52 protein-coding genes, 1 tRNA gene and 1 pseudogene (2 of these 54 only partly in view) are annotated in these 56,473 nt (G+C 73.3%); 34 read left to right on the top strand and 20 right to left on the bottom strand.

Annotated elements, in window-relative coordinates; translation table 11 throughout:
* The 8 genes from ACIGHB_RS22970 to ACIGHB_RS23005 all read left to right on the top strand — a co-directional run.
* On the top strand, positions 1–601 hold the end of the coding sequence (locus tag ACIGHB_RS22970) for a PP2C family protein-serine/threonine phosphatase (protein ID WP_399915656.1). The gene continues 944 nt to the left of window position 1, outside the view; only the last 601 of its 1,545 coding nucleotides appear in the window; its start codon lies beyond the left edge, outside the window; its stop codon occupies positions 599–601.
* 93 nt (positions 602–694) lie between these two features.
* On the top strand, positions 695–2,020 hold the full coding sequence (locus tag ACIGHB_RS22975; protein ID WP_360309502.1) for a VWA domain-containing protein: 1,326 nt from the start codon (positions 695–697) through the stop codon (positions 2,018–2,020).
* A 1,758-nt stretch (positions 2,021–3,778) separates the two neighbouring features.
* Positions 3,779–4,519, top strand: coding sequence for an FHA domain-containing protein (locus ACIGHB_RS22980; protein ID WP_399915473.1), 741 nt, complete (start codon positions 3,779–3,781; stop codon positions 4,517–4,519).
* An 82-nt stretch (positions 4,520–4,601) separates the two neighbouring features.
* The gene (locus tag ACIGHB_RS22985; RefSeq protein ID WP_399915475.1) at positions 4,602–5,009 is read left to right on the top strand and encodes a globin; all 408 of its coding nucleotides are present in this window, start codon (positions 4,602–4,604) and stop codon (positions 5,007–5,009) included.
* Between the two features lie 188 nt (positions 5,010–5,197).
* On the top strand, positions 5,198–8,503 hold the full coding sequence (locus ACIGHB_RS22990; protein WP_399915477.1) for an FtsX-like permease family protein: 3,306 nt from the start codon (positions 5,198–5,200) through the stop codon (positions 8,501–8,503).
* Positions 8,503–11,400 (top strand): FtsX-like permease family protein, encoded by a 2,898-nt coding sequence (locus ACIGHB_RS22995; RefSeq protein ID WP_399915479.1) that lies wholly within the window; start codon positions 8,503–8,505, stop codon positions 11,398–11,400. Before ACIGHB_RS22990 ends, ACIGHB_RS22995 begins: the two co-directional genes overlap by 1 nt.
* Positions 11,397–12,344: an ABC transporter ATP-binding protein gene (locus ACIGHB_RS23000; RefSeq protein WP_360309512.1), complete on the top strand. Its 948-nt coding sequence runs from the start codon at positions 11,397–11,399 to the stop codon at positions 12,342–12,344. Before ACIGHB_RS22995 ends, ACIGHB_RS23000 begins: the two co-directional genes overlap by 4 nt.
* A gap of 64 nt (positions 12,345–12,408) precedes the next feature.
* Complete coding sequence (locus ACIGHB_RS23005; RefSeq protein WP_399915481.1) at positions 12,409–13,017, top strand: hypothetical protein; 609 nt, start codon at positions 12,409–12,411, stop codon at positions 13,015–13,017.
* 9 nt (positions 13,018–13,026) lie between these two features.
* Here the strand turns inward: ACIGHB_RS23005 and ACIGHB_RS23010 are convergent, their stop codons facing one another.
* From ACIGHB_RS23010 to ACIGHB_RS23040, 7 genes are all read right to left on the bottom strand, one after another.
* A complete protein-coding gene (locus ACIGHB_RS23010) occupies positions 13,027–13,686 on the bottom strand; it encodes a hypothetical protein (protein ID WP_360309516.1) in 660 nt (219 codons plus the stop codon).
* Positions 13,683–14,108 (bottom strand): acyl-CoA thioesterase, encoded by a 426-nt coding sequence (locus ACIGHB_RS23015; RefSeq protein ID WP_399915483.1) that lies wholly within the window; start codon positions 14,106–14,108, stop codon positions 13,683–13,685. The genes ACIGHB_RS23010 and ACIGHB_RS23015 overlap by 4 nt, the downstream gene beginning before the upstream one ends.
* Before the next feature lie 7 nt (positions 14,109–14,115).
* The gene (ettA, locus tag ACIGHB_RS23020) at positions 14,116–15,780 is read right to left on the bottom strand and encodes an energy-dependent translational throttle protein EttA (RefSeq protein ID WP_360309520.1); all 1,665 of its coding nucleotides are present in this window, start codon (positions 15,778–15,780) and stop codon (positions 14,116–14,118) included.
* Positions 15,781–16,025: 245 nt separating this feature from the next.
* Positions 16,026–17,516, bottom strand: coding sequence for a Cys-Gln thioester bond-forming surface protein (locus ACIGHB_RS23025; RefSeq protein ID WP_399915485.1), 1,491 nt, complete (start codon positions 17,514–17,516; stop codon positions 16,026–16,028).
* Between the two features lie 224 nt (positions 17,517–17,740).
* Positions 17,741–18,241, bottom strand: a complete 501-nt coding sequence (locus tag ACIGHB_RS23030; protein WP_399915487.1) for a single-stranded DNA-binding protein — start codon at positions 18,239–18,241, stop codon at positions 17,741–17,743.
* A 147-nt stretch (positions 18,242–18,388) separates the two neighbouring features.
* Positions 18,389–20,188: a GTP-binding protein gene (locus tag ACIGHB_RS23035; protein WP_399915489.1), complete on the bottom strand. Its 1,800-nt coding sequence runs from the start codon at positions 20,186–20,188 to the stop codon at positions 18,389–18,391.
* Position 20,189: 1 nt separating this feature from the next.
* Positions 20,190–21,809, bottom strand: coding sequence for a dynamin family protein (locus ACIGHB_RS23040; protein WP_399915491.1), 1,620 nt, complete (start codon positions 21,807–21,809; stop codon positions 20,190–20,192).
* A gap of 299 nt (positions 21,810–22,108) precedes the next feature.
* Between ACIGHB_RS23040 and ACIGHB_RS23045 the strand changes: the two genes are divergently transcribed.
* Together ACIGHB_RS23045 and ACIGHB_RS23050 are read left to right on the top strand one after the other, a co-directional pair.
* Positions 22,109–22,181, top strand: a tRNA-Arg gene (locus tag ACIGHB_RS23045).
* Between the two features lie 701 nt (positions 22,182–22,882).
* Complete coding sequence (locus tag ACIGHB_RS23050; protein WP_399915493.1) at positions 22,883–23,224, top strand: hypothetical protein; 342 nt, start codon at positions 22,883–22,885, stop codon at positions 23,222–23,224.
* A gap of 77 nt (positions 23,225–23,301) precedes the next feature.
* Here the strand turns inward: ACIGHB_RS23050 and ACIGHB_RS23055 are convergent, their stop codons facing one another.
* The 3 genes from ACIGHB_RS23055 to ACIGHB_RS23065 form a co-directional block, all read right to left on the bottom strand.
* Positions 23,302–24,744, bottom strand: coding sequence for a tyrosine-type recombinase/integrase (locus tag ACIGHB_RS23055; RefSeq protein WP_399915495.1), 1,443 nt, complete (start codon positions 24,742–24,744; stop codon positions 23,302–23,304).
* Positions 24,741–24,953: a helix-turn-helix transcriptional regulator gene (locus ACIGHB_RS23060; RefSeq protein WP_399915497.1), complete on the bottom strand. Its 213-nt coding sequence runs from the start codon at positions 24,951–24,953 to the stop codon at positions 24,741–24,743. Before ACIGHB_RS23060 ends, ACIGHB_RS23055 begins: the two co-directional genes overlap by 4 nt.
* Positions 24,954–25,064: 111 nt before the next feature.
* Positions 25,065–25,349 carry a helix-turn-helix domain-containing protein gene (locus ACIGHB_RS23065; protein WP_399915499.1) on the bottom strand — a complete coding sequence of 95 codons (285 nt, stop codon included), beginning with the start codon at positions 25,347–25,349 and terminating at the stop codon, positions 25,065–25,067.
* A gap of 268 nt (positions 25,350–25,617) precedes the next feature.
* Here ACIGHB_RS23065 and ACIGHB_RS23070 point away from each other — a divergent pair, with 268 nt between their 5' ends.
* From ACIGHB_RS23070 to ACIGHB_RS23095, 6 genes are all read left to right on the top strand, one after another.
* Complete coding sequence (locus tag ACIGHB_RS23070; protein ID WP_399915658.1) at positions 25,618–26,538, top strand: hypothetical protein; 921 nt, start codon at positions 25,618–25,620, stop codon at positions 26,536–26,538.
* Positions 26,535–27,233 (top strand): ATP-binding protein, encoded by a 699-nt coding sequence (locus ACIGHB_RS23075; RefSeq protein WP_399915660.1) that lies wholly within the window; start codon positions 26,535–26,537, stop codon positions 27,231–27,233. The genes ACIGHB_RS23070 and ACIGHB_RS23075 overlap by 4 nt, the downstream gene beginning before the upstream one ends.
* 43 nt (positions 27,234–27,276) lie before the next feature.
* Positions 27,277–28,191, top strand: coding sequence for a DUF2637 domain-containing protein (locus tag ACIGHB_RS23080; RefSeq protein WP_399915501.1), 915 nt, complete (start codon positions 27,277–27,279; stop codon positions 28,189–28,191).
* Between the two features lie 265 nt (positions 28,192–28,456).
* A complete protein-coding gene (locus tag ACIGHB_RS23085; RefSeq protein WP_399915503.1) occupies positions 28,457–28,864 on the top strand; it encodes a plasmid mobilization protein in 408 nt (135 codons plus the stop codon).
* Positions 28,861–30,573, top strand: a complete 1,713-nt coding sequence (locus ACIGHB_RS23090; protein WP_399915505.1) for a relaxase/mobilization nuclease domain-containing protein — start codon at positions 28,861–28,863, stop codon at positions 30,571–30,573. Before ACIGHB_RS23085 ends, ACIGHB_RS23090 begins: the two co-directional genes overlap by 4 nt.
* 103 nt (positions 30,574–30,676) lie before the next feature.
* Entirely contained in the window at positions 30,677–31,057 is a 381-nt protein-coding gene (locus tag ACIGHB_RS23095; RefSeq protein WP_399915507.1) for a hypothetical protein, read from the top strand.
* Between the two features lie 145 nt (positions 31,058–31,202).
* Here ACIGHB_RS23095 and ACIGHB_RS23100 read toward each other — a convergent pair whose 3' ends face one another.
* Both ACIGHB_RS23100 and ACIGHB_RS23105 read right to left on the bottom strand, forming a co-directional pair.
* Entirely contained in the window at positions 31,203–32,429 is a 1,227-nt protein-coding gene (locus ACIGHB_RS23100) for an MFS transporter (RefSeq protein ID WP_399915509.1), read from the bottom strand.
* Positions 32,426–33,820, bottom strand: a complete 1,395-nt coding sequence (locus tag ACIGHB_RS23105) for an NAD(P)-binding domain-containing protein (RefSeq protein ID WP_399915512.1) — start codon at positions 33,818–33,820, stop codon at positions 32,426–32,428. The genes ACIGHB_RS23100 and ACIGHB_RS23105 overlap by 4 nt, the downstream gene beginning before the upstream one ends.
* Before the next feature lie 188 nt (positions 33,821–34,008).
* Here ACIGHB_RS23105 and ACIGHB_RS23110 point away from each other — a divergent pair, with 188 nt between their 5' ends.
* Positions 34,009–34,374, top strand: coding sequence for an ArsR/SmtB family transcription factor (locus ACIGHB_RS23110; RefSeq protein ID WP_399915514.1), 366 nt, complete (start codon positions 34,009–34,011; stop codon positions 34,372–34,374).
* Positions 34,375–34,418: 44 nt separating this feature from the next.
* Positions 34,419–35,150 (top strand): TIGR02391 family protein, encoded by a 732-nt coding sequence (locus ACIGHB_RS23115; protein WP_399915516.1) that lies wholly within the window; start codon positions 34,419–34,421, stop codon positions 35,148–35,150.
* Between the two features lie 65 nt (positions 35,151–35,215).
* Here the strand turns inward: ACIGHB_RS23115 and ACIGHB_RS23120 are convergent, their stop codons facing one another.
* Positions 35,216–36,421, bottom strand: a complete 1,206-nt coding sequence (locus ACIGHB_RS23120) for a pyridoxal phosphate-dependent aminotransferase (protein ID WP_399915518.1) — start codon at positions 36,419–36,421, stop codon at positions 35,216–35,218.
* A gap of 55 nt (positions 36,422–36,476) precedes the next feature.
* Positions 36,477–36,650: a hypothetical protein gene (locus ACIGHB_RS23125; protein ID WP_399915520.1), complete on the bottom strand. Its 174-nt coding sequence runs from the start codon at positions 36,648–36,650 to the stop codon at positions 36,477–36,479.
* A 205-nt stretch (positions 36,651–36,855) separates the two neighbouring features.
* Between ACIGHB_RS23125 and ACIGHB_RS23130 the strand changes: the two genes are divergently transcribed.
* Entirely contained in the window at positions 36,856–37,167 is a 312-nt protein-coding gene (locus ACIGHB_RS23130; RefSeq protein WP_399915522.1) for an ArsR/SmtB family transcription factor, read from the top strand.
* Positions 37,168–37,273: 106 nt separating this feature from the next.
* Here the strand turns inward: ACIGHB_RS23130 and ACIGHB_RS23135 are convergent, their stop codons facing one another.
* Positions 37,274–38,335 carry a permease gene (locus ACIGHB_RS23135; RefSeq protein WP_399915525.1) on the bottom strand — a complete coding sequence of 354 codons (1,062 nt, stop codon included), beginning with the start codon at positions 38,333–38,335 and terminating at the stop codon, positions 37,274–37,276.
* A gap of 94 nt (positions 38,336–38,429) precedes the next feature.
* Between ACIGHB_RS23135 and ACIGHB_RS23140 the strand changes: the two genes are divergently transcribed.
* The 3 genes from ACIGHB_RS23140 to ACIGHB_RS23150 all read left to right on the top strand — a co-directional run bounded on the left by ACIGHB_RS23140 (position 38,430) and on the right by ACIGHB_RS23150 (position 40,980).
* A complete protein-coding gene (locus ACIGHB_RS23140) occupies positions 38,430–38,801 on the top strand; it encodes an ArsR/SmtB family transcription factor (protein ID WP_399915527.1) in 372 nt (123 codons plus the stop codon).
* A 241-nt stretch (positions 38,802–39,042) separates the two neighbouring features.
* Positions 39,043–39,249, top strand: a complete 207-nt coding sequence (locus ACIGHB_RS23145; RefSeq protein WP_399915529.1) for a hypothetical protein — start codon at positions 39,043–39,045, stop codon at positions 39,247–39,249.
* A 117-nt stretch (positions 39,250–39,366) separates the two neighbouring features.
* Positions 39,367–40,980 carry a GNAT family N-acetyltransferase gene (locus ACIGHB_RS23150; RefSeq protein WP_399915531.1) on the top strand — a complete coding sequence of 538 codons (1,614 nt, stop codon included), beginning with the start codon at positions 39,367–39,369 and terminating at the stop codon, positions 40,978–40,980.
* Between the two features lie 163 nt (positions 40,981–41,143).
* Here ACIGHB_RS23150 and ACIGHB_RS23155 read toward each other — a convergent pair whose 3' ends face one another.
* Complete coding sequence (locus ACIGHB_RS23155) at positions 41,144–42,127, bottom strand: helix-turn-helix transcriptional regulator (RefSeq protein WP_399915533.1); 984 nt, start codon at positions 42,125–42,127, stop codon at positions 41,144–41,146.
* A 337-nt stretch (positions 42,128–42,464) separates the two neighbouring features.
* On the opposite strand from ACIGHB_RS23155, the gene ACIGHB_RS23160 reads away from it, so the two are divergent.
* From ACIGHB_RS23160 to ACIGHB_RS23180, 5 genes are read left to right on the top strand one after another with little or no spacing between them, the layout of a single operon-like run.
* A complete protein-coding gene (locus ACIGHB_RS23160) occupies positions 42,465–42,974 on the top strand; it encodes a hypothetical protein (protein ID WP_399915535.1) in 510 nt (169 codons plus the stop codon).
* A 34-nt stretch (positions 42,975–43,008) separates the two neighbouring features.
* Positions 43,009–44,310, top strand: coding sequence for a 3-phosphoshikimate 1-carboxyvinyltransferase (gene aroA, locus ACIGHB_RS23165; protein WP_399915537.1), 1,302 nt, complete (start codon positions 43,009–43,011; stop codon positions 44,308–44,310).
* On the top strand, positions 44,307–45,830 hold the full coding sequence (gene gpmI / locus ACIGHB_RS23170; RefSeq protein WP_399915539.1) for a 2,3-bisphosphoglycerate-independent phosphoglycerate mutase: 1,524 nt from the start codon (positions 44,307–44,309) through the stop codon (positions 45,828–45,830). The genes aroA and gpmI overlap by 4 nt, the downstream gene beginning before the upstream one ends.
* Positions 45,827–46,180, top strand: coding sequence for a hypothetical protein (locus ACIGHB_RS23175; protein WP_399915540.1), 354 nt, complete (start codon positions 45,827–45,829; stop codon positions 46,178–46,180). Before gpmI ends, ACIGHB_RS23175 begins: the two co-directional genes overlap by 4 nt.
* Positions 46,177–46,884: a hypothetical protein gene (locus ACIGHB_RS23180; RefSeq protein ID WP_399915542.1), complete on the top strand. Its 708-nt coding sequence runs from the start codon at positions 46,177–46,179 to the stop codon at positions 46,882–46,884. Before ACIGHB_RS23175 ends, ACIGHB_RS23180 begins: the two co-directional genes overlap by 4 nt.
* Positions 46,885–46,908: 24 nt before the next feature.
* Here ACIGHB_RS23180 and ACIGHB_RS23185 read toward each other — a convergent pair whose 3' ends face one another.
* Complete coding sequence (locus tag ACIGHB_RS23185) at positions 46,909–47,316, bottom strand: ArsR/SmtB family transcription factor (protein WP_399915544.1); 408 nt, start codon at positions 47,314–47,316, stop codon at positions 46,909–46,911.
* A gap of 257 nt (positions 47,317–47,573) precedes the next feature.
* On the opposite strand from ACIGHB_RS23185, the gene ACIGHB_RS23190 reads away from it, so the two are divergent.
* The 3 genes from ACIGHB_RS23190 to ACIGHB_RS23200 are packed head-to-tail and all read left to right on the top strand — an operon-like array spanning position 47,574 to position 51,064.
* Entirely contained in the window at positions 47,574–48,491 is a 918-nt protein-coding gene (locus ACIGHB_RS23190) for a phosphate ABC transporter substrate-binding protein (protein WP_399915546.1), read from the top strand.
* A gap of 3 nt (positions 48,492–48,494) precedes the next feature.
* Entirely contained in the window at positions 48,495–50,327 is a 1,833-nt protein-coding gene (pstC, locus tag ACIGHB_RS23195) for a phosphate ABC transporter permease subunit PstC (protein ID WP_399915548.1), read from the top strand.
* Positions 50,315–51,064, top strand: coding sequence for an ATP-binding cassette domain-containing protein (locus ACIGHB_RS23200; protein WP_399915550.1), 750 nt, complete (start codon positions 50,315–50,317; stop codon positions 51,062–51,064). Before pstC ends, ACIGHB_RS23200 begins: the two co-directional genes overlap by 13 nt.
* Positions 51,065–51,149: 85 nt before the next feature.
* Here ACIGHB_RS23200 and trxB read toward each other — a convergent pair whose 3' ends face one another.
* Together trxB and ACIGHB_RS23210 are read right to left on the bottom strand one after the other, a co-directional pair.
* Positions 51,150–52,154 (bottom strand): thioredoxin-disulfide reductase, encoded by a 1,005-nt coding sequence (trxB, locus tag ACIGHB_RS23205; protein ID WP_399915552.1) that lies wholly within the window; start codon positions 52,152–52,154, stop codon positions 51,150–51,152.
* Between the two features lie 7 nt (positions 52,155–52,161).
* Entirely contained in the window at positions 52,162–52,593 is a 432-nt protein-coding gene (locus tag ACIGHB_RS23210; RefSeq protein ID WP_399915554.1) for an arsenate reductase ArsC, read from the bottom strand.
* A 74-nt stretch (positions 52,594–52,667) separates the two neighbouring features.
* Here ACIGHB_RS23210 and ACIGHB_RS23215 point away from each other — a divergent pair, with 74 nt between their 5' ends.
* From ACIGHB_RS23215 to ACIGHB_RS23225, 3 genes are read left to right on the top strand one after another with little or no spacing between them, the layout of a single operon-like run.
* A complete protein-coding gene (locus ACIGHB_RS23215; protein WP_399915556.1) occupies positions 52,668–52,976 on the top strand; it encodes an ArsR/SmtB family transcription factor in 309 nt (102 codons plus the stop codon).
* Positions 52,973–54,058: an ACR3 family arsenite efflux transporter gene (gene arsB / locus ACIGHB_RS23220; protein ID WP_399915557.1), complete on the top strand. Its 1,086-nt coding sequence runs from the start codon at positions 52,973–52,975 to the stop codon at positions 54,056–54,058. Before ACIGHB_RS23215 ends, arsB begins: the two co-directional genes overlap by 4 nt.
* Positions 54,059–54,101: 43 nt before the next feature.
* The gene (locus ACIGHB_RS23225) at positions 54,102–55,163 is read left to right on the top strand and encodes an ArsO family NAD(P)H-dependent flavin-containing monooxygenase (RefSeq protein ID WP_399915559.1); all 1,062 of its coding nucleotides are present in this window, start codon (positions 54,102–54,104) and stop codon (positions 55,161–55,163) included.
* Between the two features lie 126 nt (positions 55,164–55,289).
* On the opposite strand, the pseudogene ACIGHB_RS23230 reads toward ACIGHB_RS23225, so the two are convergent.
* A pseudogene (locus ACIGHB_RS23230) lies at positions 55,290–55,559 on the bottom strand (ArsR/SmtB family transcription factor); the annotation flags it as partial.
* Here ACIGHB_RS23230 and ACIGHB_RS23235 point away from each other — a divergent pair.
* Positions 55,510–56,473, top strand: the 5' portion of a protein-coding gene (locus tag ACIGHB_RS23235; protein WP_399915561.1) for a hypothetical protein. It continues 410 nt past the right edge of the window; only the first 964 of its 1,374 coding nucleotides appear in the window; it begins with the start codon at positions 55,510–55,512; its stop codon lies beyond the right edge, outside the window. The pseudogene ACIGHB_RS23230 and the gene ACIGHB_RS23235 sit on opposite strands and share 50 nt — an antisense overlap.

Below are 56,473 nucleotides of genomic sequence, written 5' to 3' on the forward strand. Positions count from 1 at the left end.
CCCGCAGCAGGCCATGCACGAGGCGATCGTCGCCGCCGCGGAGGCCGTCACCGCCCTGGCCCGCGAGCCCGGAGCGGACGGCACGGGACCCGACGCCCCGCACGGCGGCAACTCCCCCGCCTGCACCATCGTCGGCTCCGTCGTCGCGGACGGACTGCTCGTCGTCGGCTGGGTCGGCGACAGCCGCGCCTACTGGGTGCCCGACGACCGCTCCGCGCCCGCCGCCCGGCTCACCGAGGACGACTCGTGGGCCGCGCAGATGGTCAAGGCGGGCCTGATGAACGAGGAGCAGGCGTACGCGGACGAGCGCGCCCACGCCATCACCGGCTGGCTCGGCGCCGACGCGTACGAACTGGAGCCGCACACCGCCGCGTTCAAGCCGGACCGGCCCGGCGTGGTGGTGGTCTGCACGGACGGCCTGTGGAACTACGCGGAGGCCGCCGACGCGATGGCCAGGGCCGTGCCCGCCGACGCGGCGGCCCGGCCGCTGCACGCGGCGCGGGTCCTCGTCGGGCACGCGCTCGACGGCGGCGGACACGACAACATCACGGTCGCCCTGACGCCGTTCGCCCCGCCGCACCCGGGGGCAGGCTCTTCCTGACCACCCGTCACCACCCACGTCCGCACCCCCCGCGCCCCGCACCCCCGCGCCCGCACCCCCGCGCCCGCACCCCCGCCGAGGAGCCGCAACCAGATGGCGAACTTCGCCAAGCCGTCCGTGCCGCAGTTCTCGGTGGACGTCTACCAGAACGAGTACCTGCCGGTCGGCGGGCGGGACGTCGACGCGGTCGTCACCGTCACGGCGACCGGCGGGGGCACCAGCGGCGCGGGGGGCGTCACCGCGGGCGGGCCGGCCGGTGTGGTGATCATGGTCGACTGCTCGGGTTCGATGGACTACCCGCCGACGAAGATGGAGGGCGCCAGGGCCGCCACCGCCGCCGCGATCGACACCCTCCGCGACGGCACCTCCTTCGCCGTCGTCGCCGGCAACCACGTCGCCACCCCCGTCTACCCGGAACACGGGCGGCTCGCCGTCGCCGGCGCCCGGACCCGCGCCGAGGCCAAGGCGTCCCTGACCCGGCTCACCGCCGACGGCGGCACCGCGATCGGCACCTGGCTGCGGCTCGCCGACACCCTCCTCGGCGACGAGGACCTGGCCATCCGGCACGCCGTACTGCTCACCGACGGGCGCAACGAGCACGAGTCCCCCGAGGCGCTGCGGGCCGCGCTCGACGCCTGCGCGGGCCGCTTCACCTGCGACGCGCGGGGCGTCGGCACCGACTGGGAGGTCAAGGAGGTCACCGGGATCGCCTCGGCGCTGCTCGGCTCCGCCGACATCGTCGCCGATCCGGCCGGTCTCGCCGCCGACTTCACGGCCATGATGGAGAACGTCATGGGCAAGGGCGTCGCCGGCGTGGCCCTGCGGCTGTGGACGCCGGTCGGCGCGGAGCTCGTCTTCGTGAAGCAGGTCGCCCCGTCGGTCGCCGACCTGACGGACCGGCGCGCCGACACCGGGCCGCGCGCCGGGGAGTACCCGACGGGGTCCTGGGGCGACGAGTCCCGCGACTACCACGTGCGCGTGCGGGTGCCGGCGAACGCGGTCGGGCAGGAGATGCTCGCCGCGCGGGTCTCGCTGATCGTGCCCGACCCGGCGGGCGGGGATGCCCGGCCGGTGTCCCAAGGACTGATACGGGCGGTGTGGACGCACGACGTGGCGATGACCACCGCGATCAATCCGCAGGTCGCCCACTACACGGGCCAGGCGGAGCTCGCGGACGCCATCCAGGAGGGCCTGGACGCCCGCAAATCGGGCGATCAGGACGGAGCGACCGCGAAACTGGGCCGCGCGGTGCAGCTCGCGGCGGCCTCCGGCAACGCCGATACGGCGAAACTCCTTTCGAAGGTGGTGGACGTGGTCGACGCGGCGGCGGGTACTGTGCGGTTGAAGGCGAAGGTCGCGGAGGCGGACGAGATGACACTCGAGACCCGTTCCACCAAGACCGTTCGCGTCAAGAGGTAGCCCGGCCCGCCGGGCCGGACGACGAGAGGGGGAAGCACCGACATGCCGACCTGCCCGAACGGACACCAGTCGGTCTCCGACGACTGGTGCGAGGTCTGCGGCCATCGCATGGCCGGGGCGGGCGCGCCTGCGGGTGCCGTACCGCCCCCCCCCCCGGGCCCTCCCGGCCCCCCGTCCCCCCCGCCCCCCGCCTACGGCTACCCCCACCCGACACCCCCGCCCCCGGGCGCCCCCGGCTTCCCCGGCGGCCCCGACACCCCGCCCGGCCCCGGCTTCCCCGGCGCCCCGGGCACCCCCGACGGTCGCGGCACGCCCGGCGCCCCTGGCGTACCCGGCGGCCCTGGCCGCCCCGACTTCCCCGGCGCGCCCGGCGGCCCTGGCGCGCCCGCCTTCCCCGGCGGCCCCGCGGGCTCCGGCGGCCCTGGCGGCCCTGGGGCTCCTGAGGGGCCCCGCACCCCTGGCTTCCCCGGAGCGCCCGGCGGTCCCGGTGCGCCCGGCGGTCCCGGTTTCCCCGGCGGTCCGGGTGCGCCCGGCGGTCCTGGCTTCTCCGACGGCCCCGGTCGTCCGGGTGCGCCCGGCGGTCCCGGATTCCCCGAGGGTCCTGGTGCGCCCGGTGGTCCCGGTGCTCCTGACGGATCCCGCCCCCCTGGCTTCCCCGGAGCACCCGGCGGCCCGGGTGCGCCCGGCGGTCCCGGCTTCCCCGGCGGTCCGGGTGCGCCCGGCGGTCCTGGCTTCTCCGACGGCCCCGGTCGTCCGGGTGCGCCCGGTGGTCCGGGGCCCTCGGCCGACACCGGACGGCCTGGTCTCCCCGGTGGTCCCGGCGCCCCGGCGGGCGCCGGTGCTCCCGGCTTCCCGCCCCCGCCCGGCGGTCCGGGCTTCCCCGGCGGATCCGGCGGTCCCGGCTTCCCGCCCGGCGCGCCCGGTGGTCCGGGCGGCCCCGGCGCTTCGGGGCCCGGAGCCGGTGGTCCCGGCTTCCCCGGTGCGCCCGGCGGACCTGGCGGTTCGGCCGGTCCCGGTGGTCCCGGTGGTCCCGGTGGTCCCGGCTTCGCCGATGGTCCGGGTGGGCCCGGCGGTCCCGGTGCGCCCGGCCGTCCGGCGGGTCCCGGCGGTCCCGGTTTCCCGGGTGGCCCCGGTGCGCCCACCGGTGGCCCCGGATTCGCTGACGGTCCCGGCGCGCCCCCCTTCCCCAACGCTCCCGGCGGCCCGGGTGCGCCCGCCGGTGCCGGCGGCCCCGGCTTCCCGCCCCCGCCCGGTGGACCCGGCGGTCCGGCAGGACCCGGCGGGCCCGGCTTCGCCGACGGTCCCGGTGGCCCCGGCGGTCCGGGCTTCCCGGGTGCTCCCGGCGCTCCTGCCGGTGGCCCCGGTGGCCCCGGCGGTCCCAACTTCCCCGGCGGCCCCGGCGCCCCCGCCGGCGGTCCCGGCGGTCCCGGCTTCGCCGAGGGTCCGGCAGGTCCCGGCGGTCCCGGTTTCCCGGGTGCTCCCGGCGGTCCGGCAGGCCCCGGAGGCCCAGGCTTCCCCGGTGCTCCCGGTGCTCGCGCCGACGGTCCCGGTTTCCCGGGTGCTCCCGGCGCTCCCGCCGGCGGCCCCGGCGGTCCAGGCTTCCCCGGTGGTCCCGGTGCGCCCGGTGCCGCCGGTGGGCCGCCGCCTTCGGCTGCCTTCCGGGGCGGGGCCGAGGGGGGCGGGTTCGGGGCCGGTGGGGATCCGAACGCCACCGCGCAGGCGGAGCTGTGCCCGCAGTGCCGTACGCCGCGTGAGCACATGGCGCCGTACTGCGAGGAGTGCCGCTGGAACTTCCTGACCGGTACCGCGACCTCGTACACCCCGATCGCGCCCGCCAACCGGCCCGCCGGGCCGCCGCCGGCCGCACCCGCCGCACCCGCCGCGCCCGCCCCGCCGCGGGATCCGTTCGGGTACCACGACTCGCGGCCCTCGCAGGTGAACCGGCCGGCCGAGCCGCTGGGCGCCGAGCCGACCCACCACCAGGCTCCGCCCCCGTACGCCGCCCAGGCCCCGGCCCCGCCGGCCCCGCCGCAGCCGCGTGCGGACGACGACTGGGTGCTCTCCCCGCCGTCCCAGGCGGAGCCGCCGCGCCCGCAGGGGTGGACCGCCCACATCGGCCCGGACCGCGACTACTTCATGGCGATGATGCACCGCAGCGGCCCGGAGGCGTCGGGGCTCAACCTGCCCGCGTACGCGCCGCCGAAGCAGCTGCCGCTCCAGGGCAACCAGGTCTCCATCGGGCGCCGCCGGCACTCCACCGGCGAGGCCCCCGACATCGACCTGGCCGTGCCGCCGGAGGACCCGGGCGTCTCGCACCAGCACGCCGTGCTGGTGCAGCAGCCCGACGGTTCGTGGGCGGTGGTGGACCAGAACTCCACCAACGGCACCACGGTCAACGGCGGCGAGGAGCCGATCCAGCCGTACGTGCCCGTCCAGCTCCAGGACGGCGACCGGGTCCACGTCGGCGCCTGGACGACGATCACCGTCCGGCGCGGCTGACCCCGGAGAACGGGACCGGGGGCGGAGGGGCGGAGGTCCTAGACCTCCGGTCCTCCGCCACCCCGTCTGAGACCATGGAACGGTGAACGAGATTCCCGGGGACGGCACGGTGCAGGAGCAGACCTTCTACGAGCAGGTCGGCGGCGAGGAGACGTTCCGCCGCCTCGTCCGGCGCTTCTACGAGGGCGTCGCCGAGGACCCGCTGCTCCGCCCGATGTACCCGGAGGAGGACCTCGGCCCCGCCGAGGAGCGGTTCGCGCTCTTCCTGATGCAGTACTGGGGCGGCCCCGGCACCTACAGCGAGCGCCGCGGCCACCCCCGCCTGCGCATGCGGCACGCCCCCTTCCCCGTCGACCAGGCCGCGCACGACGCCTGGCTCCGGCACATGCGGGACGCCATCGACAGCCTGGGGCTCTCGCCCGAGCACGACGCCCAGCTGTGGCGGTACATGACGTACGCGGCGGCGTCGATGGTGAACACCGCCGGCTGAGACTGGCCGCGCACCCCATACCGACAGGTTCAGACCACTCCGCGCCACCGGATGAACACATTCCGGGGAGAGATGACCGAATAACGGTCACGATCCCATCAAGGTCGGTGCGCAAGCGGTTTCCAGCGACCTGTGGCCGATGAAAGCATTCCCAGAACGTTTCGGGACGTTCGCGGCCAGGGGGATGGGTGACGGGGTTCGTATTTCTGCGCGTCAGGGCACACCGGCTGTTGCTCGGCGCGGCGCTGCTCGCCGTCGTCCTGACCACCACGGTGCTCGCGGCCCTCGCCGGCTTCTCCGGCTCCATCGGGAACGCCGCCCTCCAGGCGGTGCTCCGCGACCGCGCCGCGACCGCCGCCACCCTGCTCGTCTCCGGAGAGGTGCCCGCCGACCGGCGGGCCGCCGCCGACCGGGCGATCGACGAGACCGCCCGGCGCACCTTCGACGGACTGCCCGTCACCGTGCGGCGCCTGGAGAAGTCGGGGCCGTACGCGCTGCCCCGCTCGGTCCAGCCGCCCGCGGCCCGCGAGGGCGAGCCCGACCTGACGCTCTTCGCGGCGCTCGACCGCTCCCGTCTCGCCCTCGTCCGCGGCGCCTGGCCGAAGGCCGCCGCCGGCGGCACCGTGGAGGCGGCCCTCCCCCAGGAGGCGGCGAAGCGGCTCGGAACCGGCCCCGGCGCCGTCCTCGACCTCACCGACCGGCTCACCGAGAAACGCGTCCGGGTCCGGATCACCGGCGTCTACGCGCCGAAGGACACGGCCGACCCGTACTGGCTGCTCGACGAGGCCGGCGGCCGCGGCGTGCAGACCATCTCCTTCACCACGTACGGGCCGCTGCTCGCCGACCCGTCGGTACTCTCCTCCGGCGCCGTCAGCGCCGGCGAGACCTCCTGGCTCGCCACCGCCGACTTCTCCCGCCTCGACACCGGCGGGATCGCCCCGCTGCGCGAGGCCGCCACCCGGGAGCCGCAGGCGCTCGTCGCCGACAGCGCCGCCTTCGGCACCACCATCAACGCCACCACCGGCCTGCCGACCGTCCTCGCGCAGACCGAACGCGCCCTCGCCGTCTCCCGCTCCACCCTCCTCATCGTCGCCGTGCAGCTGGTGCTGCTCGCCGCGTACGCGCTGCTGCTCGTCGCCCGGCTGCTGAGCACCGAACGCTCCGGCGAGACCGCCCTGCTGCGCGCCCGCGGCGGCTCCCGGCGCCGGATCGCCGGACTCGCCGCCGCCGAGGCGCTGCTCCTCGCGCTGCCCGCCGCCCTCGTCGCCCCGCTGCTCGCGGGACCGCTGACCCGGCTCTTCGCCGAGCGGTCCGCGCTCTCCTCGCTCGGCGTCCGGCTCGACACCTCCCCGTCGCTCACCGTTTGGCTGGTCTCCGCCGGCGTCGCCCTCACCTGCGCGGCGGCGGTCGTCGCCCCCGCGCTCGCCGCCCGCGACGGCGACGCCGTCTCGCTGCGCAAGGCCCGGGGCGGCACCCTGCCCTGGCCGGTGCGGGCGGGCGCGGACCTCGCGCTGCTGCTCGTCGCGGGCATCGCGCTCTGGCAGCTCCAGCGGCAGCCGGAGGCCGCCGCCGACGGCGCCGCCGTCGACCCCGTGCTCGTCGCCGCGCCCGCCCTCGCGCTGCTCGCCGGCACCGTCCTGACGCTGCGTCTGCTGCCGCCCGCCGCCAAGCTGGCCGAGCGGCGCGCCGCCGGCGGCCGGGGCCTGTCGGCCGCGCTGGCCGGCTGGCAGTTCAGCCGCCGCCCGCTGCGCGGGGCGGGACCGGTGCTCCTGCTCGTCCTCGCCGTGGCGATGGGCATGCTCGCGATCGGCCAGAGCAACTCCTGGGAGCGGTCGCAGCACGACCAGGCCGACTTCCGGGCCGGCACGCCCGTACGCGTGCTGGGCGTCGGCCCCGGCGACCCGACCCGGGCCTCCCGGCTCGGCGCCGTCCCCGGGGTGCGCGAGGTCGCGCCGGTCCACCGGACCTCCATGGACGTGGCAGGCCACGACACCACCGTGCTCGTCGCCGCCACCGACCGGCTCGCCGGCGGCCTGCTGATGCGCGAGGACCTGGCGGGCGGCCCGACCGGCGAACTCCTCGCCGGCCTGGCGCCGAAGGGCCCCTCGCGGAAGGGCTTCGCCCTGCCGGAGGACAGCCGCTCGCTCGCCCTCGACCTGCGCAGCGAGGCACCGCGCGGCACCGGCGCCGGCCGGATCCTCCTCACCCTGGAGGACGCGTACGGCGTCCCGTACCGACAGCCGGCGGGCACGCTGCCCGCCGACGGCCGCACCCACCGGCTGACGCTCGACGTCTCCTCGCTGACCTCCGGCGGCGCCCGCCTCGTCCTCACCGGCATCGAGCTCTCCGCCGACTTCGCCGAGGGCAGCCTGCGCGCGCAGACCCTCCACGTCGACCGGCTCGCCACGACCGGCGCCGACGGCACGCCCCGTACGGTCGACCCGGCCCGCACGCTCGCCCCGTTCGGCGCCGCGGGCCGGCAGACCGTCCGCGGCGAACTCGACGACCCGAAGCGGCTGTCCGGCACGGCCGGCAGGCCCGCGGCCGGCGGCACGGCGACCCCGTACTCCGTCCCGTACACCCTGACCGGCCACTTCGACGAGCCCACCGCTCCCCTGACGGAGGAGTACACGGTGCGGCTGACCGCGCCCGTCGCCGAGCAGCCCGAGCGCCTGCCCGCGATCGCGTCCGAGGCGTTCATGGCCGCGTCCAAGGCCCAGCGCGGCGACGTCGTCCAGCTCTCGCTCGGCGGGCGCCGGATCGACGTGGTCGTCACCCGGGTCGTGGCGGACCTGCCGACCACCGGGACCGCGGGCCGGACCACCGACGCGGAGGCCGCCGGCCACGTGCCGTCGGACGGCGGCGGCGTGCTCGTCGACCTCACGGCCGTCAACCGGTTCCTGGCCACCGACGACCCGACGGCCCCGGTGGCGCCCACCGAGTGGTGGCTGACCCCCGAACCCGGCCGGGCGGACGCCGTCGCGCGGGCGCTGAGCGCCGGCGAGCAGCCCGGCGAGATCGTCGTCCGCGACACGATCGCCGACGGCCTGCTCGGCGACCCGCTCGGCGCCGGCCCGAACACCGCCCTGATGGCGGTGGCCGCCGCCGCCGCGGCACTGGCCGCCGTCGGCTTCGCGGTCGGCTCGGCCGGCTCCGTACGGGAACGGGCCGCCGAGTTCGCGATCCTGCGGGCCCTCGGCGCGCCCCGCCGCCGGCTCGCCCGGCTCCTCGCCGCCGAACAGGGCGTCCTGATCGGCGTGGGGCTCCTGGTGGGCCTCGCCCTCGGTGCCCTGCTGGCCCGGGTCGTCGTCCCGCTGGTGGTGCTCACCGGCCGGGCCACCCGGCCCGTGCCGCCCGTCCTGGTCGAACTGCCCCTCGGCCAGGTCGCCCTGCTGCTCGCCGGGGTCGCCGCCCTGCCGCTCGCGGTCGTCGCGGCCATCGCCCTGCGCCGCAACGACCCGGCGGTGTCCCTGCGCCACCAGGGAGACAACTGATGTCCGACATCCCGCGCGAGGAGCCCCGCCCGATGCAGCCCGCAGGCGAGTCCCCCGACCACCGGCCCGCGCCCGCGGCGGGCGGGTCCCCGCAGGCCCGGGCCGGAACGGCGGCCGGACCCGGGCAGGCCCCCGCCCGGGCCGTCGCGCCCTGGGTGCGGACCCGGCTGCGGGCCGCGCCGGGCGCCGCCGCCGGACTCGCGCTCCTCGTGTTCGTCACCGCGCTGCTCGCCGCCGCGCTGCCCCGGGTGGTCGACGCGTACGAGACGGAGGGGCTGCGGCACGGCATCCGTACCGCCCCCGCCCCCGAGTCCCAGCTGGAGATCACCTATCCGATGGAGCAGGGCGCCACGGTGGCGCCCGCCTCCCTGCGCGAGGACCAGGAGCGGCTGCGGCGCCTGCTGCCCGCGCCGCTGCGCACCGACCCGGAGCAGTCCGCGAACGGCGTCCGGACCATGGAGCCGGTCCACGGCCTCGACCCGTGGCTGCCCGCGCCCGGCGGCGAGCCGGTCCGGTTCACCCTCTCCTCGCCCTCGGACCCCGCCGCCCACGCGGTCCTGCGGCAGGGACGGATGGGCAAGGGCGACCCCCGGCACCCGGAGGCCGTGGCGACGGCGGCGACCGCCAAGGTCCTCGGGCTCAAGCCCGGCTCCGTCGTCCACGTGCCCGGCATCACCGCCGAGCCCGTCGCCGTCACCGTGACCGGCATCGTGGAGCCCCGCGACCCCGGGCGGCCGTACTGGGAGGTGGACCCGGTGCTGTCCACCCCGGCCCTCGCGATGACGGACCACCCGACGGAACCGAAGCCCTACTGGCAGGCCGGCCTCCTCATCGCCCCGGAGTCCGGGTCCGCCCTCGCCTCCACCACCGGCACCCCCGAGGTCTTCTGGCGCTTCCCCGTCGTCACCGACCACCTCACCGCCCAGGACGCCGCACCGCTGGCCGCCGCCGTCGACTCGGCCCGCGGCGGCCCCGCCTCCGTCGAGATCCGCCGGGTCACCGGCGACACCGGCGCGGTCGCCACCGGCCTCGACGAGATCTCCGCCGCCTACGCGGCGACGAAGGCCGCCATCTCCCCCGTCGTCGCCGTCGCCGTCTTCGGCATCGGCGCCGTCGCGGCCGTGGTCGTCGCCATGACCGGCGGCCTCTTCCTCAGCCGCCGGGACGGCGAGCTCACCCTGCTGCGCGCCCGCGGCGCGTCCCTGCCCGGCATCGGGCTCCGGCTGCTCGGCGAGACCGCCGCCGTCGCCGTCCCGGCCGCCGCGCTCGGCCTGGCGGCCGCGGTCGCCCTGGTCCGCGGCCCGGACACCCCCGGCGCCCCCGCGCTCACCGGCTCCGCGCCGCTCCTCCCTTCCGTCCTCGGCGCCGCCCTGGTCGCGTTGATCGCCGCCCTCGTGCTGCCCGTCCGCGCCATGCTGCGGCACCGGGCGCTCCGGCTGCACGGGGCCCGCGAGGACCTGGTGGACGCCAGGCCGTCCCGCCGCCGCACCGTCGCCGAGCTGACCCTGCTGGTCCTCGCCGCCGGCGCGATCGGCTCGCTGCGGCTGCGCGGCACCGACGACGCCGGCGACCACCTGGTCAGCGCCGCCCCGGTGTTCATCGGCGTGATCGCCGCCCTCGTCCTCGTACGGATCCAGCCGCTGCCGCTGCGCTGGCTGGCCCGCCCGGCCCGCCGGATGCGCGGGGCCGTCGGCCCGCTGGCCATCGCCCGCGCGGCCCGCTCCTCGGCCACCGGCGTGCTCCCGCTGCTCACCCTCGTCCTGGCGCTGACCACGGCCGCGTTCGGCGGCTCCGTCCTCGCCGGGGTCGCCGAGGCCCGCGACCGGGCCGCGCTGCTCGCCACCGGCGCCGACGCCCGGATCGAGGGCCGCACCGAGGGCGTGCCGCTGCCGCCCGGACTGACCGAGGCGGTACGCGGCGCGAAGGGCGTCCGCGCGGCCCTGCCCGTACAGATCGAGTACGGGCTGGCCCTGCCGTCGCCGGTCGTCACCGACCAGCCGATGAGCGCCCCGCTCGTCGCCGTCGACCCCGCCGCCTACGCGAAGCTCGCGCGGGAGACCGACAACGGCGCCTTCCCCGCGGAGCTGCTCGCCTCGACCGGCAAGGGCGGCCGCGAGGCGGTCGGCGACACCGACCGGGTGCTGCCGGCGCTCGCCTCCCCGGAGGTCGCCGCGCGCCTCGGCGACCAGCCGCAGCGGCTGAACGCGGCGGCCGGCGCCTTCCGGGTGCGGGTGGTCGCGGTACGGGACTCCACCCCGGCGGTCCGCGGCGAGGACTTCCTCGTGGTCAACGCCGCCGACATCACCAACCGGCGGGAGACCGCCCTGCTGGTGAGCGGCGCGCCCGACGGCGCGGCGCTGCGGACGGCCGTCGGGGCCGGGTCCGGCGAGCTCGCGGTGACGCTGAGCACCGAGACCCGCCGCTCCTACGTGGACTCGCCCCTCCAGTCGGGTGCCGAGGGGCTCTACTCGGCGGCGATCGGCGCGGGCGCCGCCTACGCGGTGGTCGCGGTGCTGCTGTCCCTCACGCGCAGCGGCCCCGAGCGGGCGACCCTGCTGGCCCGGCTGCGGACCATGGGCCTCACCCGCCGGCAGGGGCGCCGGCTGCTCGGTCTGGAGGCGCTGCCGCCGGCCGTCTTCGCCGCGCTCGGCGGGGCGCTGGCCGGCTGGGCGACGGTGCCGCTGCTCGCGCCCGGCGTCGATCTGCACCGGCTGGCGCTGGCCACGGCGGCGGAGGGGGTCGGCGCGAGCGGTGTCGTGCTGCGGGCCGACCCGTGGTCGCTGCTGCTGCCGGCCGTGGCCGTGGTCCTCCTGACGGGGGCGGCGGCCGGCATCCAGGCGTGGTGGACGGGGCGGAGGAGCTCGGTGAAGGAACTCAGGGCAGGAGACGCACGATGACGACGACCGCGAACGCGACCCTGGAGGAGCTGGAGCGGCGGGCCAACGCGCACCGCGACCGGCCCTCGTACGGACACGACGCACTGATCGCCTGCGACCGCCTGGTGCGGATCTTCACCACCGACGGGGTGGAGGTGCAGGCGCTCCAGGGACTCGACCTCCTGGTGAAGGAGGGCGAGCTGATGGCCCTGGTCGGCGCGTCCGGCTCGGGCAAGTCGACCCTGATGAACATCCTCGCCGGGCTCGACGTGCCCACCGCCGGCGCGGCCCGGGTCGCGGGCTGCGACCTGCTCGCGATGACCGGGAAGGACCGCTTGCGGTACCGGCGCGAGGTCGTCGGCTTCGTCTGGCAGCAGACCGCCCGCAACCTCCTGCCGTATCTGACGGCGGCCCAGAACGTGGCGCTGCCGATGCAGCTGGCGGGCAGCAAGGCCAGGAAGGCCGAGCGGGCCGAGGAGCTGCTCGCGATGATGGACATCGCGCATTGCCGGGACCGGCGCCCGCACCAGCTCTCGGGCGGCCAGCAGCAGCGGGTGGCCATCGCCGTCGCCCTCGCCAACGACCCGAAGGTGCTGCTCGCCGACGAGCCGACCGGCGAGCTGGACTCGGCCACCGGCGAGCAGGTCTTCGCCGCCTTCCGGCGGGCCAACGAGGAGCTGGGCACCTCGATCGTGATCGTCACCCACGACCAGGCGGTCGCCACCGAGGTGCGCCGCACGGTCGCCATCCGCGACGGCCGCACCTCCTCCGAGGTGCTGCGCCGCACCGAGGTCGACGAGGCGGGCCGGGAGTCGCTGGTGGCGCGGGAGTACGCGATGCTCGACCGCGCGGGCCGGCTCCAGCTGCCGGCGGACTACACGAAGGCGCTGGGCATGGAGCACCGGGTGGCGCTGGAGCTGGAGCAGGACCACATCGGGGTGTGGCCGGACGACGCCGAGGGCTGATCGCGCCCGAAAGCCGAGGAACCGGTTCGGCGGGCCGCGCGTCCCCGTCCCGGGGGTGGTCGGGATGGAGAAGGGCAAGGCCCTGGCGTACGCGGGCGCGGTGGCCGTGCCGCTCGGCGCGGGCGTGCTGCTGCACCTGTGGACGGGCTGGGCGGCGCGGAGTCCGCTCGGCGTGCCGAACGCGCTCGCGGACGGCGGCGCGCTGGTCCTCGCCGCGCTCGCGGTGGTGGCGCTCAACGGGCTCTTCCGGGCGGGCGGCAGCATCCTGGCGCTCGTCGCGCTGCTGGCCGGGCTCGGCGCGGTGTGGGTCGAGGCCCGGGACTCCCGGGTGCGCGGGGCGACGGTGGAGTGCCTGGTGGTGGGGAAGGTACGGGTCACCGACCATCCCACCTTCGGCGAGGGCGCCCCGGAGCCGAAGCGGCTCTACCACCACACCCTCGACTGCCCGGGCGGCCGCCCGGCGGAGCTGTCCTGGGAGCGGAAGCTGGGCGAGCCGGGGAAGCCGGTCCGGATCGCGTACGACCCGGCGCGGCGGATGGACCCGGTCCCGGCCGAGGAGAACGTCGCCCGGGGCGCGCCCTACGTCCCCGCGGCCCTGCTGCTGCTCGCGGCCGCCCTCACGGCCGGCTCGCTCCGGCACGAGCTCACGGGGAAGGGGCGGCGGATCTGGTGAGCCCGCGCCTCAGGCCGGAGTGAAGGTGAGCCCGGTGGGCGCCGTGCGCAGGGCGACGGAGCCGTACGGGGTGCGCAGCCGCAGCCACGGGCCGGCGGCCACCAGGGCGACCGGTACGTCGTGCGGGGGCAGGAAGCCCAGCGACTGGGCGGCGTGCACGGCCCGCAGGGGCAGGCCGGTGGCGCCGAGGGTGCGGGACCAGATCTCGCGGCCGATGCGGTCGCGCTCGGCGCGGGTGCGCCGCTCCTCGGGCAGTTCCTCGTCGCGGCGGCGGAACTCGGCGACGGCGGCGGCGACCGCCCCGCGCAGTTCCCCGGCGCCGGGCAGGCCCTCGACGGGGCTCCAGCCGGAGCGCGGCGGGAGGACGCCGGCCCAGGGCGGGCCGGTGACGGCGCCGGGGACGACGGCCTTGCCGGCCGACTCCTCCACGCCGTCGAGGAGCTCTCCGGCGGAGACCGTGACGTCGAGGTCGACGGCGTCCTCCAGGCGGGCCGTGCGGATCGCCAGCACCTCGAAGGACGGCGGGCGTCCGAACACGGCGAGCGCGCCGCCCCCGGCCTGGAGGCGGACGGCGGCGGCGCGGTCGTAGTGCACGAGCCGGGTGAGGAAGGCGGCGAGGGCCGCCGCCTCCCTGGGGTCGGCGAAGTGCAGCGGGGCGAGCACGGTCATACGGCGGACGTCATCCCGTCGTCGACGTACTCCTGGAGGAAGCTGCGCTCCTCCTCGGAGATGCGGCGGGGGCGCTGCGTCTCCAGGTTGAACGGCACGACGACCGTGGACGCCCGGACGTAGGTCACGTCGGGGTCCTTGATCTCGTACGCGATCGTCAGCGACGCCGCACCGATCTTGGTGACCCAGGACTCGATGGTCACCGGCTCGTGCCGGTGGACCAGCGGCCGCAGGTAGTCGATCTCGTGGCGGGCCACGACGGAGCCGCCGGAGAAGGACGGGCTGCCGTCCCCCGGCGCCAGCCGGAACATGAAGTCGATCCGCGCCTCTTCCAGGTACCGCAGGAAGACGACGTTGTTGACGTGCCCGAAGGCGTCCATGTCCGACCAGCGCAGGGGGCAGCTGTAGAGGTGTCTCGCCACGACTCGATCAGCCCCGGGTGAGCTTCTTGTGGGTGGCGCGGTGCGGACGGGTGGCGTCCGGGCCGAGCCGCTCGACCTTGTTCTTCTCGTACGACTCGAAGTTGCCCTCGAACCAGAACCACTTGGAGTCGCCCTCGTACGCCAGGATGTGCGTGGCCACTCGGTCGAGGAACCAGCGGTCGTGGGAGACGACCACGGCGCAGCCGGGGAAGTCGAGGAGCGCGTTCTCCAGCGAGGAGAGGGTCTCGACGTCGAGGTCGTTGGTGGGCTCGTCGAGGAGCAGCAGGTTGCCGCCCTGCTTGAGGGTGAGCGCGAGGTTGAGGCGGTTGCGCTCACCGCCGGAGAGCACGCCGGCCGGCTTCTGCTGGTCCGGGCCCTTGAAGCCGAACGCGGAGACGTAGGCGCGGGACGGCATCTCGACCTGGCCGACGTTGATGTAGTCCAGCTCGTCCGAGACGACGGCCCAGAGGGTCTTCTTCGGGTCGATGTTGGCGCGGCCCTGGTCGACGTAGGAGATCTTGACCGTCTCGCCGATCTTGATCTCGCCGGAGTCCGGCTTCTCCAGGCCCTGGATCATCTTGAAGAGCGTGGTCTTGCCGGCGCCGTTCGGGCCGATGATGCCGACGATGCCGTTACGGGGCAGGGTGAAGGACAGGTCGTCGATGAGGACCTTGTCGCCGAACGCCTTGTTGAGGTTGTTGACCTCGACGACGACGGAGCCCAGGCGCGGGCCCGGCGGGATCTGGATCTCCTCGAAGTCCAGCTTCCGCATCTTCTCGGCCTCGGCGGCCATCTCCTCGTAGCGGGCGAGGCGCGCCTTGGACTTGGCCTGACGCCCCTTGGCGTTCGACCGCACCCACTCGAGCTCTTCCTTGAGGCGCTTCTGGCGCTTCTCGTCCTTCTTGCCCTCGACCTTGAGGCGGGTGGCCTTGTTCTCCAGGTACGTGGAGTAGTTGCCCTCGTACGGGATGGCGCGGCCGCGGTCGAGCTCCAGGATCCACTCGGCCACGTTGTCGAGGAAGTACCGGTCGTGGGTGATGGCCACGACGGTGCCCTTGTACTTGGCCAGGTGCTGCTCCAGCCAGTTCACCGACTCGGCGTCGAGGTGGTTGGTGGGCTCGTCGAGGAGCAGCAGGTCGGGGGCCTCCAGGAGGAGCTTGCAGAGCGCCACGCGGCGCTTCTCGCCACCGGAGAGGTTCTCGACGGGCCAGTCGCCGGGCGGGCAGCCCAGGGCGTCCATGGCCTGCTCCAGCTGGGCGTCCAGGTCCCACGCCTCGGCGTGGTCCAGGTCCTCCTGGAGCTTGCCCATCTCCTCCATGAGCGCGTCCGTGTAGTTCGTGGCCATCTCCTCGGCGATGGCGTTGAACCGGTCGAGCTTGCCCTTGATCTCCGCGACGCCGTCCTCGACGTTCTGCAGGACGGTCTTGGACTCGTCGAGCTTCGGCTCCTGCATGAGGATGCCGACCGAGTAGCCGGGGCTCAGGAACGCGTCGCCGTTGGACGGCTGCTCCAGACCGGCCATGATCTTGAGAACGGTGGACTTACCGGCACCGTTCGGGCCGACCACACCGATCTTCGCACCGGGCAGGAAGCTCAGCGTCACGTCATCGAGGATGACCTTGTCGCCGTGCGCCTTGCGCGTCTTGCGCATCGTGTAGATGTACTCAGCCAAAGGAAACCGTCCGGCAAAGAGTGAGTGGGCAGATACACCCATCTTGCCGCACCGCCGCCCTCAGGCGGAAACCAGTACCGTCCGGCGCCGCCCCGGCGGCCCCCTGGCGCCGGCTCATCGGCCGCGCCGTGTCCGCCGTGGAGGGCATGAAGGGCGGGGACGTGCGACGGCCCCGGAACGCGGCTGCGTTCCGGGGCCGTCCGTCACGGGGTGCGTTCACCCGGTGACGTCATGCCGTGCCGTGCTTACTGACCGGCGGCCTTGCGCTTGCGGAGGAAGAAGACCGCGCCACCGCCGGCCAGGACGAGCGCGACGGCGATGCCGGCGATCATCGGGGTGGCGTTGGAGCTGCCGGTCTCGGCCAGGTCACCGCCGGTGGTGCCGGTGGTGCCGGTGGCGGCGTCCGTGGTGGTGCTGGGCGCCGGGGTGGACGGGCTCGCCGAAGCGGTCTCGGACGGGGTGCCGGTGGACGGCGTCTCCGAGGGGGTCTCCGACGGGGTCTCGGACGGCGTCGCCGACGGGGTCTCGGTGGACGGCTCCGGGCTCGGGGCGGTCTTGCAGTCCAGGACGCCCTGGAACGACTTCGAGAAGCCGTTCGGGCCGGTGATGGTGAAGTCGTACGCCTCGTCCTCGCCGACCGGGACCGTGACGGTCTTGGACGCGCCGGCCGGGATCGTGAAGGAGACGCCCTTCACCTCGAAGGTCCAGTCCTCGTCGCCCTCGTTGGAGGCGGTGATGTCGAGGCCGCCCTTGGCGCAGTTCTCGGCGACGGTGACGGCCGGGACCGCACCCTTCTTCGCCCAGGCCGCGGTGACCTCGGCGCCGACCGAGGACTTGCTGCTGCCGGCCAGGATCAGGGTCTGCTCGTGACCCTCGACGCTGCCGAAGACGCGGCCGATGGCGACCTCGGTCTCGGCCTGGAGGCTGATCTTGGTCGTGCCGTCCGGGGTGCCGGCCGGGACGTCCAGGAAGAGCTCGGAGTTGTTGCTCGCGGCGGTGACGGCCTGGCCGTCCTTGTCCACGACCTTGACGTTCGCCGGGGCGTCGGCGGGCAGGGAGACCTTGACGGTGCCGTCGGCGGCCGTCGTCGTCACCTTGACCGGGCCGAGCTTGTCGCCGGCCTTGCCGGCGAGGGAGGCCGGGGCGGCGGCCAGGGAAACCTTCGGCTCCTCCTGGTCGGGCGCCTTGGCGGCCTCGGCGACCAGGTAGTCGGAGAGTGCCTTGGCCTCCGGGTCGAGCGGGGTGGCCGTGACGTTGTCCGAGTACTTCCAGATCGCGGCCTGGGTCGCCGTGGCGGCCTCGTCACCCGTCAGGGCGCCGACGCCGGCCTTGCCGGCGAGCGCGTTGAGGTCGTTCACCTCGGGGTACGAGTTCTGCAGGATCCAGCGGATCTTGCCCGCGTTCGGGTTCTCGCTGAGCGTTGACTTGTCCCAGTCGGTCTCGCGGTACTTCGTGCCCGGGTCGGTCGACGTCCACAGGTCGATGCAGTAAGCGGTGAGCGTGCCACCGCCGTCGACGGTCAGCTCGAAGAGACCGCCGTGCTGCGTCGAGTTGCCCCGGTCGCTCTCGATCTTGATCTTGCCGGACTCGGTGAGTCCACCCAGCGTGGCGGCGGCGCCGGCGCCGTCCTCGGCCATCGCCGGGGCCGCGAGCGCTATCGCGCTGGACGCGACCAGGCCCGAGACCAGGGTCGCTGCGGCCAAACGGGCAGCACCGCGCCCGCGAACTGAAATCATTGCATTCCCCTCCGGGCGAGTCGCTCCGCGAACGTGATCGGTTCGCGTGGGGGGAGCGCCCGCCAGCAGACTCACTGACTCGATGGGCTCATGTGCCTCATGAGTATTCAGGGATCCTAGGGAGGCGGAAGACCTCCGTCCCCGGTCATACGACGAGATAACCATTCCGTCTCGGAATCGTTATACCCCCGGCGAGTTGGTCGACAAATCCCCACAACACAAGGTCAAGGCGCGGTTACCAGCTGGTGTGCGGCGGCCGTCCAGGGGTCCTTCCCGTCCGCCGCGACGAGTCCCGGACCCTCCTCGCGATCCGTCAGGTCGCCCTGCCCCGCCCCCGGCGGAGCCTGCGCCCCGGCCCTCGCCTCGGTCCGCGCGGCCCTGCGGAAGGCCGAGGTGCCACGGGTCAGGTCGTGGCCGACGGCGAGGGCGTCGATGTCCACGAAGGTCTTGCGCTGTCCGTCGCGCTCGTCCTCACGGACCTTCAGCCGGCCGTGCACCACGAGCGGTTCCCCCACCGAGACCGAGGCGGCCAGATTGGCGCCGAGCGACCGCCAGGCCGACACCGTGTAGAAGCCGGTGGGGCCGTCGGTCCAGACCGCCCGCTCGCGGTCCCAGCGCCGGGCGGTGACCGCGAACCGGAAGCGGGCCACCGCCCCGGCGACCGTCTCCCGGTACTCCACCGCCGTCGCCACGTTCCCCACCAGCGTCACCGTCGTGTCGTTCATGTCCGTGCCCCTTCCGCACTGCCTCGCTCCTGGTCGGAACCATGCTGGCGGGGCGACGGAAAGCCCGCCGGCGCCTGTGGACGACCGACGGGCTGTGGACAACTCACCCACCCGAACGGGCGGTTTGCGGTGGTTCGGGTGCCGTTGCTAGCGGATCCGGACCCCCGCCCGTGTCGCACCCAGCCTCGGGACGCTCCCCCGCGGGCCCGCGCCGACGATCCGCGGCGACGGCCGGGGCCCGGCCACCCTCGCGTACTGCTCGCGCACCTCGCGGTACCGCAGCAGTTCGGCCGAGACGGGGTCGAGGACCCGGGCCCGGCCGCAGGCGGCGGCCGCGTCCGCGAGCTTGCGTTCGGCCTCCTGCCCGTACCGCCGGGCCGGCCCCTTCACGGCACTCTCGCAGGCCCATTCGACCAGCGGCCCGCCGGCGATCCCGCCCAGCATGACCAGCACCGGGGGCAGCAGCCCCGGCTCCACCACGCCCACGATCTGTCCGACCAGCCACAGCGCGCCGAGCAGCTGAAGGAGCGTCATCAGGACCTGGACGAGGACGGCGGCCGGCCACCAGGCGGGGCGCGGCGGCCGGGCGGCCGGGTCGCCCAGGGTGACCGTCAGCTCGTCCAGGGCCTCGGGCAGCCCCTCGGCGCCGCGCGTCGCGGCCTCCCGTACGGCGTGGGCCCAGGGCGCGGGGAGCCCCCGCGACGCCTCGTCGGCCACGATCCGCACCGCCTGCTCGACGCGCTGCCGGGCGGTCAGTTCGTCCTCGGCGGGTGCCGTGAGCCGCGGGTCGGTCGAGCCGTGCGCGCGCTTGCGCTCGTACCAGCGGTGCAGTCTCAGCCACGGCGAGCCGCAGGCGCGGATGGCGCCGCGCCGCCAGACCCGCTCGGCGGCCTCGCCCGCCGCCTGCGCGCCGACGGCGACGGCCAGCCGGCCCGCGAACTCCTCGCGGCTCCGCTCCCCGAGCCCCGACCGCCCGTCGGCGACGTACGCGGGCCGCAGCTTGGCCGCCGCGGCGTCGATGTCGGCGGCGAGGCGCCGCTCGGGGGCGGTGCGTTCCTGGACGAACCGGGCGAGGAGTTCGCGCAGCTCGGGCACCCCCTCGCCGGTGAGCGCCGAGACGGGCAGCACGGTGGCGCCGGGCTCGCCGTGCTCGCCGAGGGCCATGCCGTCCTCGTCGAGGAGCCGGCGCAGGTCGTCGAGGACGAGCTCCGCGGCCTCGGCGCCGAGCCGGTCCACCTGGTTGAGCACGACGAAGGTGACCTCGGCGTGCCCGGCGAGCGGCCTCAGGTACCGCTCGTGGAGGGCGGCGTCCGCGTACTTCTCCGGGTCCACGACCCAGATGACGGCGTCGACCAGGCCGAGCGCCCGGTCCACCTGGTCGCGGTGGGCGGTGACGGCCGAGTCGTGGTCGGGCAGGTCGATGAGGACGAGCGACTGGAGACCGGCGTCGGCGGCCCCGCCCGCGAGGGGGCGCCGCCGCAGCCGGCCGGGCACGCCCAGCCGGTCGAGCAGCCCGGCGGCCCCCTCCGACCAGGTGAGGGCGAGCGGCGCGGAGGTGGTCGGCCGGCGCAGGCCGGTCTCGGAGACGGCGACCCCGGCGAGGGCGTTGAAGAGGGTGGACTTGCCGCTTCCGGTGGCGCCGGCGAGGGCGACGACGGTGTGCCGGGAGGAGAGCCGCTGCCGGGCGGCGGCCTCGTCGAGCACCCGGCCCGCCTCGGCGAGGGCGGGGCTCTCGACCCGGGCGCGGGACAGCCCGACGAGTTCGTGGAGGGCGTCGAGCCGGGTCCGCAGCCCGCCCCCGTAACTCCCCCCGAACCCCCGCAGGTCCTCCGCGTCGGCGTCCGCGGCGGCGGGTTCCTCGGGGGCGGTGCGCTCGGCGGCCCGCCGGGCGATCAGCCCGTCGTCCCACCGCTCGCGTCCGCTCGCGTCCGTCGGCTTCTCGGCCACGTCACTTCTCCTTCTGCAGTACGGAGAGCGCGGCGATCAGCTCCGCCTGCGGCTCGGGGGTGACGTCGAGGGCGTCGAGGGGCGCGAGGCGGCGGTCGCGCTCGGCGTGCAGGACGCGGTCGACGTGGGTGAGGACGAGGTCGCCGCCCTTGTCGCGCAGGCGCAGGGCGGCCTGGGCGCCGAGGAGTTCGGCGAGCCGCTCGCCGGCGGGCCGGGCGCGCCGGCCGCCGAGGAGGGAGGCGGCGAGCAGGGCGGCGACGGTCTCGGCGTCGGGGACGGCGGCGCGGGCGGCACCGCGCCCGGCGGGCTTCTCCACGGCCCGCACCTCGTCCTCGGCGAGCTCCTCCAGGACCCGCCGCCAGCGCCGTACCTCCAGGCCGATCCGCTCGGCGACCTCGCGGTCGGTGGCGGCCGGGACGGCGCGGAGGGCGGCCGCGGCGGGTTCGCGGCGGTGGACCTCGCGGATCGTCTCCTCGGCGGCCGAGACGGCGCAGTGCAGCAGCGCGGCGAGGGATTCGGTGAGGGCGTCGAGGAGTTCGTCGGCGGTGCTGTCGCGGGGGTAGGCCCGCCAGCGGGCCCGCGCGTCCCCGGCGAGGACGGCCCCCTTGCCGAGCTCCTTGCGCACGCGGGCGCCCTGCCTGCCGTAGGCGGTCTCGACGGCGGTGCCGAGGCGCACGGCGGCGGCGTACTGCGCGGCGACCGCGCCGGCCAGCTCGGGGAGCCGGCGGTCGAGCGAGTCGATGACGCCGCCGGCCGTACGGGAGACGGCCTGCTGGCGCGCGGCGGGGTCCTCGGCCCGGTGCGCGAGCCACCCCCGGAGCGCGGCGACGGCGCTCTCGGGCAGCAGCCCGCTGCCGCCGCCGGTGGACTCGGGCAGCTCGGGGATGGTGAAGCGGGGCACGTCCCCGAGCCCGGCCTTGTCGAGCAGCGCCTCGAACTGCCGGGAGACCTCGCCGATCACCTGGTGCGGCACCCGGTCGAGGACGGTGACGAGGGTGGCGTCGTACTCCTTGGCGGTACGCAGCAGGTGCCAGGGGACGGCGTCGGCGTACCGGGACGCGGTGGTCACCATCACCCAGATGTCGGCGGCGCACATCAACTCGGCGGCGAGCAGCCGGTTCTCGACGATGAGCGAGTCGATGTCCGGGGCGTCGAGGAGGGCGAGCCCGCGGGGCACGGTGGCGGCCGTCTCGACCCGGAGGGCGTTGTCCTCGGCGTCGACCGCGTCGGCCGGGTGGTCCTCGTCGGCCTGCGGCAGCCAGACCCGGGTGAGCTGCGGCAGCACCCGGAGCCCCGCGAACCAGTGGTGGTCCTCCGGGTGGCAGACGAGGACCGGCGTCCGCGTCGTCGGCCGCAGCACCCCCGCCTCGCTCACCCGCCGCCCGACGAGCGAGTTCACGAGCGTGGACTTCCCGGCCCCCGTCGACCCGCCGACGACGGCGAGCAGCGGCGCGTCGGGGTCCTTCAGCCGCGGCACCAGGTAGTCGTCGAGCTGCGCGAGCAGCTCGGCCCGGGTCTGCCGGGCGCGCGGCACGTCGGGAAGGGGGAGGGGAAGACGCACGGCCGCGACTCGGTCGCGCAGGGCGGAGAGTGCGTCGATCAGCTGAGGCCGTTCGTCCAAGGTCACCACATGCGAAGAATGCCCAATTTATGAGCGTTTTTGAAGCGTATTGCGGCCCTACGCGCCGAAGAAAGGAAGGGCGACCCGCAGTCCGGGCATAACGAGTGCACAACACCCGCCCCGCGCGGCGTGAAAAGCGCTGCGCGAATCGCACCTGCCTGCGATTATCGGTTCGCTTCACCGAACCTCCACATCGTGCCACGCAGGTGAAGCACCCGGGCCGAGCCGCCAGGACCCCTATCCTTGTCCCGGCAGCCCCACCCCACCCACCAGGGCCACCAGGCCCGAGGCCACCACCGGCCCCCGTAGCTCAGCGGATAGAGCAGGTGCCTTCTAAGCACTTGGCCGCAGGTTCGAGTCCTGCCGGGGGCGCACGACGGAAGACCCTCCTTCGGGAGGGTCTTTTTGCTGGTCAGAGGCGGTTTTCGGTCAGCGGCAAGGAGAGCGAGAAGGGCTCCCCTGATGGCTGGATCTGTCCGGCTGAATCCGGTCAGAGGCGGCCTTTGGCGGCTGGATTTCCCGAAAAGTTCCCGAAGTTTCGGCGCCACCCGCACCACGCCCCCTCCGATCCTCGGGCTCCCCTGGGCGGCCAATCGCCCCAGACTCGGCAGCGGTCAGCCACACGTCGGCGGAAGCCGACAGGGTGGACCGAGGCGCGGGGTGAGGCAGGGCGAGCGCAGCATCGAAGATCGCGACCGGGCCATATGGGTGCCAGCGCTAAACCACAAACAAGGGCAGTCGACGGAAGGCTCGACGCACGCCTGCCACCCGAACCGACTCAGGCTGCGGATCGACTCTCGGACGCGCGGCAGGCACATCCTTCAGGAAGATCCCGGAGGACCAGCCGACTGCGATGACTCCAGAGCGGGCGCAGTCCATGCCACGCGCCCAGCCTCGACCACAGACCGCCGCGAGCGGCGGAGGCTGGGCAGGCATCGAGGGCGAGGAGCAAGCCGGCCAACGGCCAATCCACTCCCGAGCTCCGCCCGCCGGACAGGCAGCTCCGACTCTGCGCGCCGGCGACAGGCACAGGCGATGGCGCCACCGGCCCTCCGACCCGCACGAATGTAAGGATGGACTTCGCCCGCCTCTCCGAGCTCAGGCAGATCTGGGGCGTGTCGATCCACTCCCTGGTCTACCGCTGTCGCGAAGTCGGGCTGATCTCCGACGCCACGACAAGCAGGGCGTACCAGAGACTCCGTGCGCTTGAGGGGCAGCCCGGATTCTCGCCGGAATCGGTGTCCAACTACGCCGGGGAACAGCCTTCACTCCTTCGGCAGGCATTCGACCTCGCAGTTCAGGAGGCGGATCTCTCTGTGGGCCAGCTCGCCCACGAGCTGGCCTGGACCACAAGGCGGGTGCGGGAACTGCTCGGCGTGCAGGACCAGCGGCCCATCCTGCGGCTCGTGCAGTAGCAGCCCGGCGTCCGATCTGCTCGATGGCTACGCCCAGCGCATCGGCCGCATAACGGCCGATGCCAGGCCGTAGACCGTCAACGGATACGCCCCGCGCTGCTCGCCGCGGAACGGGGCTTCGGTACGTCGGCCGTCACGGGCAGCATCGGCATCCCGGGCAGTGACTGGGGACCCTCGATGCGTACCTGGAGCTCCGCGATCTGGCCGGTGATGCAGCGGGCGTAGGTGGAGAGCAGGACCGGGACGCTGTTGCCGGCCCAGTCGGCGACCTGGGCGGGTGGGATGCCGTTGTTGAGCCAGGTCGTGAGGCAGGTGTGGCGGAGGTCGTACACGCGCTTGCCGACGGGCGAGTGGTACTCGTGCTCGGGGAGGACGGCCTTGCGGGCCTTGGCCCAGATGCGGCGGTAGACCGAGCCGGCCAGGAGGCCGCCCTTCTCTCCGGGGAAGAGGAGGGCACCGGGCTTGAGCTGTTCGCGCTCGATCAGGGCCCTGAGGCTCCTGGCCAGGTCGGGGTGGACGGGGACGGTGCGGGTGTCGCCGGATGCCCGGCCCTTGAGGTGGCGGGTCTCGTGGGTCTCGCCGTCGTCGGTCCAGTGGCTGCCGACCTCGGGTTCCGCGGTGTGGACACGGAGCTCGCCCCAGCCGGCCTCCGGGAGGACGGCGTCCTCGACCCGCAGAGCGACCGCTTCCTCCGGGCGGAGGCCCGCGTAGTACAGGGCCGCGAAGAAGACGGTGAGGCGGTGGCCGGTGCGGGGGCGGGCGGCGATCCAGGTGAGCAGGGCGGCCACCTGGTGGGGGTTGAGAAGGGAGCGCTTGTCGACGGCGCCGGAGGTTTTCGGGGCGGCGTTCTCCTCCTTTCCCTTGGGCATGGGGTTGGCCCGGAGGATGTTCTGGCGGACGGCGTGGCGCAGGGCCACGTTGAGGATGCGGCGGTAGCGCTTGGCGGAGCTGGCGGCGGCCGGGGTGCCGTCGAGGACGGTGTCGAGCGCGTGGAGGACGGCGTCGACGTGCTTGGTGTCCTCCCAGGCGCTCATCGGGAGCGAGTTGCGGCGGACCCACGCCAGGATCGCCCGGTACTCGGACGGGGCCTCGTCCCGGCGGTTCTTGTTGAAGGCGTACTCGCGCAGCGCCTTGCGGACGTCGACGCCCTCGTACTGGACGGGTTCGGCCCGGAGGAGGGCGAGCGTGGCCTTGGTCAGGGCCTTGGCGGTACTGATGCGGTTGTTCGCCGAGATGCGGGGCCACTTCATGTCGACGTACTGGAGGACGAAGTCGTACCAGGTGATTTCAGTGGACGGCGCGGCGTGGGAGACGGGCCGACCCGTGTCCAGGTCGAAGGGCTCGCCGTTGTTGGCGGCGACGAGCAGGGTGGCGCGGAAGGACTCGGCGAGCGCGCTCTTCTTGAACGTCTCGCCGTGTCGCCGGCCGTCGACCGACCAGCGGACGGTGTAGGTGGTGCCGCGCTTCCCGGCGTAGACCTCCGTCTTGTAGAAGCGGACCTTGTAGGACCGGTTGGTCACGCAGCGACCTCACAGTCGGTGAGCCAGTTCTCCAGGTCGCTGCGGCGGACGCGCAGGCTGCCGTTCGGGAGTTTCACGCAGCGGGGCGCGCGGCCTTTCTGGCGCCAGTCGTAGAAGGTCGACCGGGAAATGCGGAGTTCTTCGCAGAGCTCGTCGACGGTGAGCTTTTCTTCGGAGCGGCGGGTGGCGGTTATCGGGGGTCGGCGCAAGGTGTCTCCTCCGGGAAAAGGGCATGGCTCTGGCAGGGACCGGCACGATGGGCGTTCCGGGACGCACAATGATCCGGAGAATCCCCGGTTAGGGAAACCGGGGATCGTCGGCTATGTTTCGCCCAGCCCGGCCGTCCCTGAGCACGTGAGGGCGCTGGCGAGAAGCGTCTGCGGGGCGATTCCGAGGGCTGCGGCGATGGCGACGAGGTCGTCGATGTCGCAGCGGCGGACGGTGCGTTCGATGCGGGAGAGCGCGGTGAAGGTCATGGGCCGGCCGAGTGCGGTGACGCGGGCGGCGAGCTGGCGCTGGGAGTAGCCGCGGGCAGTGCGGGTGCGCTCGATGGCGTGGGCGGCGGCGTGTCCGGCGGGTCCGATGGCGAGGGGGCGTGGCGGCATGGGTGGTGTTGTAGCTTGCGCGCCGGCCGGTCCGGAAGGACATTCCTGTCTGCCGTGAGCGATGCGGACCGCATAGCGATTTCCTGCGGCGATTTCGCCAACCGGGAATTCGGCCCTACAGTGACCGAACCCGTCGGCGCGGTACGCCGGAAAGTTGCTCAGAATTCCTAGAAGAGTCTGGACTTCTGCGCACCAGGTGTGGCTGTGTTGGCCATGCACCCCGGCGACACCGGATTCCCCTCCCCCTCCCGAAAGGTGGTCGATCGCCATCGCCCGTATCCGCACCATCAAGCCCGAGGCGTTCTCGTCCGAGTCTCTCGCGGCGGTGTCCCTGTCCGCCGAGCGGACCTTCTTCGGGCTGCTCACCCAGGCCGACGACCAGGGCCGGTTCCGCGACCAGGCCGCTGTCATCGCCGGGCAGCTGTGGTCACTGCGCCGCGAGCACGGCCCGGAGGCGGTCGAGGACGACCTGATCCAGCTGGACGTCGCCGGGCTGATCTGCCGGTACGAGGGCGGGGACGGCAAGCGGTACCTGCACATCGTCACCTTCGCCCAGCACCAGAAGATCAACCGGCCCAGCGGAGTCCGCACTCCCCCGTGCCCGCACCACGATCTCGGGATTCCGCGTGAGCCCTCACCGCAGACGCGGGGAGCCCTCGCGGAGACTTCCGCGAGTCGTCCGGGAGGGCTCACTGAGCCCTCCGTGACACGACCGGGAGGATTGACCGAGCCCTCCGTGAACGGCGAATCCGCAGGTCATGACCGTTTCCATGAGTACTCGCCGCAGCCTCACGGAGGACTCACCGAGCCCTCCGTGAGCCCTCACCGTCCGGATCTAGGACCTAGGAACAGGGATCTAGGATCTACCCCGTTGGGGGGCGCCAGCGCCCCCGCGCCCGACTCGGTCTCGGTGAAGGATCTGATCGGCGAGTACGCCGCCGCGTGCCCCCATCGCCCGCCGCAGGACGTGCTCGGTCACCTCGGCCGCGAGGTGAAGAAGCTCCTCGCCGAGGGCATCGCCCCGGACCACATCCGAGCCGGCCTCAACCTCCACCGCGCCAAGGGCCTGCACCCCAGCACCCTGCCCAGTCTCGTGCACGAGGCCATGAACGCCACCCCCGTCGCCGCTGCCCACAGGCCGTGGACCAACCCTGCCGACCCCGCCGCTGCCTACGGAGGCGACCTCTGACCGCCACCCTCACCCGCGACCCACAGCAGCCCGCCCGGATCACCGGCCGCCTCGGCGACATCCTGGCCCAGCGCGGCATCGCCCCCGAGGCCGCAGCGCAGGAGCCGATGCCCGAGCCGGTCACCGCGCTGGAGCTGGCCGAGGCCCGTATCCCCGCCCGCTTCCGGCACGCCCTCGCCGACCACCCCCAGGTCACCGTCTGGGTGGACGCGATCGCCCACGCCGGACGCCCCGGCCCCGCCGGCGCCCCGGGCATCGCGGAGGGACCCTCGCTGCGGATCGTCGGTCCGACCGGCACCGGCAAGACCCACCAGGCGTACGGCGCCATCCGCAGCCTGCTCGCCGCCGGGGTCCGCCTGCGTTGGGAGGCCGTCACCGCCGCCGACCTGTACGCCCGCCTGCGCCCGCGCCCAGGCTTCGACAGCGAGCGCGACCTGCAGAGTCTGATGCGCTGCCCGCTGCTGCTCCTGGACGACCTCGGCGCGGCGAAGACCAGCGAGTGGACCGAGGAGCTCACCTACCGGCTGATCAACCACCGGTACGAGCACCTGCGCCCCACCCTGATCACCAGCAACCTCACCACCGACGCGCTGCGCACGGCCCTCGGCGACCGCGTCGCCTCCCGCCTGGCCCAAATGACCGAGCGCGTCACCCTCGACGGGCCCGACCGGCGCCGTCCCAGACCCCTCGGCTGACCGTCGCCTCCCGCCCCACCCCTCGTACACCCCCTCGGAGCCCGTGCCCTTGCCCTCCCCTGCCCTGATACGCCCCGCCTCCGAACGATGGGGCCGCCCCCTCCTCACGGGGATCACCCTGATCGCCGCCGTCGGCTTCGTCCTCTCGTACGACGCCCTGCGGCAGATGGCCGTCGCCGCCCACATCAGCGGACCGCTGACCTACCTCTTCCCCCTCGTCATCGACGGCTTCATCGCCCTCGGCGTCACCGCCCTGCTCATCCTGCGTACCGCCCCGCTCCGCTCCCGCCTGTACGTGTGGACGCTCGTCACCCTGGCGACCGGCACGAGCATCTGGGCCAACGCCCTGCACGCCATCCGCCTCAACGAACAGGCCCGCCTCCACCTCAACAACGCCACCGTCGGCGCCCTGTCCGCCACCGCACCGCTCGCCCTCGCCGGCGCCGTCCACCTCTACCTCGTCATCAACCGCCACCTCACCGCCAACAAGCCGGCGGCCCCCGAACCGCCAACCGCCACGGCGCCCAGCAGTGAACCGCCACCGCCGACCGCCAAGCACGCCGCCAACGCCACGCTCACCGGCCATGCCGAGTCCGCCGCCACCACCACAACCGCCAAGCCCGCGCCGGAACCGCCAACTCCGCCAGCGGCGGCCACACAGACCGTGCCCGCCACACCCGTCACCCCTGCCACATCCGCCAAGGCGCCTCTTCCCGCCACCGCGCAGTCGGGGAAGGCGGCGCCGAGCTTCGGCGGTCGCAAGCCGAGGGCCACGGAGGCGTACCTCTTGGAGCTCGCGCGCCAGATCCGCAGCGAGACCGGCCACGTCTCCCGCACTCCCGTGGAGAACGCAGCCCGCGCGCAGGGCTACACCGTCGACCGGACCCGGGCCAAGAAGGCCGTCGACGCGGTCCTGGAGGAGGCGGCCGTCACCAAGGACCTGGCATCCACAGCCTGACGCACCCGCCGCTCCCCACCCGCCAGAACGCCCGCACCCAGCACTCACTCCGAAGGAACCCCTGATGCACGACAGCCACGCCGAAGCTCCCACCACCCAGCCGCGGGTGGAGACGGACCCTGCCCCGGGCGGAGCAAGTTGGAGGTTCGGACACTCCCCCGTCGGGGGCGCGTCCGAACCGGTGCCCGCCCCGGGGGTGGCGGGCTCCCTCCCGCGCCGGGGGACGCGGGAGGGTGGGGCTGCGGCCGGGGGCGGTCCGCAGCCGGTGCGGCACCGCCGGGGCAAGTCCCGTGTCCGCGCCCGTACGCAGCGCCGCGCGCACAGCGTCCGTCTCAGCGACGCCGAGCACGCGACCGTCGCCGCCGGCGCCGAAGCGGTCGGCATGAGCGTCGCCGGCTTCCTCGCCCACAGCGGACTCGCCGCCGCCCGCGACCTCGACCGCACCGCCGCCGCCATCGCCACCCGCCAAGACGCGCTGACCGCCCTGTTCGCACTCCGACGCCAGCTCGGGCAGGCGAACAACAACCTCAACCAGGCCGCTCGCGCACTCAACAGCGGCACCTACCCCGACGGCCTGGAAGACACCCTCGCCGCCGTCCGATGCGCCGTCGACGCCGTCCGCCACGTCACCTCCCGCCTCACAGGCCCGCTCTCCGAAGGCACCGCCGCTTGATCCCCCGCATCCACGAGCAGGGCCGCAACACCGCCCGCCTGCTCGCCTACCTCTACGGCCCCGGCCGCCGCGAGGAGCACACCGACCCTCACCTCGTCGCCTCCTTCAACGGCCTCGCCCCCGACCCCGGCCGCGACCCGGAGGCAACCCTCCGCGACCTCGCCCAGCTCCTGGACGAACCCCTGCTCCTCCTCCCCGACGGCACCCGTCCCGCCACTCACGTGTGGCACGCCTCCGTCCGCGCGGCCCGTGGCGACCGCACCCTCACCGACGACGAGTGGGCCGACATCGCCCGCCGCGTCATCACCGCCACCGGCATCGACCCCGGCGACGGCGCCGGCTGCCGCTGGGCCGCCGTCCGTCACGCCGACGACCACATCCACCTCGTCGCCACCCTCGTCCGCGAGGACGGCCGCCGTCCCGACCACCACCGCTCCGGCAAGCGCGCCCAGACCGAATGCCGCCAGATCGAAGTCGACTACGGGCTCCACCGCGTGGCCGCCGGCGACGGCACCGCCGCCAAACGGCCCACCAGCGCCGAACGCCACAAGGCCGAACGCCAGGGCCGGCAGCGGACCACACGCGAGGAACTGCGCGAAACGGTCCGCCGCTCGGCGGCCGGTACCGCGAGCGAGGAGGAGTTCTTCGACCGCCTGGTCTCGGCAGGGCTGCTCGTCCGGCGCCGCATCGCACCCTCCGGCGACACCCTCGGCTACACCGTCGCCCTCCCCGGCGACCGCAACGGCAACGGCCAACCGGTCTTCTACTCCGGCTCCAAGCTGGCCCCCGACCTCTCCCTGCCCCGCATCCGCGAACGCTGGACCCAGGGCCCAGGCGATACCGGCCCACAGTCGCCCCCACCGGTGACGGGGCCCGCGTCCGCCCGCCGACGCGCCACCGGCGCCGCCTGGCAAGCCCTGCTCGTCATCGACCACGGAGACGACGGCATGGCCGCCGCGCAGATCGCCGCCACCGGGGAGGTCCTCGACGCCCTCGCCAAGTCCTCCGCCGCTCATACCCGCGACGAACTCCGCGCCGCAGCCACCGCGTTCGAGCGCGCCTCCCGCTCCCACGTCCGAGCCGTACGAGGGCACGACCACGCCCTTCGCGAGGCCGCCCGCGACCTCGTCCACGGGGGCCCGGCCCTCGGCCGGGGCGAGGACGGTGCCACCACGGCCATGGTCATCGACACCCTGGTCTTCCTCGCGGTCGCCGCCGCGCACTGGCACGCCAGGAAGCAGCACGCCCAGCAGGCCGAAGCCGCCCGCCGGGCCGCCGAACACCTCCGCGCCGCCTACTCGTCCGCGGCCCAGCGCCCCATGGCACTGCTCAACGAGCGGGGACGCCGCCTCGCCCCGTCCTGGCAGCGCCACCACGCCGGCGCCGTACGCCACGCCCTGCCCGAACTGGCCGACCGGGTCCTCGCCGAACCTGGCTGGCCCGCCCTCGCGGCCACGCTCGACGAGGTCCTGACCGCGGGGCACGACTCCACCGCCCTGCTCGCGCAGGCCGCCGCTCGTCGGGAGTTGGACACGGCGGAACGCATGAGCGATGTGCTCGTGTGGAGGCTGCGGCGGATGGCCGGCCTCCCCGCGGATCCCCAGAACGCCCCTGGCCGGCGCACACGAGGCGCTTCCTTCGTCTCCTCGCCGGAACGGGCAGAACACCTTGGCACCCGGGGCGCGAACAGGCCCAGGCGACGGCGCTGAGCCGCGGAATCGAGGCGGAAACATAGCCCAGAATCGCCGGTTAGCCTAACCGGCGATTCTCCCAACAATTGGCCTTCCGAACCGAACCCGGAAGGAATCCCCTATGCCCCAGCCCGAAGCCCGCCCCGAGATCGTTGCCCTGCTCTGCGACGCGAACTTCCAGCACTTCCGCGAAACCGGCACCTGGTCCCACCGTGACGGCCGCCCCTTCACCGAGGAGGAGCGGACCCTGATCTTCAGCGCCACCCGCGCCGACCTGGAGGAACTGGAGGCACAGCACGCGCGCTACCTGAAGTACGTCCGGCCGTACGCGGAAGCGCCCGAAGCCATCCAGCGTTTCCTCGCCCCGTTCATGGACCAGCTCGAAGAGAAGAACCTCGGCAACGCCCACGCCCTGATGACGGAGGAAGAGCGGGCCGAATTCAATCGCCTGCTCGGGCTCATGACCGAATCCGCTCGCCCTTTCACCGCGTACGCCTTCTGACGGGCGCCCCGGAAGCAATCACCGCCAGGGCTTCGTCGCCCTCCTCGCGAAAGTCCTGAACAGCGCGCACCGACTTCCGTACGGCCGGTGGCGGGGAATCTCCCCGCCACCGGCCGTTCGCTGTCCCTCCTGGAGCCGCCCGCGGTCATTCGACCCGGCCCTTGGGCGTCGAGCCGGTGACGATCACGGCGGCGGCGCCCGCCAGGGCCGCCAGCATCAGGAACAGGACCGGGTAGCCGCCAAAGATCGGCGCGAGGGCCGCCGCCGCGAAGGGGGCCAGGGCGGAGGCGGTCATCGCCGGGGCTCCGAGGAGGCCGGAGAGGCGGCCGTAGTGGCGGGTGCCCCAGCGGTCGGTGACGGCGGTGGCCTGGAGGAGGGTGAGGTTGCCCCGGACCATGCCGGCGACGACCGAGACGACAATCAGCAGGCCGTACGGGCCGGGGGTGACGGCCAGGGCGGCGGTGGTCAGGCTGCCGAGGGCGATGAGGGCGACCGTGCGCGTGGTCGTGCCGGTGTGGCGGGCCAGTGAGGCGTAGAGGGTGCGGCCGAGGGTCTGGCCGGCGCCGCCGAGGCCGAGGACCCAGGCGGCCTGGGCGGTGGTGTAGCCGCGTTCCACGAGGAGAGGGACGAGGGTGACGACCACCGCGTACATCGCGAACGCGGAGAGGGTGAGGGCGAGCCCGAGGAGGAGGAAGGGACGGCTTCGGATGACCGCGCGGGGGGTGTGGCCGGGTGCGGTCGGCGCGGGTGGGGCAGGTGGCCAGGGGGCGCGGAGGGCGAAGGCGTGGGCCGGGATCGTGAGGGCCGCCAGGATCGCGGCGAGGACGAGGTAGGTCGTCCGCCAGGTGTAGTGGTTCGCGAGGACGGCCGTGAGCGGGGCGAAGACGGTGGAGGCCAGGCCGCCGGCGAGGGTGACGACGGTGAGGGCGCGGACGTGGTCGGGTGCGTACCAGCGGGTGAGGGCGGCGAACGCGGGCTGGTAGAAGGTGGCGGACATGGCGAGTCCGGCCAGGATCCACCCGCCGAAGAACACCGTCAGGTTCGGGGCGAGAGCGACGACGGTCAGGCTCAGGACTCCGGTCACCGAGCCCGCCGTCATGATCGCGCGGGGGCCGTGCCGGTCGATGATCCGGCCGACCCGGATGCCCGCGATACCGGAGACGAGGAGGGCGAGCGAGAAGGCCGCCATGGTCGTCGAGGCGGACCAGCCGGTCGCCGCCGTGATCTGCGGGTTCAGGACCGGGAAGGCGTAGTAGACGATCCCCCAGCTGGTGATCTGGGTGACGCAGAGAGCGGGCAGGACGGCGCGAGGCCGCGACCAGCCCTTCGTCTTGATCGCGGCCCCGTGCGGCGGGGTGTCGAGGCGGGTCACGAGCCGCAGCATCCACCCGCGGGCTGCTCGGTGACGAGGGGCAGGGCAGCCGGGGCGCCGAGCTGTACGAGCCGAGGCGCCGGCGGTGCGCAGCAGCCGGCGGAGTCGTCGGGCTGGGTTTCGGGGGTGTCGTACAGGCCGGAGCCGCCGCAGACGCCGGTCTCGGGGAGGGTGAGTTCGACGCGGTCGGCGGAGTCGAGGTCGCCGGCGAGGGCGGCGGCGACGGAGCGGACCTGCTCGTAGCCGGTGAGGGCGAGGAAGGTCGGGGCGCGGCCGTAGGACTTCATGCCGACGAGGTACACGCCCTGTTCGGGGTGGGCGAGTTCGCGGTGGCCGTGGGGGTAGACGGTGCCGCAGGAGTGCTGGTTGGGGTCGATGAGCGGGGCGAGGGCGGTGGGGGCCTGGAGGCGGTCGTCCAGGCCGAGGCGGAGTTCGCCGAGGAAGGAGTGGTCGGGGCGCAGGCCGGTGAGGGCGATCACCTCGTCGACCGGGTCGAGGCGGCTGCCGTCCTCGGCGACCAGGACCGGGCGGCCGTCGCCGTCCCGCTCGATCGCCTGCGTACGGAAGCCGGTGACGGCGTCCGCATGGCCGTCGTCCACGGCGGCCTTGGCCGCGAGGCCCAGGGCGCCACGGGCGGGGAGCTGGTCGGCGCTGCCGCCGCCGAAGGTGGCGCCGGACAGGCCGCGGCGGAGGATCCAGAGTGCCTTCGTCCCCTCTTCCTCGCGGGCGAGGGCGGCGAGGGAGGCGAGCGCGGTGAAGGCGGAGGCGCCGGAGCCGATGACGGCGGTGCGCCTGCCCGCGTACCGGGCGCGGACGGCGGGGTCGTCGAGGTTGGGGACGCGGTACGAGATCCGGTCGGCGGCGGCGCGCTCGCCGAGTGCCGGGAGGCCGTCGGCGCCTGCCGGGCTCGGGACCGCCCAGGTACCGGAGGCGTCGACGACGGCGCGGGCGGGGATTCGCTCTTCGCGGTCGTCGGCGTACGTGACGTGGACGGCGAACGGCTGGGCGTCGCGGTCGGCGTCGACGATCCGGTCGCGGCCCGCGCGGGAAACGCCGGTGACCCGGGCGCCGGTGCGGACCTTGTCACCGAGGACGTCGGCGAGGGGCTGGAGGTAGCGGTCCGCCCAGTCGCCGCCGGTGGGGTAGGTCTGCGCGTCGGGCCTGGTCCAGCCGGTAGGGGCGAGGAGCTTCTCGGCGGCCGGGTCGGTGAGCTCGCCCCAGGTGGAGAACAACCGGACGTGCGACCACTCGCGCACCGCCGCGGCAGCCGTGGGGCCGGCCTCCAGAACGAGCGGCTCGATGCCGTGCTCGACGAGATGGGCGGCGGCGGCCAGACCGGTGGGACCGGCTCCGATGACCACGACGGGCAGCTGAGGTGTGGCGGAGTTCATGGCGAGGGTCCCCTTATGTTTCGACGTCCGTCGATGTCTTGGCGTCCTCAGCATGCATCGGACATCGATAAACGTCAACATAGACATTCATCGAATCCAAGGGGTCGTGCGGGCCGCTCGACATCGCCACCGCCAAGGCCCGGCGAATCCCTGGGGGCACCTGTTTCGACATGTGTCAACATAGGCGTATGTCGAACATGAAGGCGCTCCCGCTGCTCCAGCCCGCCGTCGAGCCGTGCTGCCCGCCGCTCACGGAGCGCCCGCTGACGGCCGAGGAGGCGGAGCGGACCGCGGTCATGTTCAAGGCACTCGGCGACCCGGTGCGCCTGCGGCTTTTCTCCGCCGTCGCCTCTCACGAGGGCGGCGAGGCGTGTGTCTGCGACATCTCCGACGTGGGCGTCTCCCAGCCCACCGTCTCCCACCACCTGAAGAAGCTGAAGGAGGCCGGGCTGCTCACCTCCGAGCGGCGCGGCACCTGGGTGTACTACCGGGTGGAGCCGGGGGTCCTCGCAGCGATGGGAGCGCTGCTGAGCCCGGTGGCGACCTCAGCCTGAGCGAACCCGCCCCCGATGTCAGTGGCCGGTCGCATCATGGCGGTATGGCCATCGATGTCGATTGGGCGCGATCCGAGATCGCCAAGTTCCTGGAACTGACGACGATGTACTCGCCGTCGATCCCCAATGTGATCAGCCTCCACCTGGAGACCCGCGGTTCCGATGACGAGATCATCGCGAGCGCCCAAGTGATCGAGCAGATCCTGGATCGAATTCTGCCCACGTGGCGTACCACCGTTCCGTCGGAGAACAACACGACACTGAACCGCTGGTGCCAGCACCGCGAGGCCGCCCAGCGCGCCGATGTCGCTCTCCAGCGGGACGCGGAGATCCGCGAGCGCCTCGGCGACGACGCGCCGCAGCTCAGCGCGGCGACCATGCACCCCTGGGCCTGGGAGGGCGCCCGAGCACTATGGCGGAGCGGGCACTTCCGCGAGGCGGTCACCGCGGCCGCGCGCAAGGTGAACGCCGAGACGCAGAACAAGGTGGGCCGGCGGGACGCCAGCGAAACGGCGCTCTTCCTCAACGTCTTCTCCAAGGACGCGCCGAAGCCCGGTCAGCCCCGCCTCCGCCTGAGGGCGGACGACGGCAGCAGCACCTTCCAGAGCGTGCATCGCGGCGCGGCCGCGTTCGCCGAGGGGTGCTTCGCGGCCATCCGTAACCCCAACAGTCACGAGGACGGCCTGCCCGAGCTTCCCGAGCACGAGGCGCTGGAGCAGTTGGCGGCCTTCAGCGTGCTCGCGCGATGGGTGGATGCGGCCACCGTAGAGCGCTGAGCCCGAAGAGGGGCGTCGGCCGTTGTGGCCGACACCCCTATCCCGGTACGAACGACGCGGAATCGTCAGGTCAGCGCGCCCACGAAGGCCGCCAGGCGCCCCAGAGCCTCGTCGAGCTGCTCGGGCGGGACCGTGTACGAGATGCGGACATGGCCGGGGGCGGCGAAGTCGGCGCCGGGGACGACTGCCACCTGGGCTTCGTCCAGGAGGAGTTCAGCGAAGTCGGCGGCCGACGCGATGGTGCGGCCGGCACGGGTCTTCCCGTACAGGCCGGTGACGTCGGCGAGGAGGAAGAAGGCGCCTTCAGGATTACCGTCGACCTTCAGCCCGGGGATGTCGCCGATCGCCTTGACCGTCGCGAGGCGGCGGGCGTCGAGGGCGGAGCGACGGCGCTCCAGTTCGACGGCGAGGTCGGCGGTCAGAGCACCGAGCGCCGCGCGCTGCGCGACGGAGGAGGGCGCGGAGGCGGTGTGGCTCTGCAGGGCCACGACGGCGGAGGCGAGTTCGGCCGGGGCGGCGAGCCAGCCGATGCGCCAGCCGGTCATGGCGAAGGTCTTGGAGACGCCGCCGATGGTGACGGTCCGGGCGGCGATGTCGCGGCCGAGGGCGGCGACGGAGGCGAAACGGGCTTCGCCGAAGATCCAGTGGTCGCAGATCTCGTCACTGACGATGACGAGGTCGTGTTCGAGGGCGACTTCGGCGAGGGCGGCCAGCTCGGCTCGGCTGTAGACGACGCCGGAGGGGTTGGCCGGGCTGTTGAGAAGCAGGACCTTCGTGCGGTCGGAGATCGCGGCCCGCACCTGCTCGGGCGTGACCTTGAGGCCGGCGTCGGGGGTGGGGTGGACCGGGACCAGGGTTCCGCCGACGAGGGCAACGAGGTGGGGATAACTGACCCAGTACGGGGCGGGCACGAGAACCTCGTCGCCCGGTTCGAGCAGGGCCGTGAAGGCGTAGTGGAGGGCCTGCTTGGCGCCGGCCGTGACGACGACGTCCGTCGCCTCGTAAGCGGTGCCGTGACGGTTGAGGTGGGCGGCGACCGCCGTACGCAGCTCGGGGATGCCGGCGGCGGGCGTGTAGCGGGTGAAGTCGTCCGCGATGGCCCGCTCCGCCGCGCGGGCGGCGGGTTCGACGGTGGGGAAGGCCGGCTCCCCGCTGGTCAGGTTGATGACGGGGGCGCCTGCGGCGGCGAGCGCCTTGGCGTGGGCGTCGAGCGCGGCCGTGGCCGAAGGCGGAACGGCGGCGGCTCGGGCGGAGGGGCGGAGGGGGGTCACGGCTTCCTCGGACTGGCTCGGGAGGTGTGTACGGCGGAGATTCCGGTCCGTGCGGTCAGATCCGCACGGAGTGGAGGGACAGAGCGGCCTGCTGGCTGTGCCGCCGAGCGGCGGCGCGGGCCGCCGGGTCGGTCACTTCGGCACAGCTGTCGCAGAACTGGACTCCGGTGACGGACGGGGAGCGGCGAACCCGGAGGAGTTGGCGGAGGGGAGTGGGGAGAGCGGACATGGCAACTCGCCTCAATTCATAGATGAGCGTCGATACATTGAGCATGACAGAACTCATAGACGAACGTCAATGGATTCTCATGCGCGCCCGCTGGACGGTCACCCCTGGACGGGACCGGCAGGTATCGGCCAGATTGGGCCGCATGATCGACCTTCCCCCCGCGCCACCCGCAGGCCACCCGGACGGATCCTGCTGCTCCTCCCCCATGACGTCCGATCAGGCGGAGGAATGGGCGGCCATGTTCAAGGCACTGGCCGATCCGGTGCGCCTGCGCATCGCCAGCATCGTGGCGTGCTGCCCGGCGGGCGAGGTGTGCATGGGCGAGATCGCGGCCGAGTTCGACCTGACGGGGCCGACCATCAGCCACCACCTCCGCAAGCTGCGCGAGGCCGGCATCCTCGCCTCGGAACGGCGGGCGAACGAGGTCTACTACTTCGTCCGGCCGGAGCGCATCGACCACCTGATGGGCCCGCTCGCGGGGATGCGGAGCGCGGTCGGCACGGCCTCACGCTGCTGACCTCCCCGCACACGGCTGCGGCCCGCCCCCGAGACCGGGGGCGGGCCGTTGCCGTCTTACGTGGTGCTGGTGATGCCTGGGGTGCGGGGGCATCAGCCCTTCGGGGTCAGAGCCAGAACGGGGCCGTGTAGCCGAGGACGACCGCGCCGGTGAAGAGGATGCCGACGACCAGGGCGACGACGCGCCAGCGGGCGATGAGGAGCATTCCGCTGATGGCGCCGATGCTGGTGCCCGCGCCGGTCATGAGGAAGGCGAGCGCCGGGCCGGGGCCCATGCCGCCCTGCATCAGGGTGGCGACGAGCGGGAGCGAGCCGTCGGAGTTCAGGTAGACCGGGATACCGATGAGGGCGGCGAGCGGGACCGCGAAGATGTTGCCGTCGCCGAGGAACTCGGTGAGGTAGCGCGTCGGGATCGAGTTGATGATCAGGAAGCCGAGGGTGGCGAAGCCCAGGAAGTAGATCGCGAGGCGCTTGGAGTTGACCTTCAGCTCCTCCCCGAACTCCTTCAGCTTCAGGCGCTCGACGACACCGGCCGGGGCGGGCGCCGAAGCGGGCTTCGGGGCGACAGGGCGGGTGAGCAGGGCGGTACGGGCAAGGCCGCCACCACCGGCGGGGGTGCCGCCGCCGGTCGAGACGCCGCCCTCGGAACCCTCGGCGTCACCGTCGGAGCTGCAGCAGCTCTCGGACGCCTTCTCCTCGGCCTGGTTGGCCGTGAGGCGCGCCTGCCCCTTCAGCCAGCCGGTCTTCTCGATGAGCCAGGTGAGGAGACCGGCGAACAGGCCGACGACGATCGCCGCGACGAAGAAGGTGGTGGCGAAGTCGAAACCGAAGAGGCCGGTCGAGTAGACGTACTCCTCCGGGCTGGTCAGCGGCGAGGCGACCATGAAGGTGACCACCGGGGCCCACGGGACGCTGGTGGCGAGTGCACCGAGAACGACCGCGGTCGTGCCGCAGGAACAGAAGGGCGTCAGCGTCGCGAGGACGATGGCGCCGACGACGGCGACGGCCGTCTTGCGCCGCATCCAGGAGGAGAGCCGCTCGGCGCCGATGTAGACCGGGATGGCCGAGGCCAGGACCACGCTGATCAGCAGGAACGGCCAGTTGGCCGCGAGGGAGTGGCCCACGTCCTGGGCGGTGCGCCAGAGGACGTCGAGGACGGTGTCGAACACGGAGGGCTCCAGCAATTCATAGACGGCTGTCGATGAGTCAGAGACTGCCGGAACCCATAGACGACTGTCAATGGATCCCGGGAACAATTCATAGATGGCCATCGTTGAATCAGGTATGCCCACACCGATCTCGGAGCTGTGCTGCTCCCCCGTGCTAGCCGGCCCCCTCACGCCCGAGGCGGCCGACGACCTCGCCGCCGCGCTCAAGGTGGTCGCGGACGCCACACGCCTCCGCATCCTCGGGCTGATCCGCACCCGGCCCGACGGCGAGGCGTGCACCTGCGACCTGACCGAGCCGCTCAAACTCACCCAGCCGACCGTCACACACCACCTCAAGGTGCTGTACGAGGCCGGGTTCCTGGAGCGTGAGCGGCGCGGCCGGCAGACGTACTACCGCATCGCGCCCGAGAGCATGAGCGTGCTCTGCCAGGCGCTCGATCCGGCGCCCCAACTGCAGAACGCCTGATCAACACCCCTTTCCGGAGGGCCGGTTCACTCGCACCCCCCACGTGCGCGAACCGGCCCTCCGGCGTTCTCAGGCAGGTGCGTGCCGGGGGTATTTCCTGCCAGTGGTGATCCCTTCCACCCCCGGACGGGCTCGGACAGACTCATGAACACCGGGAGGACGACACACCCCCGGGACCACCGGAAACGGGCCGCCGAGGCCGCCGGTCAACGAAATCCACCGTCCTTGCCTGGGGAGAGCCATGTCTGTTTCGCGTACCTCGAAGCGCCTCGCCGCCGCCGCGCTGGTCACCGTCCTCGGACTCGGCTCCACCTCGGCCCTAGGCACGGTGGCCGGTACGACGCTCGCCGGCGCGGGCTGGGACACCGCCCCGACCGTCACGCTCGCCGGCGCCGGCTGGGACTCGGCCCTCGTCGACCCCTCCACCAACGGCGCCGGCTGGGACTGATCCCCGCCCCGGCCCCTCCGGGCCCCCGCACTCCGCCCCTGACCCGGGCCGCGGACACACCCGCACGACCCCACCCCACCCCGACATACCCTGCTGAACCCACGAGGAGAGCACCCCATGGCCACCACCTGCTGCAGCTCGACCGCCGAGGAGCCCCCCGCGCCCCTCCCGGTCGTCGAGACCGCCTCCACCGGCTGCTGCTCGACCACCGAGACCGTGGAGGAGCCCGCCGGGACGGCCGACGAGCCCGCCTCCACCTGCTGCGGCAGCAAGGAGCCGGAGCCCGAGCCCGCCGAGGCGTCCGGCTGCTGCGGCACCCAGGCCGAGGAGAAGCCCGAGCCGGAGGCGGCCTCCGGCTGCTGCGGGCCCGCGCAGCCCGAGCCGGTCGCCGCGAGCGGCTGCTGCGGTCCGCAGCAGGCCGAGGAGCAGGCCGACCCGGCCGAGGTGCGCTCCGGGCTCTCCCTCGACGACGCGGTCACGGCGCTCGGCGGCGGCATCCCGCAGGCCACCGACCCCGCCCCGTACGTGCAGGTCGACTGGCTGAAGGCGACCGAGGCGAGCCTGGAGGGCGCCAAGCCCTGGCACACCGTCGCCGACCGCGGCGAGGGCGACGTCGCCTTCCTGCCGGGGTACGTCTTCGACGCCGACCCGATCGTGGACGCCGACCCCCGGACGTACCTCGGCTGGCAGCCGAAGAACGGCGCGGTGGCCTGCTGCTCGGCCACGTCCTGCTGCGACTCGACCAACGACACCGTGGAGGCGCTCGGCACCGACGCGTTCTTCCCGTCGCTGCTGCTCGGCTCTCCGCTCGGCTACCGCTCCGAGGCGACCGCGTCCGTCGAGGACCCGCTCCTCGTCGCCGACCTGATCGACCGGATCGTCCCGGCCGCCGCCGAGGCCGGCATCCGCTCGGTCACCGCCCCGTGGCTGAACGACAGCGCCTACAGCGACGTCCTCGCCCTCGCCCTCCAGGCGTACGGCGGCGACATCGCCTTCCACGGCGAGAACAACGTCCTCGACCTCCAGCACGACAGCTACGACGCCTACCTGTCGTCGCTGCCCGCCCGCAAGCGCCGCCGCGTGAAGGAGGACCGCGACCGCGCGGCGAACTCCGGCACGGTCATCGAGCGCAAGGACCGCGAGGAGCTGCGCCCGCTGATCGGCCGGATCTCCGAGCTGATCACGCAGAACCGCCAGAAGTACGGTGGCGGCGAGGACGAGGCGCACATCGGCGCCCTGCTCACCGCGCTCGTCGAGGGCGGCGCGGACGTGCGGGCCTACCTGGTCACGAAGGACGACCTTCTGGTCGCCGTCTCCGTCACCGTCAAGCAGGGCAAGCGGCTCTTCGTGAAGTGGGCGGGCTTCGACTACGACGCCCTGGGCGAGCGCAGCGGCGTCTACTTCGAGATCGTCCTCGACCGGCCGTTGCGCGACGCCTACGCCGAAGGCGTCACCGCCATCGAGGCCGGTCCGGGCGCCGACGAGGCCAAGCGGCTGCGCGGTTTCCGTCCACGCCCGATCCGCTCCGTCGTCCTCGTCACCGACACGGCGCTGCGCCCGAAGGTCGCCGAGCTGCACGCCGCCTTCGGCCAGGCCCGCCGCGAGGCGCTGGGCGCCTCGGCCGAGGAGGAGCCGACGACCGCGATCGGCCGCCTGAAGGCGAAGCTGCTGGGCAACACCGCGTACGAGCCGGTCAAGCCGATGCAGCCCGAGGGCGGCTGCTGCGGCTGACCCCTCCCAGGTCCGACGGCCGGACCGACAGGTTCCCCGAGCGGCCCCGACCCGAGCCACGACTCCACACCCCCACAGACCGGCCCGGTGCGTCCCCCACGCACCGGGCCGGTCCTGTGTGCGCACTCGCTCGGGTCAGTGGGGTGTGCGCACCGTCTCGGGGTCAGTCCGTCCAGCCCGCCTTGGTCGCGAGGACTCCCGCCTCGAAGCGGCTGCGCGCGCCCAGCCGGCCCATCAGGTCGGAGACGATCCGGCGTTCCGTACGCAGCCCGATGCCGAGCTTCTTCGCGGCGATCTCGTCGGTGGCGCCCTGCGTCAGCTGGCGGAGCAGCTCACGCTCCTGCGCGGTGAGGCCGACGTCGTCCCGGTCGCGGACGCTGCCGAGCGGCGCCGCGCACTCCCACACCTGGTCGAACAACGCGACCAGGGCCGTCATCAGGCCAGGTCCGGTCAACTGGACGGCGCCCTTCCTGGTGTTGTCGGGGTCGACGGGCAGGAGGGCGACCTCGCGGTCGAAGAGCACCATGCGCAGCGGGAGGGCGGGGGCGGTGCGCACGTCGCCGCCGTTCTCGTGCAGCCAGTGGGCGTACTCCACCGTGGGGTTGTCGTTGCGGACGCTGTCCAGGTACACGGTGAGCAGTCGCACGCCCCGCCGCATCAGGTCCGCGTCGAGCGGCCGGCTGGCCTCCAGGCTCGCCGCGGACTGGGCGCCGCCCGGCATGAAGGACAGGCACTCGCTGGTGCTGCGGTGGGCCAGTTCCTCCAGTCGGGCCTGGATGGCGTCGATGCCCTGGAGGTACTCGACGCCGTGCCGCTCGCCGGTGCGCAGTTCGGAGTACTCGGCGAGCAGGGTGCTGATGGCGGCCTGCGATTCGGCGAACTGCTTCTGCTGGGCGAGGAGTTCCGCCTGCTGGCGCTGGAGCAGGAGCTGCAAGCCCAGATTGGGGCTGACCGGGCGCAGGCCACCGGGAGCCTGGAGGGAGCGGCGGAGCAGATTGAGCTCGGCGAGCCGGTCCAGGGCCTCCCGTACGTCCGCCTCGGAGAGGGACAGGTGGCGCGCGATCTCGGCCACGCCCCAGTCCTGCTGCGTGAGCATCGTCCGGTAGACCGACTCCGCGCCCACATCCAGGCCCAAACTCGCCAGCACAGCTTCCCCCCGGTCTGCGTCTCGATATCCGAGACGAACTCGGTAACCCATTGGCGAGCGCCGATCTTTGCAGGTCAGAGGTGAGGCGACAAGACTTGTTCACAGTGCGGTCAGCCTGCGGGCGAGGCGGGCGAGCACGTCACCCTGACCGGAATTCACCTCACCCAGGCAGGTGGGTGCCGGGGGCGGTTCATGCCAGCCGATATGCCTTCCGGCCTTCCCGCCACCCCCGCAGACTGGTGTCCACAAGGCGCGCACGAGTCCCGCACCGCGGAATCCGAAACGTCGCCGCGCCCCCATTCCCTGGATTTCATCCACCCACTCACGGAGGACAGCCATGTCCGCTGCGCGGAGAATGCTGCGCCTGGCCAACCGGGCGGCCGCCGTCGCCCTGGGCTTCTCGCCGGCCGGCGGGCACGGCTGCGGCCCCAAGTGCCGGCACGCGGAGGCGTACGCCAAGGTCGCTCCGGCCGAGGCGGCACAGCACGTGTGGTCCGTACCAGGGGTGAGCCTCCAGCCGGGAGGCCCCATGCTGATGGCCACCGCCACCCTCGTCGCCACGGATGCCGTCGCCCACCGGAGGCCGGAGGCGGCCACCGTCACCGACATCGTCTGGGCGTCCGCGACGCCGCCCGACGACCTTGAACATGTTCACGCCCAGATCACCTCGGGGCGAATCGAGCTGACCTTCTTTCACCGCACACGCAACCCGTCCGAGGCGATTTCCGCCGCGCGGGAAATCTGTCTGCGCGCACTGAATTCCAGCCCCACCCTGACCCATTGGCGGATCATCGCCACCCCTCAACTCCCCGACGCCCGAACCGGCTTGGGCCCCCTTTCCGTGTGACGCAGATCACACTTCCTGCGAGGAGAACCACCCCATGAGCGGCATCAACGACCCCCGCCTCAAGGCCGAAGAGCTCGCCGTCGAGACACTGGCCGGCATCGACCACGACGTGAAGGTCCTCGGCTCGAAGAGCTACACGAACCGGCAGATCGCCGTCGCGGCCCTGTCCGGCAAGGAGGGCGTGATCGACGGCGCCCTGCTCTCCGACGACACCGTCTACTTCACCCGGGCCGTCGAGTCCTTCGGGCACGTCAGCGCCGAGATCGACCACGAGAACAACCGGATCTCCTTCACCCCGACGGGCAAGCCGATGACGGCCCCGCAGGAGGAGATCTTCGTCGGCGGTGCCGGCACCCCGCTGCGCTTCCTGATCTCCATGGCGGGCCTCGCCGAAGGCACCACCACCATCACCGGCAACACCCGCATGCAGGAACGCCCCTTCGGCGACCTGCTCGCCGCCCTCCCCGGCCTCGGCGTCGACGCGGTCGCCGTGCGCGGCAACGGCTCCCCGCCGATCCGCGTCACCGGCGGCAACTTCGTCGGCGGCAGGACGAAGATCTCCGGCGCCGTCTCCAGCCAGTACACCTCCTCGCTCCTCATCAGCTCCGTGCTGGCGCAGCAGGACACCGAGATCGAGATCGTCGACGAGCTGGTCTCCAAGCCGTACGTCGAGATGACCCTCGCCACCCTCGCCGAGCACGGCATCACCGTCGAGCGCGACGGCCACCGCTGGTTCAAGGTGCCCGCCGGGCAGTCCTTCAAGGGCGGCCACGCGGTCGTCGAGCCGGACGCCTCGGGCCTGTCGTACTTCATCGCCGCCGCCGCGATCCTCGGCGGCCGGGTCACCATCCCCGGCATCGGCTCCCGCTCCCACCAGGGCGACGTCGGCCTCGTCGAGGTCCTCGGCCGCATGGGCGCCCACACCGAGATCGGCGACGACTCCGTCACCGTCCGGGGCGGCGAACTACGCGGCATCGAGGTCGACATGGACGCCATGCCCGACGTCGTCCCCTCGCTCGCCGCCGTCGCCGCCTTCGCCGAGGGCCCGACCCACATCACCAACATCGCCAGCCTCCGGGTGAAGGAGTGCGACCGCATCGCGGCCGTGACCACCGAGCTGCGGAAGATGGGCGTGAAGGTCGACGAGTACGACGACGCCATGACCGTCCACGGCGGCCCCTCGCACGGCGCCGTCATCGACACGTACGACGACCACCGCATCGCCATGACCTTCGCGATCATGGGCCTGCGCACCCCCGGCGTCGTCATCAAGGACCCGGGCTGCGTCGCCAAGTCCTTCCCCGCCTTCTGGCAGACCCTGGACACCCTGCGATGAGCGGGGGAAGCAACGGCGTCCTGCTCGTCCTCGACGGCTGGGGACACGCGGAGCCGGCCCCGGGCAACGCCCTCGCCGTCGCCGCCACCCCCCTCCTCAACGGCATCCGGGCCAAGCATCCCTCCGGCCTCGTGGAGGCGTCCGGCGAACACGTCGGGCTGCTGCCCGGCACGGTCGGCAACTCCGAGATCGGTCACATGGTCATCGGCGCCGGACGGCCGCTGGACTACGACAGCGTCCTCGTCCAGCGGCAGATCGACACCGGCGGCCTGCGCGACAACCCGCTCCTGACCGGGGCGCTCGACGCACTCGCGGTCGGCGACGGCGCCCTGCACCTGATCGGGCTGGTCTCCGACGGGCAGATCCACGCCCACGTCGACCACCTCCGGGAGCTGCTGACGATCGCCGCCGCCCACGGCGTCGGACGGGTCTGGGTCCACGCCGTCACCGACGGCCGGGACGTCGCCGATCGCACGGCGGGCCACTACCTGGGCCGGGTCGAGGAGTTCTTCGCCGCCACCGGCGTCGGCCGGCTCGCCACGGTCTCCGGACGCGGCTACGCACTCGACAAGAGCGGCGACCTGGAACTCACCGCCAAGGTCACCCAGGCGATCGCGGACGGCCGCGGAGCCACGGCCCGCGACCACGGCCAGGTCCTGGCGGGCGCCGGCGACGGCGACGTCTGGGTCGTCCCGACCGTGCTCACCGACTCCACGGGCGCACCGCTGGCGACCGTACGGGACGGGGACGCGCTCCTCTTCGCCAACTTCCGCAGCGACCGCATCCAGCAGCTCGCCGACGACCTGGTCAAGCACCTGGCCGACAACGACGTGCGGATCCTCTCGCTCACCCAGTACGACACCGAGGCGGACATCCCCGCCCTGGTGGGCCGCGCCGACGCCTCCGGGGGACTCGCGGACCAGCTGGAGGCCGCCGGGCTGCGGTCCGTACGGATCGCGGAGCAGGAGAAGTTCGAGCACGTCACGTACTACCTGAACGGGCGCGACGAACGCCGCCGCGAGGTCGAGGAGCACGTCCGGATCACCTCGGACACGGCGCCCGACTACACCGCCCGGCCGGAGATGAACCTCGACCGGGTCGCGGACGCGGTGATCGAGGCCGCGGGCCGCGACGGCGTCGCGCTGGTGGCGGCGAACCTCGCCAACATCGACGTCGTCGGTCACACCGGCGACCACGACGCCACCGTGCGGGCCGCCGAGTTCACCGACGGCCAGGTGGAGCGGATCCTCGCCGCCGCCGCGGCGGCCGGCCGCTGGGTGCTGCTCGTGGGCGACCACGGCAACGCCGAGCGCATGACGAAGCCCGGCCCGGACGGCACGCCGCTCCCGTACGGCGGCCACACCACCAACCCCGTCCCGGCGGTCGTCGTCCCCGCTCCCGGGCAGCTCCTGCCCGACACCCTCCGCGCCGGTGGGAGCCTCGCGGACATCGCCCCCACCGTGCTCACCCTGCTGGGCCTCCCGAACGGCCCGGCCATGACCGGACGGAGCCTGTTGTGACCCTCGCCCCGCCGCAGGAGTCGATCGCCACCCCCGGTGGTCCGCGCTTCGCCGGCGCCTTCGCCGACGACGCGGTGGTGAGCCGGCCCGACCTCGGCGCCGCGCTCGCCGCCGAGGTCCGCGCCGGCGCCGACGGCTCGGCCCACGTGCTGATCGTCACCAACCTCACCGACGAGGCCCAGGAGCTGCTCCCCGAGCCCCTCCTGCCGGACGGCCCCGGCCCGCTGCTCTTCCTGGGCGGGGCCTCCACCACCTCCGAGCGCGACGGCAGGCTCGTCGCCCGCCTCCTCCCCCACGGCTTCGTCCGCCTCGGACGCGCCTCCGACACCCTCCAGGAGCAGACCGCATGACCACCGTGACCGGCCCGCGCCCGCGCGTGGCGCTGATCGGGGACCACGGCAAGTCCCCCGCCCACGCCCGGCTCGACGCCTTCCGCGCCGAGCTGGACGTGGACACCGTGTGGGTGCCCACCGACACCCTCACCGGCCCCGAGTCGTTCGACGGCTTCGACGGCATATGGGTCGTCCCCGGCTCCCCGTACGAGAACAAGGACGGCGTCCTGGCCGCCGTCCGCCACGCCCGCGAGAACGGCATCCCCTATCTGGGCACGTGCGGCGGCTTCCAGCACGCGCTGATCGAGTACGCCCGCAGCGTCGCCGGTCTCACCGACGCGGACGACGTGCAGTACGACCCCGAGGCGGCGACCCCGCTGATCGTGCCGCTGACGTGCTGCCTGGCCGGCGAGCAGGCTCCCCTGCTGCTGACCGCGGGCAGCCGGCTCGCGGCGGTGTACGACGGCGCCGAGCGCAGCACGGAGACGTATCACTGCAAGTACGGTCTGAACGCCGACTTCGTCGAGCTGCTGACGGGTGCGGGCGTGCTGTTCAGCGGCTGGGACACCGAGGGCGCGCCGCGGGCCGCCGAGGTGCCGGGTCACCCGTTCTTCATCGGGACCCTTTTCCAGCCGGAGCTGGTCTCGGGCCAGGGGCGGATCCACCGGCTGATCACGGCCTTCACGGCCGAGGTGACCGCCCGGGCGACCGTCTCCGCCTGAGGCGACCGCCCGGCCCGGCGGGGGTCACGCCTCGGGCGGAACCTCTCCGTCGCCGTCGCCCTCGCCCCAGATCAGCGCGTCCAGTACGGCGCGGTGCTCGGCCCTGACCGCGTACCAGGCCCAGGTGCCGCGCTTCCTGCGGCTCACCAGCCCCGCGTCCACGAGGATCTTCATGTGGTAGCTGACGGTGGGCTGGGCGAGGCCGAGCAGCGGCGTCATGTCGCACACGCACGCCTCGCCCTCCGGGGCAGCCAGCAGGACGCTGAGGATCTGCAGCCGGGTCGGGTCGGCTATGCCCTTCATGTGGCGGGCGAGCACCTCGGCCCGTTCCCTGGGCAGCGGATCCACCTCCAGGGGCGGCCCGCAGGTCGGATCCTCGTCGATGAAGGGCAGCAGCCCCGAGGAGTTGCCGGTCACCTGTTCTACGGGCATGAAGATCACCCTACGTCCGCCTCTCGGCTCGCCCGAGTCACCGGCCACCGCGTTCACTCATTGTTCGCTTTCCCTTAAACGGGAATCCGGATCTCGCTCCGCACCTCCACGCGGCAGGTGGGTGCCGCAGGCGGTTGCCGCCAGCGCCATCCCCTTCTCCACCCCCGGTCCCGGGACCAGACTCGGCCCCACAGGGCCGCCGGGTCACCCGCCCCACCCTCTTCTCCCCTTCCTTCCACTTCCGCAAAGGCACCGCCATGTCTGTCATGTCCACCGAACACCGCAGCGCCACGCAGCTCTTCGCCGGGCGCCGCCTCCGCCAGGGCGCGGCCGCCTCCGCCGGCCTCCTCCTCGCCGCCGTCCTCACCGGCTGCGCCGGATCCGCCAAGGCCGACTCCGGCGCCCTCCAGGCCAGCGGCTCCACCACCGTCGCCCCGGTCGCCTCCGACGCCGCCGAGGCGCTGAAGGCGAAGGGCCTGAACATCACCGTCGCCACCCAGGGTGGTTCCGCCGGCGGCATCTCCCAGCTCGGCACCGGCCAGATCGAGATCGCCCTGAGCTCCAAGCCCCTCGCCGACAAGGACCACAAGGCGTACCCCGAGGCCGACTTCGTCACCACGCAGATCGGCGCGGACGCGGTCGGCGTCATCATCACCAAGGAGGTCGCCGACGCCGGAGTGAAGAGCCTCTCCAAGGCGCAGGTGCAGGGCCTCTTCGAAGGAAAGATCACCAACTGGAAGGAGGTCGGCGGTCCTGACCTCCAGGTCTTCGTCTACGACAAGGAGCCCGGCCGCGGCACCCGCGAGGTCCTCGACAAGTTCGTCTACGGCAAGGGCGAGCCGCCGGCCCCGCCGCAGTCCGCGAACTACGCCGTCGTCGGCGGCAACACCGAGACCCGTAACAAGCTGAAGTCCACCCGGGGTTCCATCGCCCCTCTGTCGACCGGCTTCATCGACGGGCACGCGGACCTGGTCGCCGTTCCCCTGGACGGCGTCGCTCCGACCAACGAGAACGTGGCCTCCGGCAAGTACCCGATGACCCGCCCGCTGTACATGATCACCAACGGGCAGCCCAAGGGCGCGGCCAAGCAGTACATCGACTACATCCTGTCGGCCGAGGGCCAGAAGCTGCTGCCCAAGCACGGCTACCTCACCCGCGAGCAGATGGGGCTCTGACCGATGAGCCTGACTCTGGAGCGCCTCGCCGAGGCGCCCGGAACCGCCGCGTCGCGGCTGCCCCTGGAGGGCGGTCGCCCCGGCCGGGCGAGGTGGGTCTGGGGCTGGGCCTACAGCGGCGTCCTGTCCGTCGTCCTCGCTCTCGTGGTCCTGGTCGGCTACCTGGCCGACGGCATCGCGAGCGGCACCGTCGACTGGGGGGCCCTGCTCACCGGCTCCGTCTGGAGCCCGGGCAACCTCGCCTTCGGCGGCCTGGCGATGATCTACGGCTCGGCGGTCGTCTGCGTCCTCGCCCTGGTGCTGGCCGTCCCGGTCGGCTGGGCGGCGGCCGTCGCCCTGTCCGAGTACCTCCCGCCCCGCCTCGCGAAGCCGCTGCGCCTGAGCATCGAACTCCTCGCGGCGGTCCCCTCCATCGTCTACGGCCTGATCGGCATCATGGTGATCAGGCCCTTCGTCGCCGGCCTCGGCGATGTGCCGGGCGGCGACAGCATCCTCGCCGCCGGAATCGTCCTCGCCGTGATGATCATGCCGACGATCGTGGCGGTCAGCGTGGACGCCCTGGCCGCCGTCCCCGGCCGCTACCGGGAGGCCGCGTACTCCCTCGGCCTGACCCGCCGGGAGGTCGTCCGCTCGGCGGTCCTGCCGCAGGCGCGGTCGGGCATGCGCGCCGGAGTCCTGCTCGGCCTGGCCCGGGCGCTCGGCGAGGCGATCGCCGTCTTCATGGTGATCGGCCGCGCCGACGGACGCCTCCCGCAGTCGTTCGGGGAGTTCTTCTCCTCCCTCGTCCGTCCCGGCCAGACCCTCACCACGAAACTGGCCGGCCCCGAGCCGATGCTCGCCGGCACCTCGGGCCCGTACTTCGCGGCTCTGTGCGGCCTGGGCATCATCCTGCTGGCCCTGGTCGCCGCCGCCACCGTGTGGGGCACTCGTGGCTCCTCGGCCGGCGTCCGGCGCGGACCGCGTGTCCGGCGGACCTCCGCGTGGATGCGCGGCCCCAAGGACCGGCTGACCACCGCCGTCCGCTACGGCGCCCTGCTGCTGCCGACCGCCCTGCTGCTCGGCATGGTCGGCATCCTGCTGGCCCGCGGCGGCGCGGCGCTCAACCCGGTCTTCTGGTTCACCCCGTCCGCGGGCGCCTCCGACGGAGGCATCCGCGACCAGATCGTGGGCACGCTCCTGCTGCTGGCCGCCACCGCGCTGATTGCCCTGCCGCTCGGCTACGGAGCCGGCGTCGTGATCGGCACCCGGGCCTCCGCGAAGACCTCACGGGTCCTGGAGACGCTGACCGTGGCCGTCGGCGGAACGCCCACCATCCTGCTGGGCCTCGCCGGCTACGTGCTGTTCTGCACGACCATGGGCTGGGGCCGGTCCTGGCTGGCAGGCGCCCTGGTCCTGGTGCCGGTGGTGGTCCCCGTGGTCGCCCTCACGACGGCCGGCCGCATCAAGGGCATGCCGGGCGAACTCACCGAGGCCGCGCTGGCCCTGGGGCTGACCCGCGCCCAGTACATCCGCTCCGTGGTGATCCCCTACACCTGGCCGGCCACACTGACCGGACTGCTGCTCGGCCTGGCCCGCGCGGCCGGCGAAACGGCTCCGCTGATCTTCACCGCCACGGTGTTCTTCGGCGCACCGGCCCTCCCGACCGGCGTCGTCGACGCTCCGGTCCAAGCCCTGCCCACCCACATCTTCACCCTGTCGCAGGACTCGGGCGCCCCCGAGGCGATCGCCCAGGCATGGGGCACCGCCCTCGTCCTGGTCCTGATCACCGCGAGCCTCCTCACCCTGGCGGTCCTCCTGCGCAACCGCTTCGAAGGAGCACGACGATGGACGACGTGACGAGGACGGACGCGACGGCCCCGGACGGGAAGGCGGGCGGCCCGGACGCCGAGAACGTGATCGCCGTCCGCGACCTCCGGGTCCTGGACGGAAAGAAGCGACTGGTCGGCCCGGTCACCTTCGAACTGCCCGCCGGATCGACGACCGGCCTGTGCGGCCCTTCGGGAGCCGGCAAGTCGACGGTGCTGCGCGCCCTGGTCGACCTCCTGCCGCACGGCCTGCGCCGCGAGGGCGAGGTGGAGGTCCTGGGCCGACCGGTCCGCTACGGCAGGGGCGACGCCGACCTGCGGAGCACGGTCGTCCTGGTCCCGCAGACCCCCGTGGTCTTCGGCGGCAGCATCCTGGACAACGCCCTGTTCGGCCTGCGGCATCTCGTACGGGCCTCCCGGACGGAGCTGCGCGACCGGGTGGAGCAGGCGCTGCGGGAGGCGGGCCTGTGGGGCGAGGTCTGCAACCGCCTGGACACCCCGGCGCAGAACCTCTCCAACGGGCAGCGGCAGCGCCTCTGCCTGGCCCGAGCCCTCGCCCTGGAACCGGCGGCCCTCCTCCTGGACGAGCCGACCAGCGCGCTGGACGAGCGGAGCCGGGACACGGTCGAGGAGTCGGTGGCGGCCCTGCGCGGCAACCGCACGGTCCTGCTCGTCTCGCACGACCCGGCCCAGGTGGACCGGCTCTGCGACCGTACGGTCCGCATCGAGCTGCCGGAGGTCTGCGCGCCGTCGCCGGTGTCGGTCTGAACACCGGTGCCCTGATACCGGGCCCGGTCCGTCGTGAGGAAAGCACGACGGACCGGGCCCGGCGTCTGTCATCCGGCTGCCGGACTCATCCGGTGACCGGCGCGAGGACCTCCGCCAGGTCGTCCCGCACGTCACCGAGGGCGGCCAGATACCGCTCGGCGTCCAGGGCGGCGGCGCAGCCGGAGCCGGCCGCGGTGATCGCCTGCCGGTAGATGTGGTCGACGACGTCGCCGGCGCCGAAAACGCCCGGAAGGCTCGTACGGGTCGAGGGGGACCGCGTCTTCAGATAGCCCTCGGCGTCGAGTTCGAGCTGGTCGGCGAAGAGTTCGGTGCGCGGGTCGTGGCCGATGGCGATGAACAGGCCGGTCGCGTCCAGCTCCTGGGTCTCGCCCGTGAGGACGTCCCGCAGGACGACGCCGGAGAGCATGCCGTCGGTCTCCTTGATCTCGGCGACCTCGCTGTCGAAGGCGAAGGAGATCTTGTCGTCGGCGAAGGCCCGGTTCTGCATGGTCTTGGAGGCGCGCAGGGTGGAGCGGCGGTGGACGACGGTGACCGAGCGGGCGAAGCGGGTGAGGAAGGTGGCCTCCTCCATGGCGGTGTCGCCGCCGCCGACCACAACGATGTCGCGGTCGCGGAAGAAGAAGCCGTCGCAGGTGGCGCACCAGGAGACGCCACGGCCGGACAGTTCGTCCTCCTTGGGGAGGCCGAGCTTGCGGTAGCCGGAGCCGGTGGCGATGATCACGGCCTTGGCGCGGTGGACGGTGCCGGCGGAGTCGGTGAGGAGCTTGACGTCACCGGTGAGGTCGACGGAGACGATGTCGTCGTCGATCATCTCGGCGCCGAACTTCACGGCCTGGGCCCGCATGTCGTCCATGAGGTCCGGGCCGTCGATGCCCTCGGGAAAACCGGGGAAGTTCTCGACCTCGGTGGTCGTGGTGAGCGAGCCGCCGACGAATATGGAGCTGCCGAACAGCAGCGGCTTCAGTTGGGCGCGGGCCGTGTAGAGCGCGGCGGTGTACCCGGCGGGGCCGGAGCCGATGATGATGACCTCGCGGACGTCGTCCCGCGCACCGGTCGTGGTGGTCGTCATGGTGAGGTCAGTTCTCCTGCTTCTCGGCGGTCGTGGAGTCGATCTCCGCGACGAGGCCCTCGATGAGCCCCTTGATCTCGTCCCGGATGGGACGGACGGCCTCGACCCCCTGGCCGGCCGGGTCCTCCAGGACCCAGTCGAGGTAGGTCTTGCCGGGGAAGTACGGGCAGGCGTCGCCGCAGCCCATGGTGATGACGTAGTCGGACGCCTGGACGGCCTCGGTGGTGAGCACCTTGGGCAGCTGGTCGGAGATGTCGATGCCGAGCTCGGCCATGGCGGCCACGGCGGCCGGGTTGACCTGATCCCCCGGGAGGGACCCGGCGGAGCGCACCTCGACCCGGTCGCCCGCGACGTGACGGAGGAAGCCGGCGGCCATCTGGGAACGCCCCGCGTTGTGGACGCAGACGAACAGGACGGACGCGAGCGGGGTCTCGGACATCGGTTCTTCCTTCACAGCAGGCAGGTATCAGCCTGGGCTGGCATCAGCCCTCAATGATGTGAAAGTATCACCCCATGCTGACGTCAGTCGACACTGAGCTGTTGAAGGTCCTCGCCGACCCGCTGCGGCTCCAGATCGTGACCCTGCTGGCCCGCGAGACCCTGTGCACCACGCACCTGGTGGAGGAGACAGGGGCCAGACAGACCAACCTCTCCAACCACCTCAAGGTGCTGCGCGAGGCGGGCGTGGTGGAGACCGAGCCCTGCGGCCGGTTCACGTACTACCGACTGAAGCCCGAGGTCCTCGACACGCTCGCCGGCCAGTTCACCGCGCTCGCCGAGACCACCCGCGCCAACGCCGACACCAAGAGGTCCTGCCCGTGACCCCCGCCGCCCCCACGACCACGAGCCCCGAGAAGTCCGTGGTCGCGAAACTGTCGACGCTCGACCGCTTCCTCGCTGTCTGGATCGTGCTCGCCATGGCGCTGGGCCTCGGGCTCGGGCGACTCATCCCCGGCCTGAACGACGCGCTCGCGAAGGTCGAGATCGGGGGAATCTCGCTCCCCATCGCCGTCGGCCTGCTGATCATGATGTACCCGGTCCTCGCGAAGGTCCGCTACGACCGTCTCGACGCCGTCACCGGCGACAAGAAGCTCATGGTGTCGTCGCTGGTCATCAACTGGGTCCTGGGCCCGGCGGTGATGTTCGCGCTCGCGTGGATCTTCCTGCCGGACCTGCCCGAGTACCGCACCGGCCTGATCATCGTCGGCCTCGCCCGCTGCATCGCCATGGTCATCATCTGGAACGACCTCGCCTGCGGCGACCGCGAGGCGGCGGCCGTCCTGGTGGCGCTGAACTCGGTCTTCCAGGTCCTGGCCTTCGGCCTGCTGGGCTGGTTCTACCTCGACATCCTCCCCGGATGGCTCGGCCTGGGCGAGGGCGAGACCCTCGACATCTCCATGTGGAAGATCGCGCTGAACGTGGTCATCTTCCTCGGCGTCCCGCTCGTCGCCGGGTTCCTCACCCGCCGTATCGGCGAGAAGCGGATGGGCCGGGAGTCGTACGAGGCGAAGTTCCTGCCGAAGATCGGCCCGTGGGCCCTCTACGGCCTGCTCTTCACCATCGTGATCCTCTTCGCCCTCCAGGGGAAGACGATCACCTCGCAGCCACTCGACGTCGCCCGCATCGCGCTCCCTCTGCTCGTCTACTTCGCGATCATGTGGTTCGGTACCTTCGCGCTGGGCAAGGCCATCGGCCTGCACTACGACCGCACGGCGACCCTCGCCTTCACGGCGGCCGGCAACAACTTCGAGCTCGCCATCGCCGTCGCGATCGCCACATTCGGCGTGACCAGCGGCCAAGCACTCTCCGGCGTCGTCGGCCCCCTCATCGAGGTGCCCGTCCTCGTCGCGCTCGTCTACGTGTCCCTGGCCTGGCGCAGGAAGTTCACGACCGCCCAGCGGTAGCCCCCGCCCTACGCGACCGCCGCCACCGAGAAGGGACCCGGGCATGCCCCAGCACCGCACCACCGACGTGGTCGTCATCGGCGGAGGCCAGGCGGGCCTCGCCGCCGGCTACCACCTGCGCCGGGCCGGCCTGGACTTCGTGATCCTGGACGCCGACACGGCCCCCGGCGGCGCCTGGCAGCACACCTGGGACTCCCTCCACCTCTTCTCCCCCGCCGCGTACTCCTCCCTCCCCGGCCGCCTCATGCCCCCGCAGCCGGGCGAGACGTACCCCGACGCGGCCCACGTCGTCGCGTACCTCACCGACTACGAGCAGCGCTACGACCTCCCGGTCCACCGCCCCGTACGCGTCTCCGGCGTCCACCGCGACGGCGAACGCCTCCGCGTCGAGACCACCTCCGGTACGTGGCGGGCCCGCGCGGTCATCAGCGCGACGGGCACCTGGTCCCGCCCCTTCATCCCCGCCATCCCCGGCCGCACGGGGTTCCAGGGCACTCAGCTCCACACCGTGGAGTACGCGCGGCCCTCCGACTTCGCCGGACGGAAGGTGATCGTGGTCGGCGGCGGCAACTCCGCCGCCCAGATCGCCGCCGACCTCGCGTACGAGTCCGACCTGACCTGGGTCACCCTCCGCGAACCCCGCTACCTCGCCGACGACATCGACGGCCGCGCCCTCTTCGACCACGCCACCGCCCGCCGCAAGGCCCTCGACGAAGGACGAACCGACACCAGCGGCGTCGCCTCCCTCGGCGACATCGTCGCCGTCCCCCCGGTCCGCACCGCCCGCGACACCGGACTCCTCAAACCCCAGCCCATGTTCACCCGCCTCACCGCGACCGGCGTGGAATGGCCCGACGGCACCACAGCGGACGCCGACACGATCATCTGGTGCACCGGCTTCCGCCCCGCCCTCTCCCACCTCGCCCCGCTCGGCCTGCGCGGCCCCCGAGGCCGCATCCCCACCGCCGGCACCCGGGCCCTCGCCGAACCCCGCCTCCACCTCCTCGGCTACGGCGACTGGACTGGCCCCGCCTCCGCCACCCTCATCGGCGTCGGCCGCCCCGCCCGCGACGCCGCCCGCGCGATCGCCGAGCTCCTGCGCTAACCGACGACCCGGCTGCGGCGCTCCAACAGCACCGTGTCCCCCACCGGCCGTGGTGGCGGCCGACACGCTCGGCGCCGGCCGATGACGCGGAAGCATCCCCCGCTCCTCGGCAAGGACGAAGCGGACCTCGGACAGGATCCTCAGGTGGTGGGAGACGGTCGACTGGCCGACGTCCCCCCTGGCGACCAGCTCGCCCACCGTCATCGCCCGCCATGCACCACCGTCCTGCCAGTCAGTTGGACCACAGTCCAGGTCACGCGCCCCTGCGCACTTGCGTGCGCCGCCGTCCCTCTCCGTACGGTCCGGTCGATGGTGACCCGCCTGTGCACGCCGTGAGGGAGAGCTGTTGAAGCCGACCGAAGAAGTGCTCCAGGCCCTGACCCAGCCCTCGAACATCTCCGTCCGCTCCGACGCCGCGCTCGTCGGCAAGACGAAAGCCGCCGTCGCCGCGGACGACGAGAAGCGGAAGAAGAAGGAGAAGGAACCGCTCCGCCGCAAACCCGCCCTCGTTCCGATCCAGCACAACGAGCTGCCCAGGCAGTTCGGGGTGACCACCTGGGACGTGCTCCACACCCTCGCGCGGGCAACCTCCCTGTCGTGGCGTGGTGCGGGCCGGGGACTGGCGGAGCACTGGGGTGCGCTCAAGTACACCCAGGCGCTGGTCGGCGGCGGCGACTCCTTCCTCGGCCTCACCGACGAGGGCCATCGCATCGCGGACCACTACAAGTCGCTGCAGTCCGGCGAGCTCGGCGTCGGCTTCGCGCTGACCCTCGCCGAGCACATGCTGCGCCGCCGCTTCCCCGACCACTCCGTGACGATCGTCCCCGCCGATACGGCGCTGCGCGCGGGCTGGGCCCTCACCAGCCGGGACAAGGGCGACCAGGTGAAATACCGCTATCGCCCCCACTACTTCGCCGAGGTCTGGCGGCCGGGCGAGCCGTCCCGCGTCTTCCCCCTCGCCTGCAAGGGCAACCACGGCAACGCCGCCACCTCCGCCGACCAGCTGGCTTCCGCCTCCGTCCACGCCGAGGCGGTCCACATCGGCGCGTGGAACGACACCCCGGCCCTCCTGTTCAGCACGGAGATCCCGACGGACGGGGGCACGATGGCCGTCCACGCCCTTGAGGCGCCGGGCAGCGGCGGCCGGTTGTCCCCGGCGGAGGGCCGGGAGCCGTACCTGAACGCGCCTCCGACGCAGGCGAACGTGATGCCGGACATCCACCCGCCGGCAAAGGGCCTGGTGGCTCCGGATCCGGTGCGCGGCTGCCACGTGCAGCCGAAGGACTACGCCTGGTTCCAGGAGTCCCTGG

This window comes from Streptomyces sp. NPDC085460 (assembly GCF_044541975.1).
Classification (GTDB): Bacteria; Actinomycetota; Actinomycetes; order Streptomycetales; family Streptomycetaceae; genus Streptomyces.

Excerpts from the sequence above, each read along its gene's own strand:
- ACIGHB_RS22975 (WP_360309502.1), top strand. The coding sequence starts at position 695 with ATGGCGAACTTCGCCAAGCCGTCCGTGCCGCAGTTCTCGGTGGACGTC.
- ACIGHB_RS22980 (WP_399915473.1), top strand. The coding sequence starts at position 3,779 with ATGGCGCCGTACTGCGAGGAGTGCCGCTGGAACTTCCTGACCGGTACC.
- ACIGHB_RS22995 (WP_399915479.1), top strand. The coding sequence starts at position 8,503 with ATGTCCGACATCCCGCGCGAGGAGCCCCGCCCGATGCAGCCCGCAGGC.
- ACIGHB_RS23000 (WP_360309512.1), top strand. The coding sequence starts at position 11,397 with ATGACGACGACCGCGAACGCGACCCTGGAGGAGCTGGAGCGGCGGGCC.
- ACIGHB_RS23005 (WP_399915481.1), top strand. The coding sequence starts at position 12,409 with ATGGAGAAGGGCAAGGCCCTGGCGTACGCGGGCGCGGTGGCCGTGCCG.
- ACIGHB_RS23010 (WP_360309516.1), bottom strand. The coding sequence starts at position 13,686 with ATGACCGTGCTCGCCCCGCTGCACTTCGCCGACCCCAGGGAGGCGGCG.
- ACIGHB_RS23025 (WP_399915485.1), bottom strand. The coding sequence starts at position 17,516 with ATGATTTCAGTTCGCGGGCGCGGTGCTGCCCGTTTGGCCGCAGCGACC.
- ACIGHB_RS23030 (WP_399915487.1), bottom strand. The coding sequence starts at position 18,241 with ATGAACGACACGACGGTGACGCTGGTGGGGAACGTGGCGACGGCGGTG.
- ACIGHB_RS23050 (WP_399915493.1), top strand. The coding sequence starts at position 22,883 with ATGGACTTCGCCCGCCTCTCCGAGCTCAGGCAGATCTGGGGCGTGTCG.
- ACIGHB_RS23065 (WP_399915499.1), bottom strand. The coding sequence starts at position 25,349 with ATGCCGCCACGCCCCCTCGCCATCGGACCCGCCGGACACGCCGCCGCC.
- ACIGHB_RS23095 (WP_399915507.1), top strand. The coding sequence starts at position 30,677 with ATGCCCCAGCCCGAAGCCCGCCCCGAGATCGTTGCCCTGCTCTGCGAC.
- ACIGHB_RS23105 (WP_399915512.1), bottom strand. The coding sequence starts at position 33,820 with ATGAACTCCGCCACACCTCAGCTGCCCGTCGTGGTCATCGGAGCCGGT.
- ACIGHB_RS23110 (WP_399915514.1), top strand. The coding sequence starts at position 34,009 with ATGTCGAACATGAAGGCGCTCCCGCTGCTCCAGCCCGCCGTCGAGCCG.
- ACIGHB_RS23115 (WP_399915516.1), top strand. The coding sequence starts at position 34,419 with ATGGCCATCGATGTCGATTGGGCGCGATCCGAGATCGCCAAGTTCCTG.
- ACIGHB_RS23125 (WP_399915520.1), bottom strand. The coding sequence starts at position 36,650 with ATGTCCGCTCTCCCCACTCCCCTCCGCCAACTCCTCCGGGTTCGCCGC.
- ACIGHB_RS23130 (WP_399915522.1), top strand. The coding sequence starts at position 36,856 with ATGACGTCCGATCAGGCGGAGGAATGGGCGGCCATGTTCAAGGCACTG.
- ACIGHB_RS23140 (WP_399915527.1), top strand. The coding sequence starts at position 38,430 with ATGGCCATCGTTGAATCAGGTATGCCCACACCGATCTCGGAGCTGTGC.
- ACIGHB_RS23145 (WP_399915529.1), top strand. The coding sequence starts at position 39,043 with ATGTCTGTTTCGCGTACCTCGAAGCGCCTCGCCGCCGCCGCGCTGGTC.
- ACIGHB_RS23150 (WP_399915531.1), top strand. The coding sequence starts at position 39,367 with ATGGCCACCACCTGCTGCAGCTCGACCGCCGAGGAGCCCCCCGCGCCC.
- ACIGHB_RS23160 (WP_399915535.1), top strand. The coding sequence starts at position 42,465 with ATGTCCGCTGCGCGGAGAATGCTGCGCCTGGCCAACCGGGCGGCCGCC.
- aroA (WP_399915537.1), top strand. The coding sequence starts at position 43,009 with ATGAGCGGCATCAACGACCCCCGCCTCAAGGCCGAAGAGCTCGCCGTC.
- gpmI (WP_399915539.1), top strand. The coding sequence starts at position 44,307 with ATGAGCGGGGGAAGCAACGGCGTCCTGCTCGTCCTCGACGGCTGGGGA.
- ACIGHB_RS23180 (WP_399915542.1), top strand. The coding sequence starts at position 46,177 with ATGACCACCGTGACCGGCCCGCGCCCGCGCGTGGCGCTGATCGGGGAC.
- ACIGHB_RS23185 (WP_399915544.1), bottom strand. The coding sequence starts at position 47,316 with ATGCCCGTAGAACAGGTGACCGGCAACTCCTCGGGGCTGCTGCCCTTC.
- ACIGHB_RS23190 (WP_399915546.1), top strand. The coding sequence starts at position 47,574 with ATGTCTGTCATGTCCACCGAACACCGCAGCGCCACGCAGCTCTTCGCC.
- pstC (WP_399915548.1), top strand. The coding sequence starts at position 48,495 with ATGAGCCTGACTCTGGAGCGCCTCGCCGAGGCGCCCGGAACCGCCGCG.
- ACIGHB_RS23200 (WP_399915550.1), top strand. The coding sequence starts at position 50,315 with ATGGACGACGTGACGAGGACGGACGCGACGGCCCCGGACGGGAAGGCG.
- trxB (WP_399915552.1), bottom strand. The coding sequence starts at position 52,154 with ATGACGACCACCACGACCGGTGCGCGGGACGACGTCCGCGAGGTCATC.
- ACIGHB_RS23210 (WP_399915554.1), bottom strand. The coding sequence starts at position 52,593 with ATGTCCGAGACCCCGCTCGCGTCCGTCCTGTTCGTCTGCGTCCACAAC.
- ACIGHB_RS23215 (WP_399915556.1), top strand. The coding sequence starts at position 52,668 with ATGCTGACGTCAGTCGACACTGAGCTGTTGAAGGTCCTCGCCGACCCG.
- ACIGHB_RS23225 (WP_399915559.1), top strand. The coding sequence starts at position 54,102 with ATGCCCCAGCACCGCACCACCGACGTGGTCGTCATCGGCGGAGGCCAG.